56 protein-coding genes (2 of these 56 running past the window's edge) are annotated in these 55,751 nt (G+C 60.5%); 26 read left to right on the top strand and 30 right to left on the bottom strand.

Annotation, left to right across the window (positions count from 1 at the left end; translation table 11 throughout):
- Positions 1–292: the 3' portion of a quinone oxidoreductase family protein gene (locus tag ACIOYV_RS14830; RefSeq protein ID WP_401324604.1), read on the top strand. It extends 695 nt beyond the left edge of the window; only the last 292 of its 987 coding nucleotides appear in the window; the start codon falls outside the window, past its left edge; it ends in the stop codon at positions 290–292.
- Between the two features lie 19 nt (positions 293–311).
- Here ACIOYV_RS14830 and ACIOYV_RS14825 read toward each other — a convergent pair whose 3' ends face one another.
- Positions 312–1,193: a LysR family transcriptional regulator gene (locus ACIOYV_RS14825; RefSeq protein WP_401324602.1), complete on the bottom strand. Its 882-nt coding sequence runs from the start codon at positions 1,191–1,193 to the stop codon at positions 312–314.
- Between the two features lie 117 nt (positions 1,194–1,310).
- Between ACIOYV_RS14825 and ACIOYV_RS14820 the strand changes: the two genes are divergently transcribed.
- Genes ACIOYV_RS14820 through ACIOYV_RS14810 form a run of 3 tightly spaced genes read left to right on the top strand, consistent with a single transcriptional unit; the run spans position 1,311 to position 4,089 of the window.
- Complete coding sequence (locus ACIOYV_RS14820; RefSeq protein ID WP_401324600.1) at positions 1,311–2,432, top strand: fatty acid desaturase; 1,122 nt, start codon at positions 1,311–1,313, stop codon at positions 2,430–2,432.
- A gap of 29 nt (positions 2,433–2,461) precedes the next feature.
- Complete coding sequence (locus ACIOYV_RS14815; RefSeq protein WP_401324598.1) at positions 2,462–2,887, top strand: cobalamin B12-binding domain-containing protein; 426 nt, start codon at positions 2,462–2,464, stop codon at positions 2,885–2,887.
- Positions 2,884–4,089: a methylaspartate mutase gene (locus tag ACIOYV_RS14810; RefSeq protein WP_401324597.1), complete on the top strand. Its 1,206-nt coding sequence runs from the start codon at positions 2,884–2,886 to the stop codon at positions 4,087–4,089. Before ACIOYV_RS14815 ends, ACIOYV_RS14810 begins: the two co-directional genes overlap by 4 nt.
- 126 nt (positions 4,090–4,215) lie before the next feature.
- Here ACIOYV_RS14810 and ACIOYV_RS14805 read toward each other — a convergent pair whose 3' ends face one another.
- Both ACIOYV_RS14805 and ACIOYV_RS14800 read right to left on the bottom strand, forming a co-directional pair.
- The gene (locus ACIOYV_RS14805) at positions 4,216–4,551 is read right to left on the bottom strand and encodes a hypothetical protein (RefSeq protein WP_054048860.1); all 336 of its coding nucleotides are present in this window, start codon (positions 4,549–4,551) and stop codon (positions 4,216–4,218) included.
- Positions 4,552–4,647: 96 nt separating this feature from the next.
- Entirely contained in the window at positions 4,648–5,526 is an 879-nt protein-coding gene (locus ACIOYV_RS14800; RefSeq protein ID WP_054048863.1) for a putrescine utilization regulator PtrR, read from the bottom strand.
- Between the two features lie 100 nt (positions 5,527–5,626).
- Between ACIOYV_RS14800 and ACIOYV_RS14795 the strand changes: the two genes are divergently transcribed.
- On the top strand, positions 5,627–7,018 hold the full coding sequence (locus ACIOYV_RS14795) for an aldehyde dehydrogenase family protein (protein WP_401324595.1): 1,392 nt from the start codon (positions 5,627–5,629) through the stop codon (positions 7,016–7,018).
- A 42-nt stretch (positions 7,019–7,060) separates the two neighbouring features.
- On the opposite strand, the gene ACIOYV_RS14790 is transcribed toward ACIOYV_RS14795, so the two are convergent.
- A complete protein-coding gene (locus tag ACIOYV_RS14790) occupies positions 7,061–7,975 on the bottom strand; it encodes a GNAT family N-acetyltransferase (protein WP_401324771.1) in 915 nt (304 codons plus the stop codon).
- Positions 7,976–8,098: 123 nt separating this feature from the next.
- Complete coding sequence (locus ACIOYV_RS14785) at positions 8,099–9,460, bottom strand: MFS transporter (RefSeq protein WP_401324593.1); 1,362 nt, start codon at positions 9,458–9,460, stop codon at positions 8,099–8,101.
- Between the two features lie 144 nt (positions 9,461–9,604).
- Here ACIOYV_RS14785 and ACIOYV_RS14780 point away from each other — a divergent pair, with 144 nt between their 5' ends.
- A complete protein-coding gene (locus ACIOYV_RS14780; RefSeq protein WP_401324591.1) occupies positions 9,605–10,510 on the top strand; it encodes a LysR family transcriptional regulator in 906 nt (301 codons plus the stop codon).
- Between the two features lie 17 nt (positions 10,511–10,527).
- On the opposite strand, the gene ACIOYV_RS14775 is transcribed toward ACIOYV_RS14780, so the two are convergent.
- The 3 genes from ACIOYV_RS14775 to ACIOYV_RS14765 all read right to left on the bottom strand — a co-directional run bounded on the left by ACIOYV_RS14775 (position 10,528) and on the right by ACIOYV_RS14765 (position 13,523).
- Positions 10,528–10,725: a hypothetical protein gene (locus tag ACIOYV_RS14775; protein ID WP_265044703.1), complete on the bottom strand. Its 198-nt coding sequence runs from the start codon at positions 10,723–10,725 to the stop codon at positions 10,528–10,530.
- Positions 10,726–11,244: 519 nt separating this feature from the next.
- Positions 11,245–12,438 (bottom strand): MFS transporter, encoded by a 1,194-nt coding sequence (locus ACIOYV_RS14770; RefSeq protein WP_401324589.1) that lies wholly within the window; start codon positions 12,436–12,438, stop codon positions 11,245–11,247.
- Positions 12,439–12,494: 56 nt separating this feature from the next.
- Positions 12,495–13,523 carry an alpha/beta hydrolase gene (locus tag ACIOYV_RS14765; RefSeq protein WP_401324587.1) on the bottom strand — a complete coding sequence of 343 codons (1,029 nt, stop codon included), beginning with the start codon at positions 13,521–13,523 and terminating at the stop codon, positions 12,495–12,497.
- A gap of 192 nt (positions 13,524–13,715) precedes the next feature.
- Here ACIOYV_RS14765 and ACIOYV_RS14760 point away from each other — a divergent pair, with 192 nt between their 5' ends.
- Positions 13,716–14,627 carry a LysR family transcriptional regulator gene (locus ACIOYV_RS14760; RefSeq protein WP_401324585.1) on the top strand — a complete coding sequence of 304 codons (912 nt, stop codon included), beginning with the start codon at positions 13,716–13,718 and terminating at the stop codon, positions 14,625–14,627.
- A 71-nt stretch (positions 14,628–14,698) separates the two neighbouring features.
- On the opposite strand, the gene ACIOYV_RS14755 is transcribed toward ACIOYV_RS14760, so the two are convergent.
- Positions 14,699–15,394, bottom strand: coding sequence for a tRNA (adenine(22)-N(1))-methyltransferase (locus ACIOYV_RS14755; RefSeq protein WP_401324769.1), 696 nt, complete (start codon positions 15,392–15,394; stop codon positions 14,699–14,701).
- A 275-nt stretch (positions 15,395–15,669) separates the two neighbouring features.
- On the opposite strand from ACIOYV_RS14755, the gene ACIOYV_RS14750 reads away from it, so the two are divergent.
- A complete protein-coding gene (locus tag ACIOYV_RS14750; RefSeq protein WP_265044695.1) occupies positions 15,670–15,924 on the top strand; it encodes a DUF2790 domain-containing protein in 255 nt (84 codons plus the stop codon).
- A gap of 28 nt (positions 15,925–15,952) precedes the next feature.
- Here ACIOYV_RS14750 and ACIOYV_RS14745 read toward each other — a convergent pair whose 3' ends face one another.
- A complete protein-coding gene (locus tag ACIOYV_RS14745) occupies positions 15,953–16,816 on the bottom strand; it encodes a LysR family transcriptional regulator (protein WP_401324583.1) in 864 nt (287 codons plus the stop codon).
- Between the two features lie 108 nt (positions 16,817–16,924).
- Between ACIOYV_RS14745 and ACIOYV_RS14740 the strand changes: the two genes are divergently transcribed.
- The gene (locus ACIOYV_RS14740; RefSeq protein WP_054048883.1) at positions 16,925–17,317 is read left to right on the top strand and encodes a 4-oxalocrotonate tautomerase; all 393 of its coding nucleotides are present in this window, start codon (positions 16,925–16,927) and stop codon (positions 17,315–17,317) included.
- Positions 17,318–18,159: 842 nt separating this feature from the next.
- Here the strand turns inward: ACIOYV_RS14740 and ACIOYV_RS14735 are convergent.
- From ACIOYV_RS14735 to ACIOYV_RS14710, 6 genes are all read right to left on the bottom strand, one after another.
- A complete protein-coding gene (locus tag ACIOYV_RS14735) occupies positions 18,160–18,639 on the bottom strand; it encodes a VOC family protein (RefSeq protein ID WP_401324581.1) in 480 nt (159 codons plus the stop codon).
- 218 nt (positions 18,640–18,857) lie between these two features.
- Positions 18,858–19,709, bottom strand: a complete 852-nt coding sequence (locus ACIOYV_RS14730; protein WP_265044689.1) for a DUF1989 domain-containing protein — start codon at positions 19,707–19,709, stop codon at positions 18,858–18,860.
- Positions 19,710–19,723: 14 nt separating this feature from the next.
- Positions 19,724–20,389, bottom strand: coding sequence for a GntR family transcriptional regulator (locus ACIOYV_RS14725; RefSeq protein WP_401324579.1), 666 nt, complete (start codon positions 20,387–20,389; stop codon positions 19,724–19,726).
- A gap of 16 nt (positions 20,390–20,405) precedes the next feature.
- The gene (locus ACIOYV_RS14720) at positions 20,406–21,914 is read right to left on the bottom strand and encodes an amino acid ABC transporter permease/ATP-binding protein (protein WP_401324577.1); all 1,509 of its coding nucleotides are present in this window, start codon (positions 21,912–21,914) and stop codon (positions 20,406–20,408) included.
- A 69-nt stretch (positions 21,915–21,983) separates the two neighbouring features.
- Entirely contained in the window at positions 21,984–22,838 is an 855-nt protein-coding gene (locus tag ACIOYV_RS14715; protein ID WP_401324576.1) for an ABC transporter substrate-binding protein, read from the bottom strand.
- 473 nt (positions 22,839–23,311) lie between these two features.
- Positions 23,312–24,037, bottom strand: coding sequence for a hypothetical protein (locus tag ACIOYV_RS14710; RefSeq protein WP_401324574.1), 726 nt, complete (start codon positions 24,035–24,037; stop codon positions 23,312–23,314).
- Between the two features lie 23 nt (positions 24,038–24,060).
- Here ACIOYV_RS14710 and msrA point away from each other — a divergent pair, with 23 nt between their 5' ends.
- The 5 genes from msrA (at position 24,061) to ACIOYV_RS14685 (ending at position 29,280) form a co-directional block, all read left to right on the top strand.
- Entirely contained in the window at positions 24,061–24,567 is a 507-nt protein-coding gene (gene msrA / locus ACIOYV_RS14705; RefSeq protein ID WP_054048897.1) for a peptide-methionine (S)-S-oxide reductase MsrA, read from the top strand.
- A gap of 168 nt (positions 24,568–24,735) precedes the next feature.
- Entirely contained in the window at positions 24,736–25,551 is an 816-nt protein-coding gene (locus ACIOYV_RS14700; protein WP_401324572.1) for an alpha/beta fold hydrolase, read from the top strand.
- Positions 25,541–26,722 (top strand): ATP-binding protein, encoded by a 1,182-nt coding sequence (locus ACIOYV_RS14695; protein WP_401324571.1) that lies wholly within the window; start codon positions 25,541–25,543, stop codon positions 26,720–26,722. The genes ACIOYV_RS14700 and ACIOYV_RS14695 overlap by 11 nt, the downstream gene beginning before the upstream one ends.
- Positions 26,723–27,047: 325 nt before the next feature.
- Entirely contained in the window at positions 27,048–27,821 is a 774-nt protein-coding gene (locus ACIOYV_RS14690; protein WP_054048901.1) for an ABC transporter substrate-binding protein, read from the top strand.
- Positions 27,822–27,846: 25 nt separating this feature from the next.
- Positions 27,847–29,280 carry an amidohydrolase family protein gene (locus tag ACIOYV_RS14685; protein WP_401324568.1) on the top strand — a complete coding sequence of 478 codons (1,434 nt, stop codon included), beginning with the start codon at positions 27,847–27,849 and terminating at the stop codon, positions 29,278–29,280.
- Between the two features lie 48 nt (positions 29,281–29,328).
- Here ACIOYV_RS14685 and ACIOYV_RS14680 read toward each other — a convergent pair whose 3' ends face one another.
- On the bottom strand, positions 29,329–29,709 hold the full coding sequence (locus ACIOYV_RS14680; protein WP_054048905.1) for a RidA family protein: 381 nt from the start codon (positions 29,707–29,709) through the stop codon (positions 29,329–29,331).
- A 220-nt stretch (positions 29,710–29,929) separates the two neighbouring features.
- Between ACIOYV_RS14680 and ACIOYV_RS14675 the strand changes: the two genes are divergently transcribed.
- The 4 genes from ACIOYV_RS14675 (at position 29,930) to ACIOYV_RS14660 (ending at position 31,885) form a co-directional block, all read left to right on the top strand.
- Entirely contained in the window at positions 29,930–30,382 is a 453-nt protein-coding gene (locus ACIOYV_RS14675) for an Ohr family peroxiredoxin (RefSeq protein ID WP_054048907.1), read from the top strand.
- A gap of 104 nt (positions 30,383–30,486) precedes the next feature.
- Positions 30,487–30,939 carry an Ohr family peroxiredoxin gene (locus ACIOYV_RS14670; RefSeq protein WP_054048909.1) on the top strand — a complete coding sequence of 151 codons (453 nt, stop codon included), beginning with the start codon at positions 30,487–30,489 and terminating at the stop codon, positions 30,937–30,939.
- 149 nt (positions 30,940–31,088) lie between these two features.
- A complete protein-coding gene (locus tag ACIOYV_RS14665) occupies positions 31,089–31,547 on the top strand; it encodes a MarR family winged helix-turn-helix transcriptional regulator (RefSeq protein ID WP_054048912.1) in 459 nt (152 codons plus the stop codon).
- Positions 31,544–31,885: a hypothetical protein gene (locus ACIOYV_RS14660; RefSeq protein ID WP_401324566.1), complete on the top strand. Its 342-nt coding sequence runs from the start codon at positions 31,544–31,546 to the stop codon at positions 31,883–31,885. The genes ACIOYV_RS14665 and ACIOYV_RS14660 overlap by 4 nt, the downstream gene beginning before the upstream one ends.
- Here ACIOYV_RS14660 and ACIOYV_RS14655 read toward each other — a convergent pair.
- On the bottom strand, positions 31,855–32,754 hold the full coding sequence (locus ACIOYV_RS14655; RefSeq protein ID WP_401324564.1) for a LysR family transcriptional regulator: 900 nt from the start codon (positions 32,752–32,754) through the stop codon (positions 31,855–31,857). The two genes, ACIOYV_RS14660 and ACIOYV_RS14655, sit on opposite strands and share 31 nt — an antisense overlap.
- A 107-nt stretch (positions 32,755–32,861) precedes the next feature.
- Between ACIOYV_RS14655 and ACIOYV_RS14650 the strand changes: the two genes are divergently transcribed.
- Positions 32,862–33,749, top strand: coding sequence for a pirin family protein (locus ACIOYV_RS14650; RefSeq protein WP_401324768.1), 888 nt, complete (start codon positions 32,862–32,864; stop codon positions 33,747–33,749).
- A 110-nt stretch (positions 33,750–33,859) separates the two neighbouring features.
- Here the strand turns inward: ACIOYV_RS14650 and ACIOYV_RS14645 are convergent, their stop codons facing one another.
- The 6 genes from ACIOYV_RS14645 to ACIOYV_RS14620 form a co-directional block, all read right to left on the bottom strand.
- The gene (locus tag ACIOYV_RS14645) at positions 33,860–34,618 is read right to left on the bottom strand and encodes a DUF2063 domain-containing protein (RefSeq protein WP_401324562.1); all 759 of its coding nucleotides are present in this window, start codon (positions 34,616–34,618) and stop codon (positions 33,860–33,862) included.
- On the bottom strand, positions 34,611–35,450 hold the full coding sequence (locus tag ACIOYV_RS14640) for a DUF692 domain-containing protein (RefSeq protein WP_401324560.1): 840 nt from the start codon (positions 35,448–35,450) through the stop codon (positions 34,611–34,613). Before ACIOYV_RS14640 ends, ACIOYV_RS14645 begins: the two co-directional genes overlap by 8 nt.
- Positions 35,451–35,512: 62 nt before the next feature.
- Complete coding sequence (locus ACIOYV_RS14635) at positions 35,513–35,719, bottom strand: hypothetical protein (RefSeq protein ID WP_265044667.1); 207 nt, start codon at positions 35,717–35,719, stop codon at positions 35,513–35,515.
- A 182-nt stretch (positions 35,720–35,901) separates the two neighbouring features.
- Positions 35,902–37,236 carry an acetamidase/formamidase family protein gene (locus tag ACIOYV_RS14630; RefSeq protein WP_290026953.1) on the bottom strand — a complete coding sequence of 445 codons (1,335 nt, stop codon included), beginning with the start codon at positions 37,234–37,236 and terminating at the stop codon, positions 35,902–35,904.
- 330 nt (positions 37,237–37,566) lie between these two features.
- Positions 37,567–38,490, bottom strand: a complete 924-nt coding sequence (locus tag ACIOYV_RS14625; protein WP_054615381.1) for a LysR family transcriptional regulator — start codon at positions 38,488–38,490, stop codon at positions 37,567–37,569.
- A gap of 224 nt (positions 38,491–38,714) precedes the next feature.
- Positions 38,715–39,698, bottom strand: coding sequence for an MBL fold metallo-hydrolase (locus tag ACIOYV_RS14620; protein ID WP_054048927.1), 984 nt, complete (start codon positions 39,696–39,698; stop codon positions 38,715–38,717).
- A gap of 276 nt (positions 39,699–39,974) precedes the next feature.
- Between ACIOYV_RS14620 and ACIOYV_RS14615 the strand changes: the two genes are divergently transcribed.
- On the top strand, positions 39,975–40,409 hold the full coding sequence (locus ACIOYV_RS14615; RefSeq protein WP_401324557.1) for a helix-turn-helix domain-containing protein: 435 nt from the start codon (positions 39,975–39,977) through the stop codon (positions 40,407–40,409).
- A 120-nt stretch (positions 40,410–40,529) separates the two neighbouring features.
- Here the strand turns inward: ACIOYV_RS14615 and ACIOYV_RS14610 are convergent, their stop codons facing one another.
- Entirely contained in the window at positions 40,530–41,354 is an 825-nt protein-coding gene (locus ACIOYV_RS14610; RefSeq protein ID WP_401324555.1) for an alpha/beta fold hydrolase, read from the bottom strand.
- Between the two features lie 28 nt (positions 41,355–41,382).
- On the bottom strand, positions 41,383–41,958 hold the full coding sequence (locus ACIOYV_RS14605; protein WP_290026944.1) for a flavodoxin family protein: 576 nt from the start codon (positions 41,956–41,958) through the stop codon (positions 41,383–41,385).
- A gap of 318 nt (positions 41,959–42,276) precedes the next feature.
- Here ACIOYV_RS14605 and ACIOYV_RS14600 point away from each other — a divergent pair, with 318 nt between their 5' ends.
- A complete protein-coding gene (locus tag ACIOYV_RS14600; protein WP_401324553.1) occupies positions 42,277–45,129 on the top strand; it encodes an ATP-binding protein in 2,853 nt (950 codons plus the stop codon).
- Here the strand turns inward: ACIOYV_RS14600 and ACIOYV_RS14595 are convergent.
- Both ACIOYV_RS14595 and ACIOYV_RS14590 read right to left on the bottom strand, forming a co-directional pair.
- Positions 45,094–46,563, bottom strand: coding sequence for an ATP-binding protein (locus ACIOYV_RS14595; protein ID WP_401324551.1), 1,470 nt, complete (start codon positions 46,561–46,563; stop codon positions 45,094–45,096). The genes ACIOYV_RS14600 and ACIOYV_RS14595 overlap by 36 nt on opposite strands.
- Positions 46,564–46,744: 181 nt before the next feature.
- A complete protein-coding gene (locus ACIOYV_RS14590) occupies positions 46,745–47,695 on the bottom strand; it encodes a GlxA family transcriptional regulator (protein WP_401324550.1) in 951 nt (316 codons plus the stop codon).
- Positions 47,696–48,018: 323 nt separating this feature from the next.
- On the opposite strand from ACIOYV_RS14590, the gene ACIOYV_RS14585 reads away from it, so the two are divergent.
- A complete protein-coding gene (locus tag ACIOYV_RS14585) occupies positions 48,019–48,741 on the top strand; it encodes a pirin family protein (RefSeq protein WP_401324549.1) in 723 nt (240 codons plus the stop codon).
- A 182-nt stretch (positions 48,742–48,923) separates the two neighbouring features.
- Here ACIOYV_RS14585 and ACIOYV_RS14580 read toward each other — a convergent pair whose 3' ends face one another.
- Positions 48,924–49,799 carry a LysR family transcriptional regulator gene (locus tag ACIOYV_RS14580; RefSeq protein WP_401324547.1) on the bottom strand — a complete coding sequence of 292 codons (876 nt, stop codon included), beginning with the start codon at positions 49,797–49,799 and terminating at the stop codon, positions 48,924–48,926.
- A gap of 112 nt (positions 49,800–49,911) precedes the next feature.
- Here ACIOYV_RS14580 and ACIOYV_RS14575 point away from each other — a divergent pair, with 112 nt between their 5' ends.
- The 3 genes from ACIOYV_RS14575 to ACIOYV_RS14565 all read left to right on the top strand — a co-directional run bounded on the left by ACIOYV_RS14575 (position 49,912) and on the right by ACIOYV_RS14565 (position 54,333).
- Complete coding sequence (locus ACIOYV_RS14575) at positions 49,912–51,156, top strand: YbfB/YjiJ family MFS transporter (RefSeq protein WP_401324545.1); 1,245 nt, start codon at positions 49,912–49,914, stop codon at positions 51,154–51,156.
- Between the two features lie 100 nt (positions 51,157–51,256).
- The gene (locus ACIOYV_RS14570; RefSeq protein ID WP_401324543.1) at positions 51,257–52,255 is read left to right on the top strand and encodes an NAD(P)H-quinone oxidoreductase; all 999 of its coding nucleotides are present in this window, start codon (positions 51,257–51,259) and stop codon (positions 52,253–52,255) included.
- Between the two features lie 218 nt (positions 52,256–52,473).
- Positions 52,474–54,333, top strand: coding sequence for an EAL domain-containing protein (locus ACIOYV_RS14565; protein WP_401324541.1), 1,860 nt, complete (start codon positions 52,474–52,476; stop codon positions 54,331–54,333).
- 1 nt (position 54,334) lies between these two features.
- Here ACIOYV_RS14565 and deoC read toward each other — a convergent pair whose 3' ends face one another.
- Positions 54,335–55,018, bottom strand: coding sequence for a deoxyribose-phosphate aldolase (deoC, locus tag ACIOYV_RS14560; protein WP_401324540.1), 684 nt, complete (start codon positions 55,016–55,018; stop codon positions 54,335–54,337).
- A gap of 121 nt (positions 55,019–55,139) precedes the next feature.
- Between deoC and deoR the strand changes: the two genes are divergently transcribed.
- Positions 55,140–55,751, top strand: partial view of a DNA-binding transcriptional repressor DeoR gene (gene deoR / locus ACIOYV_RS14555; protein ID WP_177332721.1) — the 5' portion only. The gene runs 159 nt beyond the window's last position; the window shows 612 of its 771 coding nt (coding positions 1–612); its start codon is at positions 55,140–55,142; its stop codon lies beyond the right edge, outside the window.

Below are 55,751 nucleotides of genomic sequence, written 5' to 3'. Positions count from 1 at the left end.
GCGACCACGCGGCCACCTGGTGCTGTTTGGCAATGCCTCCGGCGACGTGACTGGCTTCAATCTGTCGCGGCTCGGCTACCTGGGCTCGTTGCATGTGACCCGACCGTCCTTGAAACACTACATCGGCCAGGACAACGAACTCGCTGCCGCCTCGGACCGGGTGCTACTGGCGTTGGCTGCCGGCGCGATCCTGCCGCCACAGGTAACGCGCATGCCGCTCGCCGAGGCAGCACAGGCCCATCGCATGGTTCAGGACCGACAAACCCGGGGCTCAGTGATCCTCGTGCCCTGAGCGTCCGGCACAATGGCCGCTAGGGTATTTCGGTGGTTCGGCTGTGGAACAGGCCCGTCAAATAGTCCACCACCCGATCAACCCGGCCCAAGCCCTGGGTCGCCTGATTGCGCAACAGCCAAATATCAGAATGGCGCGAAGGCCCGTCGGGCAGCACCTGACGCAAACCCAATCGGTGCCCGACATAGGCTGGCAGCGCGGCGATGCCAAGATTGGATTCGACGGCCTTGAGCTGGGCATTGAGGTTGGACACACGCATCCAGAGCTTCTGGTCAGCGCTTATTTCTTTCAACCACCGGGCGAGCGGCATATAGGACATTTCTTCAGTCCAGCCGATCAGATAGTGGTGCTTCAACTCGGCAGCGTCCGTTGGCAGCCCATAGACAGCGGCATAGCCTTCGGAGCAGAACAGGCTCTGCACCAGGGTGCCGACCCGGCGCATGGTGAAATTGCCGTTATCGGGCCGGTGCAACCGGATAATGATGTCGCTCTGGCTTTGCGTCAGCTTTGACGACACCGCCGAATTCATGAAGTCAAAGCCGATCCCCGGGTACTGCTCGCGAAACTCGCTCAGCGCCGGAATGATCAAGTGCGTGCCCATCAGCTCCGGGCAATCGATACGCACCTGCCCCGCCATCCGTTCGCCTGGCTGCGACATCTGCCTTTCGATCAGTTTGAAGCGTTCCTCCGACTCCAGCGCCAGCGGCAACAGCGCCCTCCCGGCTTCGGTCAGGAAATAGCCGTTGGTCTTCTTCAGGAACAACACGGTACTGAGCGATTCCTCCAGCCCGGCGATCCGTCGCGCCACGGTCGAGGCCGAAACTTTCAGCAAGTTTCCCGCCTCGGTCACGTTGTTCGATTTGGCGACAAAGATAAAAACCTTCAGATCGTCCCAGTTCATGTCATTCCCAAAAATGGAATATCGATCCCCACCTATTTCTATTCGAAGTAAGAGGAGGCCACGTTAATTTTTTCGCATCGAGCCATACCAGAGGACACAGGGATGATACGTAACTCGATGCGCGCACTTCCGGGGTTCATGCAACCGTTTTTGAGCTGGCTCACGGCCAAGCCCTTGCCTGAAGATCTCAATCAGGTCCGCCAGTTGAAGCCGGTTCACCATATTCTTGTGTCAGTGGGATTAATAGCGTTCGGCGTGGTGTTTGCTGCAATCGGTTACTTGCACGCCAGCCTTGCCCTCTGGTTGTCGGGCTTTGTCATCGCAACCGGTGGCATCAAGCAGATGCAAGTCATGATCTGCCACAACTGCGCCCACGACATGGTGTTTGAACAACGTGAGTTGAATGTTCGGGTGGGCCGGCTTATCTCTGGCGTACTGATGCTCAAGCCGTTCGATATCTACAAACAGGAACACGCCCTGCATCACAGCTCCAGAACCCTGCTGACCGACGATGACGACACACTGTCCTACCTGCGGAACGTGGTGGGCTTAACACCGTCCGACAGCATCGCAACCCTGTGGACCAAACTGGTGAGCGCCGCGTTGTCGCCACAGGCCATGCTGCGTTCTGCCTGGGGAAGATTGAAGGCGACGGCTCGCGCACCAAACAGGCCCGTGGCGCGATGGACGCTGATCTTCTGGGCGACCCTCTCGTTGCTGGCGGCAGCGGTTGGGCACTTCGATCTCTTTGTGATGACGTGGGTCGTGCCGGTGTTCATCGGCTATCACATCAGCACCACCTTCCGCCTGGCGGCCGAGCACACCTGGCCGAGCATCGAGGTGCTGGAGCGACGCGGTATCGACTTCATTTGCGAAAGTACGACCGGGGTGTTTATCGGTGAAGAACTGCGCATACCTGAAGGTGCCGGCGCTGTTCGACGCTTCGCTCATATTGGCGTATGGCTGATCAAGATGCTGGGTTTCCACTTGTTTATCCGCCTGTTCGTCATGGTCGGCGATACTCCGTGTCACGACTTTCATCACCGGCGCCCAAGATCGAAGGACTGGCCCAACTACGTGACAGCGCGAGAGCGCGACAGGCTCGAAGGCGCCCGGCCTTTTCCCAGTAACTACATCGACCATTGGGGATATATCAGCGCTGTCACGACCAACTTTCGCAAGTTCCAGCAGGCACTTCCGTATTACACAAACAGGCTGGCTACCTCAGAGGGATTTTAATGATGGCGTTCAACAAGACCGTTCTTCTTATGACTGTTCCCTCCGACTCCCATAGCTGGAACCTGGTATTCATGGAATTCCTGCTCAATGACTTCGGTTACAAGGTCGACAACATGGGGCCCAACACGCCGATGGATGAAGTGATTGAGCGGCTGCACAGTCACGGTTACGCGATGGTCGTGGTGAGCACAGTCAACGGCCACGGTTACATCGAAGGCACTGAACTCGCCCGACGCATCCGCAGCGAAACGAAACATGCCGAGGCGCTGTATATCGGCGGCAAGATCTGCACCGAAAACGACGCCGGGACCATTGCCCGGCATGGCGATACTTTGATGGCTGCCGGTTTTGACGAGGTGTTCGACGACAGCGTGGCGAACAGCTTCGATGCCTTTCAGCAACTGGTCAGCGCACAGCTGTATCCGACGTACCTGGAAAAACGGGTCGCCGGATGATCGACTTCAACCGCCACGTCCTCGAACGATATGACTCGCACGGCCCGATCCTCCAGCCGCGAATGGGCTTCAGTTGCCCGGCCCGGATGCAGGCCGGGCTGGAAGCCACGGCGGCCAGTCGCGCAAACACCGTGTGCACCATCACCCTCGATGCCTTCACTCGGGTGAAAGACCTCGACGCGGCTCAGCGCGCGATTGATAGCGACTCCATGCTCAATGGCTATCCGATCGTCAACCATCCAGCGGCCCAGACCCGCACCATGCTCGATCAGATTCATGCCCGCTATCGTCTGCCGGTGCAGATTCGTCATGGCTCTCCCGACCCGCTGCATATTTTTCAGCGCATGGTCGAAATCGGCTCGGCCACCACCGAGGGCGGGCCGCTTTCCTATTGCCTGCCCTACAGCCGCACGCCGTTGCGCCAGGCTTTCGCTCATTGGGAAAAAGCCTGTCAGGTGTTGGCCAGTGGTGTCGAACACAGCCACATCGAAAGCTTCGCCGGTTGCATGATGGGGCAGATGTGCGACCCGGCTATCCTGGTCGCACTGAATATTCTTGAAGGGTTGTTTTTGCGCGCACAAGGGATCGAGACCCTGTCCTTTTCCTACGCCCAGGGCACCTCTCCCGTACAGGACCGTGCGGCGGTGACAGCCTTGCAGCAACTTGCCGCCGAGTTCTTTGCGCCGGGCAGTTATCACTTCGTGGGGTATGTGTTCATGGGGTTTTTCCCGCGCACACTGGGCGGTTTCTGCCGAATCACCGGCGATGCGCTGGGCATGATCCGCGCCACCGGCGTGCAGCGGGTGATCATCAAGACGCCAGTGGAGTCACGCCGAATTCCTCGGATCGAGGAGAACATCGCCGCGCTGGAATATGCCGACTACTGCCTGCGCACCGACGGTGCTTTGCCGGACATTCCTTTCGACAGGCAAGAATATGTGCGCATTTTCAATGCTGCGAAACGACTGATCGAGGGCACACTGGCACGGGATTCCGACTTGTCGGAAGCAATTCTCGACGCCTTCGACAGTGGTTTCCTGTCGATTCCGTATTGCCTGCACCCGGACAACAAACGGGGCGCCGGCACCGTGGTCACCGCGCAAAACTACTACCAGGGATTCGAGGGCGAACGAGTAGAGAATGCCTTCTCGTTCCTGGCGGCGCTGCGGCACAACATCCGTACTTACGATGCGGTGCTTTGAGATCTGAATACCACTGTCCATGTGGGAGCGAGCTTGCTCGCGATAGCGGACTGTCAGCCAACAGAGATGTTGAATGTCAGTGCCTCATCGCGAGCAAGCTCGCTCCCACAGGTTTTGAGGTGGGTCTTACTGAACGGTTTTCAGCTTGATCACATCACCCGAAACCTTGGTGGTGTAACCGGTCAGGACGTAGGCCCAGAACCAGTTTTCCTGCACCTGGGTGTTGATCATGGCGTCGCCGCCCTTGGCTTTGATCGCGGCGTCTTGAGCGCGGACAAAACGGTTGTTGTGCTTGATCGGGATACAACCGAACAACAGCATGCCGGTGGCCGTGGCTTCACTGTGGCCCAGGACCGTGTATTGGCTGCTGTCGTAATGCTGGGTTGTCATCGGGGTGCCGGTGCAACCCGCCAGAACCAGACCGAACATTGCAACGGCGACCATTTTGCTGAGGTAATTCACTGTGTAACTCCATTAGAAAACGCCCGGGATCCGTCTCCCGAGCGGCGCGTACTCTAACGAAGGTAATGGCTGATAGATATCACTTTCCAGGGAGATTCAGACCGCTTCCTGCACCACGCCCCGCTCCTCCAGCAAACGCACAAACATGGTCAGGCTTTGCGACACGGTGCCCCGACGCCACACCAGCCAAGTGCGCAAATAACGGAAGGACTCCGACAGCGGCCAGATGCTCACCGTGGTGCAGCCGGGCATGCTTTCGAGCATGCTGCGGGGCATCAGCGCCAGACCCGCGCCGGCACTAACGCAAGCGAGCATGCCGTGATACGACTCCATCTCGAAAATCTTGCCGGGCACCGAAGCGTCCTTGCTGAACCAGCTTTCGAAGTGGTGTCGATAGGAACAGTTGGCGCGGAAGGCATAGATATTCTCGCCATTGACGTCTTGCGCACGATGGATCGGCGCGTGATTAAGCGGTGCGATCAGCACCATTTCTTCCTCGAACGCCGGTACGCCTTCAAGTGCCGGGTGCAAGACCGGCCCGTCGACAAACGCGGCAGCCAATCGCCCGGACAGCACGCCGTCGATCATGGTGCCGGAGGGTCCGGTGGACAGGTCCAGTTCGACCTTGGCGTGTTTCTGGTTGTAGGCAGCCAACAACTCCGGAATCCGCACCGCCGCCGTGCTTTCCAGCGAACCTAATGGAAATGATCCCTGGGGTTCTTCACCCGCGACCGTCGCCCTCGCTTCCTGGACCAGATCGAGAATGCGCCGGGCGTAATCAAGAAAACTCCACCCGGCCGGCGACAGGCGCAGGCGGCTTTTCTCGCGGATAAACAGGTCCACGCCCAGATCCTGCTCCAGTTGTTTGATCCGCGTTGTCAGGTTCGACGGCACCCGGTGGATGTGTTGAGCCGCCGCGCTGATGCTGCCGTGCTCGGCGACAGCCTTGAAAATTTCGAGCTGGACCAGATCCAAGTCATTCTCCAAACGTGAACGATAGACTCAGTATTATTCAGTTTCCAGAAAACAACCACCCCCGTAACCTGAGCACATTCCCACCCAGCAGGACGGTGCCATGAACCCGATTTCCAGTCTCACCCACGCCATTTCGATCAACCCCGTCAACGGCGAGCAGATCGGCCACTATGCTTTTGAATCCGCCGCGGAACTGGATGCCGCCCTCGCCCGTGCCGCCAACGGCTTCTCGGTCTGGCGCCGCACGCCGGTTGATCAGCGCGCGCAATTGCTGATTGCCCTGGCCCGTACCCTGCGCGACGACGCGCAAAAACTGGCGCAGATGATCAGCCTGGAAATGGGCAAACCCATCAATCAGGCCCGCGGTGAAATCGAAAAATGTGCGCAGCTCTGCGAGTGGTACGCCGAACACGGCCCCGCCATGCTGAGCGCCGAACCGACCCTGGTTGAAGGCGGCAAGGCACGCATCGAATACCGCCCGTTGGGCTCGATTCTCGCGGTGATGCCGTGGAACTTCCCGATCTGGCAAGTGCTGCGTGGCGCCGTTCCCGCGCTGATCGCTGGCAACACCTATGTCCTCAAGCACGCACCCAATGTGATGGGCAGCGCTTATCTGCTGCGCGATGCCATTCAGCGCGCCGGGTTTGCCGAAGGTGTGTTTGAAGTGATCAACGTCACGCCGGAGGGCGTTTCCAAGGCGATCTCCGATCCGCGCATTGCCGCCGTGACCCTCACCGGCAGCGTGCGCGCCGGCATGGCCATCGGCGCCCAGGCCGGTGCCGCGTTGAAAAAGTGCGTGCTGGAACTGGGCGGCTCCGATCCGTTCATCGTGCTCAACGATGCCGACCTGGATGACGCGGTCAAAGCCGCCGTGATTGGTCGTTACCAGAACACCGGGCAAGTCTGCGCCGCAGCCAAGCGCCTGATTGTCGAGCAAGGCGTGGTCGAGGAATTCACCCGCAAGTTTGTCGAAGCCACGCGCCAATTGGTGATCGGCGATCCACTGTCCACCGACACCTACATCGGTCCCATGGCTCGCTTTGATCTGCGTGATGAACTGGACCAACAAGTGCGCGACACCCTGGAAGAAGGCGCGACCCTGTTGTTGGGCGGTAACAAGGCTGAAGGCCCTGGCAACTTCTACGCGCCGACCGTGCTCGCTGATGTCACCGACCAGATGACCTCGTTCAAACAGGAACTGTTCGGCCCGGTGGCCTCGATCATCACCGCGCGCGATGCCGACCACGCACTGGCACTGGCCAATGACAGCGACTTCGGGCTGACGGCGACTATCTACACCCGCAATCTCGAACTGGCCAGGCAGATGGCCGACGAACTGGAGACCGGCGGTGTGTTCATCAATGGCTACAGCGCCAGCGACCCACGCGTCACCTTCGGTGGCGTGAAGAAAAGCGGGTTTGGCCGCGAACTGTCGCACTTCGGCGTGCGTGAATTCTGCAACGCCCAGACCGTTTGGCTGGATCGTCGCTGAGTGCATCGATAAGCCTGGGGGCGTTTAGCTCCCAGGCGTTGTTCAGGCTTCAACTGACGGATTGCCTGCGCCAGGTCGTACAAACCACTGCCCGGTAATCCGCCCGCCCCACTGCTCCACTTCTTGTTCCTGCTCCAGCGTGAAGCCCACGTCTTCATACAATTTGCGCGCCGCATCCAGGCCCTTGAAGGTCCACAGTCGTGTTTCGCGAAAGCCCCATTCGTCACAGAACTTGATGGCCTCCGCCAACAGGCGTTTGCCCGCGCCTTTGCCCCGCGCGCTGTCATCCAGAATGAAACAGCGCAGCAGCGCGCCACCACCCTCGCCTTCACCGTCAATGGCAATCGAACCGACAATGCGCTCGCCATCCAGCGCCGCCCACACCTCGTTGCGCGGGTTGTGCAGTCGGCCCATCAGTTCGGCCATGTCGCAGGCCACCAGGCTTTCAAATGGCTGACCGAAATTCGCGTACCGGGCGTAGTAGCTGGCATGCATTTCCACCATGCGACCGATGATCCCGGGACGGTAGCCCCGCGCAATCGCCAGCGACGCCGAGTGTGGTTCTGTACCGAGGCGCTGGGTTCGCAGGGCAGTTGCGTAATGACCAAGCCCTGCACTGACCGTCTGCTGTTGCACCTCGCTCAAATGCGCCATGGCCGCGCCGACCCGCTGGACGGCGAAGGCGTCCACCGCGCGCAAGGTCTGCCGGCCCTGATCGGTCAGTTGCAGCTTTTTCGAGCGCGCATCCTGCTCGTTGGGCACTTCTTCGATTTCACCCGCCTCGATGAGTTTGCGCACCATGCGGCTGACACTGGATTTTTCCAGACCGAGCATGCCCACCAGTTCCACGGCGGTTAGCGAATCGTGGTTACCCAACTCAACGATGGTGTGCACGGAGGACGGCGGATAGTCCGTCGCCGCCAGCGTGGCTTGCATGAAACCCAGCTCGCGCACCATCAGGCGCGACGCCGAGCGAACGTGGTGGATCAGGTCGGAATCGATCACGGCGCGCACCTCATGGAAAACGGTTATTTAGTTGTATCGCACAACAAAATAATCGTCAATTGAGGATCTACGGGATCAATTCGCGTTGCGCCCTCGACCTGCCAGGACGATGGCGAGTGCGGCGACGATCAGCACGGTGGTGACCACAAACGTGATGCGCATTCCGCTGGCGACAAACACCGCGCCGATCACCGAGGCGCCGGTGATCAGCCCGAGATTGCGCGACAGGTTGAGCAGCCCGGACATCATGCCGCGCTGGTCCGCCGGCACGTCCACCATCACCAGCGTGTTGTTGGCGGCCTGGAACAGTTGATAGCCGGGCGTCAGGACGGCGATGCCCGCGACATACCCCGCCACTCCCAACAGGTCAGGCAGCAGGGCCAGCGCCATCGAACCCGCAGCCATCGCCATTAGCCCGACGACGGCCATCATCAGCGCGCCAAATCGATCAACCACCCGCCCCGCCGGGAAACCGCTCAGCACGGAAATGATCGGACCGATCGACATCACCATGCCGACCAGCGCCAGGTTCAGTCCCAGCCCCCGGGTCAGGTAAAACGGCCCGACCACCAGCGTCGCCATCATCACTGTCGACACCAACAGATTGCTGGCAAGGCTGCAGCTCAGCGCCAGATCGCGCAACAGCCCCAGGCGAATCAATGGCGATGCCACTTTCGCCTCGGCGAAAACAAAAAGCCCGCCACCCACCACCGCCGCCAGCAACAGCGCAGCAAAACTGCCATGCCCCTGGGTCATGGCGAGGGCATACGCCGCGAGGGTCAGCGCCAGCAGCAAAGTGCCCAGTGGGTCAAAACCGCCACGCACGGTGTTCGGGCCGCGACGATCGGCAGGCAGGTGAAGCCAGGCGAGCGCAAATGTGAGGATGCCTAGCGGCACGTTGATCAGGAATATCGCCTGCCAACCGAGGCCGGCAATCAACACGCCGCCCAGTGACGGACCCAGCGCGGTGCCGATGGCTGACATCGTTCCGAGCAATCCCATGGCGCTCCCGGTCTTGGCCTTCGGCACCGTCTCGCCGATAAACGCCAGGGTCAGGGCCATCATGATCGCCGCGCCGAGTCCCTGGACGGCGCGCGCGGCAATCAACAGCGAGAGCGAGGGCGCCAATCCGCACAAGACAGAGGCCAGGGTGAACAGCGCGATACCGATCAACAACAGCCGACGACGGCCGATCAGGTCACCGAGCCGACCGGCGCTCACAATTAACGTGGTAATCGCCAGCAGGTACGCGAGGACAACCCACTGTACTTGCTGAAAGGACGCACCAAACACCTGCGCCAACGCGGGCAAGCCGACATTGGCGATGCTGGTGCCCAGCGATGACAGCAACATCGATAACGACAGGCTGGCGAGCACCCAGCGCAGGGAGGGTGTTTGTTGCGCATTGGCGGTCAGGGTTTGAACTGGAGGGGTCATGCAAGTGAACTCCTTGGCAGGCCGCTCCCGAGCGGAGCTGTGAAAAGCCTACGACGCAGCCTGACCAGGCGGAAGACGCAGCGTTTGCACATTACTTGTGCGTCTGACGCGCTATCTCGATGACGCCTGTGCTACCGTCGGACCATGTCGATGCCCGATCTCAACCTGCTTATCACCCTCGATGTTCTGCTCGCGGAAGGCAGCGTTACGCGCGCGGCCCGGCGCCTGCACCTGAGCCCGTCGGCGATGAGCCGGGCACTGGCGCGGTTGCGCGAAACCACGGGGGATCCGCTGCTGGTGCGAGCCGGTCGCGGCCTCGTGCCCACGCCCCGGGCGCTGGAATTGCGCGAGCGGGTCAGTCAATTGGTCCAGGAGGCCGAAGCGGTGTTGCGCCCCGTCGAGCAGCTCAACCTGAAACAGTTGGTGCGCACTTTCACCGTGCGCACCAGCGACGGTTTTGTGGAAACCTTCGGCCCGGACCTGCTGGCGCGCGTCAGCGAAGAAGCGCCGGGCGTGCGCCTGCTGTTCGTGCAGAAACCGAACAAGGACAGCACCCCGCTACGCGATGGCAGCGTGGACATGGAAACCGGCGTGGTGGGTGCGTCCATGGCGCCGGAGGTGCGGACCCAGGCGTTGTTCAGGGATCGTTTTATCGGTGTCGTGCGTTTGGAACATCCGCTGAGCCAAGGCGAAATCACCGCAGCTCGTTATGCCGCCGGCCGACACATTGGCGTGTCGCGGCGGGGCCCGGAAAAAGGCCCGACGGCAATTGATGACGCCTTGGGCGCATTCGGACTGGAACGGCAAATCGTCACCCTGGTCGGCGGCTATTCCACCGCCCTGGCGCTGGTCCGCGCCTGCGACCTGATCGCCAGCGTCCCCGAACGGCATACCGCCAGCCTGCGCGGCGGGCTGCATAGTTTTGCCCTGCCGCTGTCGATCCCGCCGATCACCGTTTCATTGTTCTGGCATCCACGGCTGGACGCCGACCCGGCGCATCGCTGGTTGCGCGGGTGCATTCGGGATGTGTGTGCCGAGCCATTGTTGTAGCGCGTGGTAGAAAAAACTTATTCACCCGAGCCGCCCATGCATTCCGCAGTGGCAGCAAGTGACGTTCCCGCCTGTTGCACCAGCTTGCGCCACTCGTCACTGGTGATGAGATCGGCGCGCTCCATGTCGTCGGCTCTCCTCAACAACCTGAAGTATTTGTCCTCTGGGTTTATTTGGTTTTCAGTCAAGGCGAATAGCTTGCGCCAGGCTGTCATGACGAGTCTTCGCTGCGCCTCTCTCATTGGAACCCCTATTGTTGGTCTACAGGGTAGAGGTTAGCCCTTCGGTAGCGTTCCATATGATGGCACGCCATGCGACCAATGGTGGCCGCGCGCCATTAATGTGAAGGCATTCAAAGGAAAGAAAGGCTCGACACGGCCAGCTGTAGACAGCCGATGATGGAGAAAAGGGATCAATGAGCCCGATGCACGGGTGCGAGCAGTTGGCCAAGTCGCAGCTACGATCCCTGTATTGGCATTCAGACTCATTGATCATTGCCCAGCTCAATGTTGGGCTTATTTCCATTTCACCAATGGAGATGATGCAGTGGTCACGCGAATCGCGGCCATGCAGTTATTTTTTAGCAAGGTTACTTTTGTCTGTCTAATAACCTTTTGACTCGGCTTTATAGGCTAATGAAATACCTGATTTGCCCAGGCGCGATGCCGTGCGGTGGACCGTCGGGATGCCCTTGAGGCGCAGGGTCCTGGCTTCCCGGCGCAACCGTTAGCGCCTCACCGTGATGAGGGCATAACCGTTCGCGATACGAGCCATGCAAGTACGCAAGCGATCAGAAGAAATACGCCACTTGCGATGAAAGTGGCTTGGAAGCCGGCGCCGTCATACAGCACACCACCCACCGTCGCGCCGAGTGTGATTGCCAACTGAATAACTGCCACCATGAGACCGCCGCCGGTTTCGGCGTCCCGCGGAAGCCTGCGTGAAAGCCATGTGAACCAGCCTACAGGCGCGCATGTAGCAACCAGCCCCCACGCACCCAACAGAACAGCTGTAACCCGGAACGAACTACCACAGACAATCAACGCCAGGGCAATTCCCGACATTACCAGTGGAATGAGCATCAGCACTCGATAAAGACTGTGGTTCAGCACTGAGCCGATCACCATCGTGCCCGCCAATCCGGCCATTCCGATGATCAGCAATAGCAGGGATAATCCAGGCACATCAACGCGGGTCACCGACTCAAGAAACGGACGCAGATAGGTAAATAACGCGAACTGCCCCATAAACAAAAATGCTACTGCGGCCATGCCCAGCGAGACATTGGCGTTACCTAACAGCCGAAACACATCAGTTACAGATCCGGACTCATTTTGACCAGGCATTTTCGGCAACGTGAATGCCTGCCAACACAGCGCCACAGCGGCGAGCGGAACCACACAGAAGAATGCACCTCGCCAGCCGATCAGCCCGCCCATGAAACTGCCGATGGGTGCTGCAACTGCAGTGGCCAGTGCAGTACCGCCCTGGATCAAAGCGATGGCTTTAGGCACGAAACTCTCGGGTGCAATTCGCATCATGACGGCGGTCGACATTGACCAGCTGCCACCAATAGCGATCCCCAAAATGGCTCGACCCACCATCAGTGTCGAGTAGTTCGGGGCAAAAGCAACGAGCGTGCCCGAGGCAATCAATAAGGCTGTCAGGAATAGCAAAACGGGCCTTCGGTCGAGCCGGCGAATGACTGATGAGATGAAAAGACTGGTGACGACCGCAAAAAGGCCAGAAATGGAAATCGCTTGCCCGGCCTGCCCTTCGGTCAGCGCGAGATCGGTCGCAATCGGCGTGAGCAAACTCACCGGCAGAAACTCGGAAGTCACCAAGGCGAAAGCGCACAGCGACATGGCCAATACGGCGCCCCAAACCTGTCGGCTCGTTGTTTGAATGGGTAAGGCGGTGCTGCTCATCTGGTTCCCTCAAATACTCAAATACATAAAGCGCCAGCGTCGTTCCACGACAAAAGTCACTTAAGGCCGGATTGGAAGAACGCGGTCAGCTTGGCAAACGGGATCAGGTCAACCCGATCGTAGAGATCCACATGGCCCGCACCGGGAATGATGACCAGCTCCTTGGGTTGACCCGCCAGTCGATAAGCCTCTTCGCTGAACTCACGCGAGTGAGCATTTGCACCGGTGATGAACAACATCGGGCGCGGCGAGATCGTCTCGATATCGTTGAACGGATAGAAGTTCATGAACTTGGCATTGCTGGTCAGCGTCGGGTGAGTAGTCAGCAACGGTGACTGGTCTTTGGGGGTGAACTCACCGCGTGGCGTGCGGTAGAAGTCGTAGAATTCGCGCTCGATAGCGTTAGATGTGTCCGTCAGTTCATGGACGGTTCCGCTGGTGTACTTGCTTTTGCCACCAGTGAACTCGACATAACGCTGCTCGGCAGCAGCGGCAATGGCTTGCTTCCTTTGCTCGACAGTGACGGAATGCTGCAAGCCGTTTCGATTGGCCGCGCCCATGTCATACATGCTAACCGTGGCAATGGCCCTCATCCGAGGGTCGATCTTGGCAGCGCTGATAACAAAGCTCCCGCTACCACAAATGCCCAGGACACCGATCCGGTTCCGATCAACGAATGTCTGTGTGCCGAGGTAATCCACGGCTGCACTGAAGTCTTCCGCATAAATTTCTGGCGAAACCGCGTTGCGCGGTTGCCCATCGCTTTCGCCCCAAAACGACAGATCGATGGCAAGGGTCACGAAACCTTGCTCAGCGAGCTTCTGGGCATACAGGTTCGAACTCTGTTCTTTGACCGCGCCCATGGGATGACCAACGATGATTGCTGCACTTTGGCTGCCGGGCTTCAGACCTTTAGGGACGAACAGATTTCCTGCAGTTTTCATCTGGTACTGATTTTTGAAGGTCACCTTCTGCATCGTGACCTTCTCACTTTTGTAAAAATTATCAGCTCCGTTAGACATGTCTGCTCCCAGTACAGAGAGCGACGCCATCAGAAGGCCGAGCAAGATAACGAGTTTTCTCATGAGGGTGCTCCCATCAGTGAATAGGTGCTGATCCACCTGGTTGCCGGGTCTGGATCAGCGAGTGGTATGAGCCATACCTGTAGCTACAAGTGAGGCTTGCCCTATTCTCTGGGAATACGTCATGCTTGATAATCTAATGAAAGCTTGTTGTAGCTATAAGCACAGCTAATCAATCTGGAAAGGCGGGCTTCGATGCCACGACATAATCTGAACGATCTCCTGGCCTTTGTGACGGTCGCCAGGGAAGGTAGCTTTACCCGAGCGGCGGCCCATTTGGGTGTCACGCAGTCCGCCCTGAGCCAGACTGTGTCCGGGCTTGAAAAGCGACTGAAGATTCGTCTGCTTACGCGCACAACCCGCAGCGTTGCGCCGACCAGCGCGGGCGAACGCCTGATGCAAGCCATTGGTCGTCGTTTCGATGAGATCGAGGCTGAGCTGGATGCGTTGACCGAACTTCGTGACAAACCTGCGGGCACGGTACGCATTACCTGCGGTGATTTTGTCTTGAAGACGATCCTCCTTCCGCGACTTACGCCTTTGCTCCTCGAATACCCCGATATCAAGGTTGAGTTTGATATCAACTATGGCTTCCGGGACATTGTTGCTGACCGCTTCGATGCGGGCATCAGATTTGGCGACACCGTCGATAAAGATATGATCGCCGTTCCAATCGGCCCGCAGGTAAGGATGGCTGCAGTAGCATCACCAGCGTATTTCGCAGACAACCGCGCGCCAAAAAAGCCGCAGGATCTGGTGACTCACCGCTGTATCGACATACGCTATCCAACCCTTGGCGGACTTGATGCCTGGGAATTCGAAAAACGTGGTCGAAAGATCAACGTGCGCGTGGTGGGCCAAGTCATTGTGAACACGAGCGCACATGTCCCGGCGGCGGCAGTTAACGGTTTAGGTATCGCCTATTTACCGGAAGAAGAATTTGCACCGTACATTGAGGATGGCCGCTTGATACGAGTATTGGAGGACTGGTGCCCGTTGTTCTCGGGTTATCACCTGTACTACCCAAGCCGTCGCTTGCCAACACCCGCCTTTTCACTGGTTCTGAATGCTCTTCGAGGAGATGAACTCTCTAGAGGCAGCGCATGAGACGAGGATTGTCTTGCAGTGCCGAGTCGAATCCGTCTGACGCTTGCCATGGATTGTGGAATCGACCGGAATCAAGCCAGCAATTCAGTGATCCACCGTGCCTGCTGGGCGATCTCTTGCAGCTTCTCCTCGGGCACGGCTTGCCGCGCTTGGGCGAAGTTGGTCAGGGTCTTGTGCTTCTCACGCAGGATGCGTTGCCACTTGGCCAGGAACACCGGGCTGCGGGCCTGCATCTGTAGCGGGCCGAAGTAGAGTTCCTCGGCGGTATACGTCACCGGCCCGGCGCGCTCGGCGACGATGATTTCGTAGTCGAAGCGGTTTTCCCGCAGCAGTTCCTCACAGAGGATGCAGTAGCCGTTTTCCATCAGCCATTGGCGCAGCGGCTGCTCGCCGCCGTTGGGTTGCAGGATCAGGCGCTCCTGGCCGTTCAGGTACGCCTTGCCGCTGTCGAGGATGTCGCGGATCGTCTCGCCGCCCATGCCGCAGATGCTGATCGCGGTGATCGCGTCTCCCGGCATGATCGCCGCCAGGCCACTGGCCAGGCGCACGCTGATCTGCTGGTCCAGGTCGTTGTCGCGCACGGTGCGTTCAGCCGCGCGGAACGGCGTCAACGCCACCTCCCCCGCCACCGCTGCCACGATGGCGCCACGGCGCATCAACGCCACCGGCAGGTAGCCGTGATCCGAGCCGATATCGGCCAAGCGCGCACCGGCGGGCACGTGCGCCGCCACGCGCTCCAGGCGCATGGACAATGTGTGTTGGTTCAACTGCTGCCCCTTTTCACCACGAACCACCGGCATCACTGGCCGGGTCGGGGCGCGACTCTGTCGAGCAACGCCGCGCATGTCAAATTTCTGCGACCGGAGCCATTTGAATGCGTGGCCTCGTATCCCAATGTATCCGGCGCCCTCCCAGACATCTTTTGCCTTAAAAGCCACGGTTTACGACACATGGCAGATACCTCGGATCGATCAAATGGGTTCCATCGAGGCAAGACGACTTGCCTCACAACAGCTACCCATTAAATCCTGAGGAAATCATCATGAACTGGAAAACACTTGCTACCGCCAGCTTCTTCGCTGTCTTGAACGTTGCAGCGTTCTCGGCCCATGCCGACGACAAAAACCAATCCCAGGCCCGCACTCATCTGGATATTCAGAAGGTGATTTCGATCGTCGACAACGGCGGCGGCAACTGCGGCATCGTGAACGCCCGGATGACCTACCTCGACTCCAGCGGTACGCAGAAGGTGCTGGATTACAGCAAATTCGCAGAGTGCGGCAATCAGGGCAGTTGAGGTCCAGCCATTCGATGTTGCGATCCAATTAACTGAACTGGCTGGCCAGCATTTCCCGTACAGCGCTGACCAGTTCCGACTCCCCCGGACGGGGTGGCAAAAGACTGAACTCGACCTCGGGCAACAGCGGCAGATTCCGCGCTGACCGGCACACCTCGGCCCCCGGCGGTACAGCGGACGCGTTCAAGCAAGCGACGCCCAATCCGGCCACCAGCGCTGATTGCAGCCCTGCGACGCCGGAAGCGGAATGCGCGACCACATAAGCCACGTCATGCTGCTCCAGCGTTTCACGGGCCAGGCGTTGCAAGCTGCATCCCTGGGGCAGGACCAACAATGGCAACGGGGTGTTTTCTTCGCGCTCGGGTTCGAAGCCGGCGACCGATACCCAGTGCAACGCCTCCCGTCGAACCGGTATGCCTTCGGGAAGGCTGCGGCCGTCGAGGATGCGCATGGACAGGCCGATATCAAACTCATCCGCGTCCGCCCCGCTCTCGATCTGCATGCTCTTGCGCACGGACACATGCAGACGCAGGCGTGGATAGCGTGTGCGCAGTTTTTTCAGCAGATCGGCGATTGAGCTGGGCAGGAAGTAGTCGGTGATGGCCAGCCGCAATTCGCCGGCGAAGGTGACGCCCCGCACGTCTTCAAGGGCGCGATCACTGAAGGCGAGCATTTCTCGTGCATGCACCAGCAAACGCTCGCCCGCCGGCGTGGGCCTGACGCCTTTTTTGCCGCGCTCCAGCAAGGTTACGCCGGTGAAGGCTTCAAGTTTGCGCAACTGTTCGCTTAATGCTGATTGGGAGCGAAACAGTTTGGGGGCGGCGTCGGAGAGGCTGCCGGCTTCCATCGCCACGGCGAAGGAGTGCAAGAGATCCAGGTCGAAGGGGCGCATGTCTTATCCTGCCGTTTTACCGATAGATAAGATCATATCTTCCGGCTTTTCAGCATTCAACCAGCGACTTAATCTGAATCCGACATTACTTCCTGCGAGGATTCAATCATGCCTGGTATCACCCTCAAACTTGCTGGCGAACCCAATGCTGAACTGGTCCAGCGTATCGTCCCCCAACTCACCGCGTTGACGTGTGAGGTGCTGGAGAAACGTCCGGAACTGACCATGGTGATGGTGCAATTCGTTCCCCATGCGCTGTGGTTCATTGACAGCCGTTCGCTGGCAGAACTCGGGCGCAACTCGTTTCGACTGGAGGTCACCATCACCGATGAGACCAACACCAAGGCGCAGAAAGCCCGGTATCAGAAGGAGGCTTTCGCGCTGTTGGCCGAGGAAATTGGCAACCTGCACCCGCACTCGAATATTCATGTCATCGATTGCAAGGCGAGTTCCTATGGATACGGTGGGGTGAGCCAGGAATACAAGCTTTACCATCCTTGATGCCACATAGCTTGAGAAAGGCGCCGGACAAAATGTGGGGGTGGGGTTGCTCGCGATGGCGGTGAGTCAGGTGACATTGATTTTGGCTGTGCCGGCGCCATCGCGAGCAAGCCCGCTCCCACAGGGGTCTGCGGTGAACACAAGATTTGTGATCACCCCAAATCAAATGTGGGAGCGAGCTTGCTCGCGAAAGCGGTGGGTCAGTCGACATTGATTTTGGCTGGGCTGACGCCATCGCGAGCAGGGCCGCTCCCACAGGGGATGTTTGGTGTTATCGAATATTCGACCTGCCACAGAATCAATGTGGGAGTGAGCCTGCTCGCGAAAGCGGTGGGTCAGGTGACATTGATTTTGGCTGGGTCACCGCAATCGCGAGCAGGCTCGCTCCCACAGGGGTCTGCGGTGAACACAAGATTTGTGATCACCCCAAATCAAATGTGGGAGCGAGCCTGCTCGCGAAGGCGGTGGGTCAGGTGATATTGATTTTGGCTGGGCCGGCGTCTTCGCGAGCAGGCTCGCTCCCACAGGGGATCTTTGGTGTTGTCGAATATTCGGCCTGCCACAGAATCAATGTGGGAGTGAGCCCGCTCGCGAAAGCGGTGGGTCAGGTGACATTGATTTTGGCTGGATCACCGCCATCGCGAGCAGGCTCGCTCCCACAGGGGTCTGCGGTGAACACAAGATTTGCGACCACCCCAAATCAATGTGGGAGCGGGCTTGCTCGCGAAAGCGGTGGGTCAGTCGACATTGATTTTGACTGGGCTGACGTCTTCGCGAGCAAGCCCGCTCCCACAGGGGATTGGGGTTGGCCACACATTTTGCGACCGACACCGGACAAGATGCTAACCCCGAATCGCCGCCTCAATCGCCGCGATGTCGATCTTGCCCATGGTCATCATGGCGTCGAATGCGCGTTTGGCTTTGGCTTGATCGGGGTCGGTGACGGCGTCGGTCAGGACGCGGGGGCTGATCTGCCATGACACGCCCCACTTGTCCTGGCACCAGCCACAGACATTTTCCTTGCCGCCGTTTCCGACAATCGCGTTCCACAAGCGGTCTGTTTCAGCCTGATCGTCGGTCGCTACCTGGAACGAAAACGCCTCGTTATGCTTGACCCCCGAGCCACCGTTGAGGCCGAGACAAGGGATGCCGATCACGGTGAATTCGACCGTCAAGATATCGCCCTGCTTGCCCGCCGGATAGTCGCCCGGCGCGCGATGCACGGCGCCCACTGCACTGTCCGGAAAGGTCTTGGCGTAGAAGGTTGCAGCGTCGAGCGCAGTGCCGTCGTACCAGAGACAAATCAGGTTTTTGCTGACCATTTTGGTTCTCCAGAATTGGGAATGACCCGCTTATTCTAGTGCGCCTTCTGACGCCTTCGCGAGCAAGCCCACTCCCACAGGGGCTAGCGTCGACCGTAAGTCTCCCAAACAACACCGCACCCCTGTGGGAGCGTGGCTTGCCCGCGAAGAACGATAACGCGGTGTGTCAGGCAATACGCCTTCGCAAGCAAGCTTCGCTCCTACGGGGGATCGAGACGTTATTTTTCCCACTCAGCCTTGGGAATCAGCAAGCCATGGTTGCCGTTATAGGCCGCACGCTCAGGCTGTTTCCAACCTTCCAGCAGCGATTCGTCGAGACGGTAAATCTCCACGCCCAACGGCCGGCAAACCTTCAACGGGTCCTCCGCATCCGGCCCCCACATCGGCAATGACAAGTCACCGCCCGGACAGGTGGATAGCGCACACAGCAGATCGATTTCCGCGAAGAATTCCAGGTAATCACCTTGCTTCGCCGGGCATGCCTTCATGAAGTACATGTCGTCGTGATTGAGGCCGGTGCACTGGAAAATGTTCAGCACATCGTGCACGTCGAACTCGGTCAGACCATGCGGCAACACCGCGCGGGTCAGGTTGGAGTGGCAATGGTGATGGAAGTCCTCGCCGGTGAGCATCTTGTTCACGTAAGGGTCGCAGCGGGTGCCGAGCAGGTCGTGCAAACGGCCGCCATGCTCGTCGATGCCGTAGCCGGCCAGGCTGTCGTCGGTGATCGTCACCATCGGCCGCAAGAACGGCAGGTTCGACCACAAGCGGTCGTAAGTGGTGACGTGCGCGCCTTGCAGCTGACGGGTGCGGGACGCCCACATGCGTTCGCGGGGATCGTTGGCGCTCCACACATTAAAGTCGCCAACCTGCGGCCCCACCGGCGTGGTCACGCGAAATACATGCCCCGCCGGCACTTTCCAGGCGCGGCCGGTGCGGATCGGCACTTCGAATTGCTCAACCAAGGTGCGGCCGTCCTTGCTTTCACGCACACGGTCATAGAACGCTTTGTCGACCTGCAGGGCGGCGCCTTTGCTGACTTGGTAAGCCGCTGGATAATCCTTGTACATGATGGATCCTCTCTTCAGTGTTTGGGTTGGCTGCTCAAGATGTGCAGCAGCTCCGTTTCGGAGTCGTTGAGGTAGCTGCTCATGGCTTCCTCGGCGTCTTTCTTGCGACCATCGCCCAGCAGGTCGTGAATGTGTCGATCACGTTCGAGCCAGGGTTTCTGGAAGGTTTCCTCGCTGGGCGCGTTGGAAAACACCAGGCGCATCTGCGCCGCCACATGCGTGAAGAACTCGTCGAACAGCGGGCTGCGCATCAGGCCGACGATGTGTTGGTGAAAACGCAAACTGTGGGTGCCGAAGGCTTGCCAGTTCTCACGATCCTGGGCCAGTTGTGCCGCCTCGATGGCATCGAGCATCAGGTCGGACTGGTACTCGCGCAGCGGCTTGCTCGCGGCAATCGCCTGCAATTCGAGGGTGCGGCGAACCTTGAAGATGTCGCGCACATCGTCGATGCCCATTCGGCGCACTATCACGCCTTTGTTGCGCACATAACTGGTCAGGCCTTCGCGACCCAACTGGTGCAGCGCCTCACGCACCGTATTGCGCGACGCGTTGTAGGCGTTGACCAGTTCACTTTCCACCAGCGCCATGCCCGGCAACAGGCGTCCGCCGATGATGTCTTCGCGCAGTTCGATGGCGACCTGGTCCGGCAGCGACAGGCTTTTTTCCTTGGGTTGACTCACCGTTGCACTCCTCCGCTCACGCCAGTTGTACGTCTTTGAGGAACTTGGTCATGCGCTCGCTGCGCTGTTCCAGCATCTCGCGCGGCGCGGCGTTCTGGATAATCTCGCCAGCTTCCATGAACACCACCCGGTCAGAGAGCCGGAAGGCGAAGTTCATTTCATGGGTCACGATCACCATGGTCATGCCTTCGCGGGCCAGTTCCTCAATCACGCCAAGAACATCGCCCACCAGTTCCGGGTCGAGGGCCGAAGTCGGTTCGTCGAACAGCATTACCGACGGTCGCATGGCCAGTGCCCGCGCAATCGCCACCCGCTGTTGCTGACCGCCGGACAGTTGATGCGGGTATTTGCCGGCGTGTTCCAACATGCCCACTTTGCGCAACAGCGCCAGGCTCAACAAGCGCAGCTCATCGCCGCCGCCATGGGCGTGATAGACCGGTGCGAGCATGACGTTTTCCAGGGCGGTCTTGTGCGGGAACAGGTTGAAGCCTTGGAACACCATGCCGACCTGCACAATGCCTTGCATGTGTACCTTGTGGCCCAACGCGCCCTGCGGTTCTTTTGTGCCCCGCAGAAAGGGTTGGCCCTGCAGGGTGATTTCGCCGTGGTCGAGGCTTTCCAGGCCGTTCATGGTGCGGATCAGCGTAGTCTTGCCCGATCCGGATGGGCCGATGATCGACACCACTTCGCCCCAACGCACATTCAGCTCGACGCCTTTGAGCACTTCCAGCTCGCCATAGGACTTGCGCACGCCCCGCGCCTGCAACGCAAACTCGCCGGGCTCAGCCTGACCGGCCGCACGCCGGGTCGCTACCTGCCCGAGTTCGACGGCGGCGATGCGCTTGGGTTTGCGCCGGGTCACGTCCAGATGGTTTTCCAGCAGCCGCAGCAGACGGCTGAACACCGTGACGATAAACACGTAGTAGAAGGCCACCGCGAACATGGTCTCCATGACCAGGAAGTTCTGGGTGTAGAGCTGTTGGCCGACCAGCAGGATTTCCGACAGCGAAATCACCGAGACCAGCGAGGTCAGCTTGACGATGGTGATGTATTCGTTGGCCAGGGTCGGCAACGCGACGCGCAGCGCCTGAGGCACCACGATCAGCCGCTGCACGCCGCGATAACCGACGCCCAACGCCTTGCCCGCTTCCAGTTGCCCCTTGGCCACCGCCAGCAAACCACCGCGATGGATCTCGGCGATATACGCCGCTTCACTCAGCACCAACGCGATCAAACCGGCCGAGTACGGGTTGGACAGCAACGCGCTGGTGGACGGATACGCCTGCGGCAAGTTGTAGACGAAGATCAACAGCACCAGCAGCGGCAGGCTGCGGAAGAACCAGATATAGAGGCCCGCCGCATCCCGCAGCAAACGTCGCTGCGACTGCCGCGCCAGGGCCAGGAAGAAGCCCAGGACGATCCCCAGCAGCCAGGTTTCCAGGCTCAGTTCGACCACGGTCGCCACGGCGCGCCAGAAATCGCCGTTCCACAACAGGCCCAAGGTGTAATGCCAATCGAATTGCATGTACGTACTCCGCGTTGCTGTGAGGTTTCCACAGCCTGGAAAGAATCGATGAATCGGCTACCGGATCGCTCAGGGTGCAGGGGTGCCCAGCGCTGCGTTGATTTCCTCGGCATTCGGTTCGTCCAGGTTGTAGCGGGCGAGCAATTCACCGTAGCTGCCGTTCTGTTTGATCTGGCCGAGGGCCGTGGTCAGTTCTCCCAGCAGCGCCTGATTGCCTTTGCGCACCGCCAGGCCGATGACCACCGGGTAGATCAGTTCGGTGGAGCTGATCACCGTTTTGCCCTGCAGTTTTTGCACGGTGATCTTGGCGACGGCGGGGTCTTCCATTTGCACGTCAACCGCCTTGGCCAGCAGGGCCTGGGCCGCTTCCGGCGAGGTCGGGAATTCACGGGACTCAATCGCCGGTTTACCCGAGGCCAGGCAATAGTCGGCGGACACTTTGTTGAGTTTCGGCACCCAGGACGCGCCTTTGATCGAGCCCACGCGTTTGCCGCACAGGTCTTCCGGGCGCTGTGGCCGGAAGTCACTGGCGGTGAGCACCATCAGCGAAGAACCTGTCTTCAAGTAGCTGAGAAAATCCACCTGCTTGGCGCGTTCCGGGGTGACGTACAGCGCCGAGGCGACCAGATCGAATCGCTGGGCATTCACGCCCAGGATCAGGTTGGCAAACCGCGTATCGAGAAAGCGCGGCGCCAGCCCCAGTTGTTTGCCGATCAACTGGATGAATTCGGGATCGAAGCCGCTGGGCTGCTTTTGTTCCAGATAGGTGTACGGCGGATAGGTCAGGTCGGAGCCGACCGACAGCTCGCCCGGCTTCAGCGTGCCCTTGATCTCGGCGGCAGACAGCAGCGGCGCCACGCACGCCAGGGCGACCGTTAACGCCAGGTTGCGCTTGGTGTTCTTGCCAGTCAGACCTTTTTGCATGTTCTTATCCTCGGTTGGCGGGGGGATGGCGATTGTTCAACAATCGTCTAACCACACATATGCGTTTAGCGTGCCAAATCCAGAATTGAAGGTCTGATGGAAAGTTTTTTATCTGTGAATTGTTCTTTTTCGACGGGCGCGCATGCCAATCCGTGCACGTGGTTACCGAAGGCCACGTCGCGGGGCAAAAAGCAGCGGTTTTTCAGGCTGGCGTGAGGTTCCAAGCTGTTACCCATCGCGCACGACCCGGACCGATGGTCACCGGCCCGGGCCCGTCGCTATAGGCGATCTATACTCATGAGTTCGATATCTGAGCGTCACGCAACACGTCGACACCTGTGCGCTGTGCAGCGCACCCGTGCCAATCGCCAACGTAACCAGCCCGAGCCCCAGCGTCGGATCGTTCGACCGACCGTGCTCGATGGCTTTGCGGCTGATGGGTTATGGAGAACATCATGAAATATAAGTTTTTTTCAGGCGTTGTATTGGCACTTGCGGCCACTGTGGTAATGCCGGGTGCGTGGGCGGCAGAGGCACGCGCCTTGGCTTCGGATGGTGCGGATCATGTCGGCGCGGGGTCGGTTGCGGCGGATGGTTCTGATCATGTCGGGGCTGGGGCAGTTGCTTCCGATGGGGCTGATCATGTTGGTGCTGGGGCAGTCGCCTCCGATGGTTCTGATCATGTCGGTGCCGGCGTAGTCGCCTCTGATGGTTCTGATCATGTCGGTGCTGGTGCAGTTGCTTCCGATGGCGCAGATCACGTCGGTGCCGGAGCAGTTGCCTCCGATGGCGCAGATCACGTCGGCGCCGGGGCAGTTGCCTCTGATGGCGCGGATCACGTCGGCGCCGGAGCAGTCGCCTCCGATGGTTCCGATCACGTCGGTGCCGGAGCAGTCGCCTCCGATGGCTCCGATCACGTCGGCGCCGGCGCAGTTGCCTCTGATGGCGCAGATCACGTAGGCGCCGGCGCAGTCGCCTCCGATGGTTCCGATCACGTCGGCGCCGGAGCAGTCGCCTCCGACGGCTCCGATCACGTCGGCGCAGGAGCCTTGGCCTCCGACGGCGCAGATCACCTCAATGCTGCTCGCCTCGCGTACTCGCGCAGTGGAATAGGTTCTGATCGCGTGGCATCCTCGCTCATGGACGGCAGTTACTCCGACCAGTTCAACAGCCCGATCGGTAACCAGTAAACGGGCCACTTCACCAAGGGGAATGACTATCCATGACGACGCAAACCGAAACCGCCATCCTGGCCGGTGGTTGCTTCTGGGGCATGCAGGATCTGCTGCGACGCTATCCCGGCGTGGTGTCCACGCGGGTCGGTTATTCGGGCGGCGATGTGCCGAACGCGACGTATCGCAACCACGGTAACCACGCCGAAGCGATCGAGATCGTGTTCGACCCGGAGCAGATCAGCTACCGCCAGATTCTCGAGTTTTTCTTCCAGATCCATGACCCGACAACTCAGAATCGCCAGGGTAACGATATCGGCGCCAGCTACCGCTCCGCCCTCTTCTACCTCAGCGATGAGCAGAAACGGGTCGCCGAAGACACCATCGCCGACGTCGAGGCGTCCGGCCTCTGGCCTGGCAAAGTCGTCACCGAAATCACCCCGGCCGGCCCGTTCTGGGAAGCCGAACCGGAACACCAGGACTACCTCGAACGCCTGCCCGACGGCTACACCTGCCACTTCATTCGCCCCAACTGGAAACTGCCGCGACGGGCGTAATCACACAACAGAGGCGGCTCGAATGAGTCGCTTCTGTTACACCCGTTGCCACCTCACCCGACTCCTTTATCAAATCGGCATGCGGCTTTAACGCGTGACCGGATACCTTTGACTATCTACACTGCCAAAGACGCCAAAAATGCCTTTGGCCAGATAGAGAAAGCACGCATGGATCTTCAACATCGCAACAACGTGAAAGTGCTGGGTGAAGGTCCGTCGACACTGGTCTTTTCCCACGGCTTCGGTTGCGACCAGACCATGTGGCGTTACCTCGTCGACCACTTCACCGGTCGTTTCAAGGTCGTGCTGTATGACCTGGTCGGCGCGGGCCAGTCGGACCTCGATGCGTATGATCGGGAAAAATACAACTCCCTGGCCGGGTACGCCCGGGACCTGAGCGAGATCATCGATCAATACGCCAGCGGCCCGGTGATTGTCGTCGGCCACTCCGTCAGCGGCATGATCGGCGCCCTGGCTGATCGACTGTCCCCCGGCAAAATCGCCGCTCACGTGATGATCGGCCCTTCGCCCTGCTACATCGATGTCGACGACTACGTGGGCGGTTTCAAACTCGAGGACATCCACTCGCTGCTCGATACCCTCGACAGCAATTACCTCGGCTGGTCGAGCACCATGGCCCCGGTCATCATGGGTGCGCCCGGGCAACCGGCGCTGGGCGAAGAGCTGACCAACAGTTTCTGCCGCACCGAACCCGAGATCGCCAAGCAGTTTGCGCGGGTGACATTCCTGTCCGACAACCGCCAGGACATCGCCGGGCTGACCACGCCGACCCTGATTGTGCAATCCACCGACGACCTGATCGCCCCCGTCGCGGTCGGTGAATACCTGCACGCCGTCCTGCCCAACAGCACGCTCAGCCTGGTGGCCAACGTCGGCCACTGTCCGCACATGAGCGCGCCGAGTGCCTGTTCTAAAGCCATGGACCAGTTCCTGTCGCCGTGGATGGGCGCCAATGTCGACTGAGCAACCGCCGCTGCCCGACGCGCAGACACTGTTCGAACAAGCCCCCTGCGGATTGGTGGTGACGAAAGAAGATGGCACGATCCTGCGCAGCAATCAGACGTTCAGCCTCTGGATCGGCTTCGACGCCCAGGCGTTGATCGGTCGGCGTTTCCAGGACCTGCTGACCATGGGCGGGCGGATTTTCCATCAAACCCACTGGGCGCCGCTGATGCAGATGCAAGGTTCGGTGGCCGAGGTGAAGCTCGATCTGATCCATCAGGAAAAACGCACCGTCACCATGTTGCTCAACGGTGTCCGCCGCGAACACGCTGGCAGTGCCTATTATGAACTGGCGCTGTTCGGCACTACCGATCGCGACAAGTACGAGCGCGAACTGCTCAACGCCCGGAAAATCGCCGAAGACCTGGTGCGTGAAAAAACCGCGGCTGAAACCGCCCTGCAACGCGCCCAGATCGAACTGAACGACGCCTACGAAAAATCCCTGCGCCGCGCCACGTTCGCCGAGCAAATGGTCGCCATCGTCAGCCACGACCTGAAAAACCCGCTGACCGCCATCAAGATGGCCTCCGAGATCCTCGCCCGCGCTGAGCGCACGCCCAAAGAAAGCAAAATGCTCGGCCACATCAGTCAATCGGCGGACCGTGCGGAACGGATGATCGCCGACCTGCTGGACTTCGCCCTGGCCCGAGTCGGACGCGGCATTGCGATCTCACCTGACTGGCTCGATCTGCACCGGTTTATCAGCCATAGCATTGATGAACTGCGTGTCGCCTTCCCGCAAGCGACGCTGCTGCATCAGTCCATCGGTTCGGGCAACGCGTACCTGGATGCTGACCGGGCGCAACAGATTATCGGCAACCTGGTCGCCAACAGCGTGGCTTATGGTGATTTGCAGCAGCCGATTACCGTAACGTCGGAATGGGTCGATGACCACGCCGTTATTGCGGTGCATAACCACGGAACGGTGATCCCGGACGCGTTGCTGGCGGTGCTGTTCGAGCCCATGACCCGTGGCACCGAAACCGACAGCGACGTGCGCAGCGTCGGGCTTGGGTTGTTCATTGTCCGGGAAATCGCCAGGGCGCATGGCGGCGATGTTTCGGTGGTTTCAAAAACCGGCATTGGCACGACATTCAGCGTGCGCTTTCCGGTAGTCGACACTCAGCATTGAACACGCTCCCCGCCTGATCAAACTCTTCAACGCCATCAGTTCGAATCTGCAACCCCACCTTGACGTTGCTCCAGGACACCTGCGCCTTAAAGCACCGGGCGCGCACTCAATCCATGTGCAACCCCCCTCCTATCGCCCCGGCCAACGCCGCGATTGACACTTATAGACTTAACTGTCTATTGTGGAAAAAAATAACAGAAAGCCCGTTTTCATGGGCCACGCCAAGGTTGTCTTCAGTCGTCTATCTGCCCGTCCACCTCAATCAATCAATAAGGGGCTCGTCCGTCGATGGTCTGCGGCCTGCCCCGGAAACAGGAGAGACACCGTGAACAAAGCACTATGGCTGGGTCTTGCATTGGCAGTGTGCACCTTGGGTGCCCAAGCGGCGGACAAGCCGTTGCGGATCGGCATCGAAGCGGCTTATCCGCCGTTCGCGTTCAAGACGCCCGACGGCAAAATTGGTGGCTTCGACTACGACATCGGCAATGCCCTGTGCGCAAAAATGCAGACCCAATGCGTGTGGGTCGAGCAGGAATTCGATGGCCTGATTCCCTCCTTGAAAGTGCACAAGATCGACGCGGCGATTTCCTCGATGCTGATCACCGATGAACGCAAACGCTCGGTGACCTTCACTGACAAGTACTACGCAACCCCGGCCCGTCTGGTGATGAAGGAAGGCGCGCAAGTCGATGACAGTTTCAGTTCGCTCAAGGGCAAGCGCATCGGCGTGCAGCGCGGCGCGACCCAGGATCGTTTTGCGACCGACAAGCTGCAACCGCTGGGGGTGGAGGTGGTTCGATACGGCTCGCAGTCGGAAATCTACCTGGACCTGGTGTCTGACCGCCTCGACGGCACCATCGCCAATGCCGCGCCGCTGGAAGAAGGCTTCTTGAAGACCCCGCGCGGCAAGGGTTTCGCCTTTGTCGGGCCCGAGCTGCGCAGCAAGGAATACTTCGGTGAAGGCGCCGGCATTGCGGTGGCCAAGGACAACACCGAACTGGCCCAGCGTTTCAATGCGGCGATCCAGGCCCTGCGCGCCGACGGGACTTACTTGCAGGTCCAGCAGAAGTACTTTACCTACGACATTTACGGCAACTGAAACCTGCCGCGCGGGAGTCCCTTGCATGACGGTCATTCAAACGCTGATACGCAATGCCACCCTCATCGACGGCACGGGGGCAGCTCCATTTATCGGCGATCTCGCGGTGGTGGACGGGCGCATCCATGCCATCGGCGATTTGTCCGGGCTTGAGGCGCTGAACGTGATTGACGCGGGTGGCAAAATCCTCAGCCCCGGCTTCATCGACGTGCACACTCACGATGACCTGGCACTGCTCAACCAGCCGGCGATGCTGCCGAAAATCTGCCAGGGCGTGACCACGGTGATCGTCGGTAACTGCGGCATCAGCGCGGCCGGGGTGCGCCTGCGCGGTGAGCCACCGGACCCGATGAACCTGCTCGGTGGCGCCGCGGATTTCAAATACCCGAGTTTTGCCGATTACGCGACGGCCATCGAAGCGGTCCGGCCGGCGGTGAATGTCGCGGCGCTGGTGGGGCACACCGCGTTACGCGCCAACCACATGCAACGCTTCGACCGCCCCGCCACGACCCTTGAGCTGGAGGGCATGCGCGATGATTTGCAGGCAGCTCTGGATCAGGGTGCGCTGGGCCTGAGCACCGGGCTGGCCTACCGCAATGCGCTGCAAGCACCGACAGTGGAAATTGATTATCTGGCGGCGACTTTGCAGGCGGTCGGCGGGATCTATGTGAGCCACATCCGCTCCGAAGATGACGCGATTATCGAAGCCATCGACGAGGCCATCGACATCGGTCGAGACGCCGGGGTGCCGGTGATCATCTCTCACCTCAAGTGCGCCGGGCGGCAGAACTGGGGGCGCAGCACGGCGATTCTCGGTCGGCTCGACACGGCTCGGCAGCAGCATCCGGTGAGCTGTGATTGCTATCCCTATGCGGCGAGTTCGACCACGATTGATCCGGCCATCGTTGATGAAGGTTTCAAGATCCAGATCACCTGGTCTACTCCGCACCCGGAAATGGCCGGCAAAACCCTCGAGGAAATAGCCGGGATCTGGAATCTGCCGCAGGTTGAGGCCGCACAACGGCTGGAACCGGGCGGTGCGATTTACCACGAGATGGAGGAGCGTGATGTGCAGCGCATCCTGGCGCATCCGCAGACCATGATTGGCTCGGATGGCTTGCCGAACGACCCGCGTCCGCACCCTCGGTTATGGGGCACTTTTCCTCGGGTGCTCGGCCATTACAGCCGCGATCAGGCGTTGTTTACGCTTGAAGAAGCCGTGCGCAAGATGACCGGGCTGCCAGCCGAGCGTTTCGGGCTGCGCGATCGTGGTCAACTGTGCGTCGGCGCGTACGCCGATCTGGTGCTGTTCGACGCCGCCGCTATCCGCGACTGCGCCACCTTCGACGAGCCGACGCTGCAACCCCAAGGCATCGACGCGGTGTGGGTCAACGGTGAACTGTCTTTTAGCCAGGGAAGCAACACCGAGGCGCGCAGCGGGCAGTTCATTCGCCGCTAGGGCGTAGCGGCCGCGCGCGATGCACGGCCGCTTGGACAGTCCGCAGACTCAGCCCTTCGCCGCCATCGCGGTGACTTCCACACGCATGCCTTCCACCGCTAAAGCGGCCACGCCAACGGCGGCGCGTACCGGCCACGGCTTGGCAAAGAAGCGCTGGTACACCTCGTTGAACGCGGCGCGGTCGGCCATGTCGGTGAGGTAGATGGTCAGGTGCAAAACCCGATCCATGGAACTGCCGGCGCCTTCCAGCGCCACTTTCAGCGCCTGCAAGGTGCATTCACTCTGCTCGACAATCCCGCCCAGTTCCAGGCTGCCATCGGCACGCGTGGGGATCTGCGTGGAAACCAGCAGGCCACCGAAACCGGCGACGTCGGAGGAGATGGAATCCGCGTCTGGGTCGGGGATGAAGGTGATGTCTTGGTTTGCCATTGAGGATCTCTTGAAGATGTATCGGGCGATGAGTTTACAGCCCCATCGCCAGACTGTTCGAGCAATGCCTTCGAAATACCGCGCGACGCCACTCGTCGGCTAGCCCCTAAATCCCCTGTTGACACGTCTCTGCATCTGGAGGAATATTATTCCATCGGATGCGATATAAACGTATACGATAACAAAACCAAACCTAATGCAATTTTTGAGGATTCATCCCATGAGCAAGATCGAAAAAGTCCTGGCCAGCGGCAAAACCCACACCACCCTGAGCAGCGCTGGCACCACTTCCCGTGGCCATAACGGCAGCGTCGATATCCAGCTCTCTTCGCCTGGCAGCACCCAACCGGCCCACGTGTTCACCGCCATCCAGCCACACCCGACCGCCGAGCAACTGTTCTCCGGCGCATGGTCTGCCTGCTTCATCGCCGCTGTCGGCCTCGCCGCCAAGCAACTGAACGTTGAGCTGCCAGCCGATCACGCTGTGGATATCGAAGTCGATCTGGGCCAGACCGGTCAGGCCTACTTCCTCCAGGCTCGCTTGACCCTGCGCGTTCCAGGTCTGTCGGAAGACACCGCCAACGCACTAGTGCACGCCGCCGACAGCATCTGCCCATACTCGAAAGCGATCAAAGGCAACATCGACGTGGCCCTGAACGTTCTCACGGCGTAACGCCCTGAGCAGAATTGATAACACCTGACCTACTAAAAGCCCCATATATATCGCATGCGATACACTCGCATGCGAACACAACTACAGAACAGTGAGAATCCATCATGAGCAAGATTGAAAAAGTACTGGCCACCGGCAAAACCCACACCACGATCAGCAGCACTGGCACCACCTCCCGTGGGCATAACGGCAGCGTCGACATCCAGCTCTCGTCGCCCGGCAATGCGAAGCCAGCCCACGTGTTCGCGGGCACCCAACCACACCCGGCCGCCGAGCAACTGTTCGCCGGCGCTTGGTCGGCCTGCTACACCGCTGCTGTTGGTTTGGTAGCCGGTGAAATGAACGTGGTGTTGCCGTCGGATTTCTCCGTGGATATCGAAGTCGACTTGGGCCAGACCGGTCCGGCCTACTTCCTCCAGGCGCGGCTGACGTTGCGGGTACCAGGCCTGGCGCATGATGTGGCGACGACCCTCGCGCACACTGCCGACCAGATCTGCCCGTACTCGAAAGCAACGCGCGGCAATATCGACGTGGCTCTGAACGTTCTCACGGCGTAACACCCCGTGTGGCCGGTTCGACGCTGCCCTGCGCGTCGAACCGACCGCCCACCATCGAAGGCCGCGCTAATTTTGAGCATTTCCGACACCATCGCACACGATGTATATTTCACGCATTCAAGCCATAAAACTGGCCAAAGAGGATGCCCATGGAACCCACCGACAAATTTAACCCCGCCGACCTGAAGCTCTCCGACTTCCTGTGTTTCGCGGTCTACTCCACCAACCTCGCCTTCGGCAAAGCCTACAAACCGGTGCTCGAACGGGTCGGGCTGACCTACACGCAATACATCACCATTGTTGCGCTGTGGGAGGCAGACAATCAGACCGTCGGCAGCCTCGGCGAAAAGCTGTTTCTGGAATCGAACACCCTCACCCCCATCCTGAAAAAACTCGAAGCCATGGGCTATGTCCAGCGCCAACGCGATCCCGAAGACGAGCGCCAGGTGCGGATCAACCTGACCCAGGCCGGTCGCGATTTACGCAAGGACCAACCGCAATTGGGCGCCGATACCACGGGCCTGACCCAGGACGAGTTCACGCAATTGCAGAAAGCGATCGTGCGGTTGCGCAGCAACGTCATCAAGTCGACGAAAGACGGGGAATGAACGCAGACCGCCCTGCCCTGACCGCCCGCGAGGTCTGCCAGTTATTGCGCGACGCCGCTCTGGGCGTTCGTCCTTTGCAGCGCCTCGATCCACCCGGCACGTCCGAGTCTATGAAGATCGATATCGAGGGCTGGCGCCTGACCCTCGACCTTGACGGTCAACGCCTGCGTCACTGCCAAAGTTGTCAGAGCCCGGACGGCCGCGAGGGTGTTTTCGACAGTTGGCAACGCTACGGCACCGACCCGGTGAGTTTGCTCAGCACTTGGGAATTGGCGCGGATCGAGCGGTTGCTGAGCGCCGAACCCGGTCAGGTAGATGACGCGTCCGACTCCAGGTAACGGACGATCTGCTCGACGAATCGGCTGACCGCCAGCGGCACCTGCCGACGACTCGGGTACACGATGTTCAGGCCATTCTTGAAACGCCCGTTGTCCGGCAGTATCTGAATCAAACGCCCGGTTTGCAGGCTCTCGCGCAAGAACGGCAAGGGCAGCAGGCAGATACCGAGCCCCGCCAGCGCCGCCTTCAATTGTGCTTGCGCAGTGTTGGCGCAAAAACGCCCCGAGACTTCGACACTGACCGTGCCCTGTGGCCCGTCGAGGTTCCACACGGTGCTCGCGGCAGGCCTCACCGGGCGAATGCATTCGTGGGTCGACAGTTCTTCTACCGTCTGCGCAATGCCATGGGTTTGCAGGTAATCCGGGCTGGCCGCCAACACCTGAAACACTGTGTTGATCCTGCGTGCCACCAGACTCGAATCCGGTAAATCACCGCCTCTGAACGCGACATCGATGCCCTTGTCGATCAAGTCGTCCCGGCCATCGCTGAGCAGAAAATCCAGCTGCACGCCGGGGTACTGCTGGAGAAATTCGGCGATCCGCTCCATCGGGTACACGTCGAAAAAATCCGCCGGGGCGGCTACCCGCACCGCGCCGCTCGGCTCCTGGCTGTCCCCGGCCAAATGGCGGGCCGCGTCGATCAACTCATTGACCTGGGCCGCGCTGCGATCGTGCAAGGAACGCCCCGCGTCGGTCAGCACCAGTTTGCGCGTGGAGCGCTGCAACAACCGCACGCCCAAGTGCTGTTCCAACTGCCCCACGCGCCGACTCAAGGTATTGGCCGGCATTCCCAGGCGCCGCGCCGCCCCGGCAAAACTGCCGGCCTGCACCACCTGGACAAACATAGCGACTTCATTCAGATCCAGCACGGCATTACTTCCAAAAATGGACGGGTTCAAGCCAATCATAGCGACTTATCAACGTATTACACGCTGGATACCCTTGGCTTCTCTTTTTCAAAGTCCGAGACATGAAGATGAATTCGCTCAGCGCTCGCCTGCCCGATAACACCCGTCGCATCAGCCACAGCACCCGCGGTCAAGGCCACGGCCCTATCGTGCGGCTCATGAGCCCTTCGGATTTCGGGCAGTTGCTCAAGCCGTTCGTGTTCCTCGACCTGTTCGAAACCGATCTGCGGTTGTTTGGCAGCATGCCGCTGCATCCTCATTCCGGGATCGCCACCATTACTGTTATCACCGAAGGCAACTTGCGGTTTGACGACCCGGATTCCGGCACCGGGCTGATCGGCTATGGCGGCGTCGAATGGATGCGCGCTGGCGCCGGCGTGTGGCACGGCAAAGAGTTGTCGGCCGGCACCTCGTCGCGGGTTCAGGGATTTCAATTGTGGATCGCGCTGCCCGCCGCTCTTGAACTGGCGCCCGTGGACAGCCAATACCTGGAGGCCGATGCGATGCCACACGCGGGTCCGGCCCGGGTCATTCTCGGCGAGTATCAAGATGTGCGCAGCCCGGTGCGCGCGCCTTCGGGGATCACCTATCTATTGGTGACCCTGGCTGCCGGCCAGCGCTGGGAATACCAGCCACCCGCAGGCCATGAGGTGCTGTGGTTGAGCATCAGCCGTGGCACGTTGCGCTCGCCGGAGCCGATCCAGGAAGGTGAACTGGTGGCTTTCGAGCCCGGCAATGGTGCATTGACGCTTGAGGCGGGCGATCAGGGTGACGCGGTATTCGTACTCGGTTCGGCGGTGCCTCATCCTCATGAACTGAAAATGGGCAGCTACTCGGTGCACACCAGCATGCAAGCGTTGAACACCGGGGAAGCCAATATTCAGCGGTTGGGCGAAAGGCTCAGAGCACAGACGTCCCCGGAGTCTGGAACACGTTCGACCCCAATCTACAAATAACCACCCTTGTAGGAGCGAGGCTTGCCCGCGAAGACGTCGTATCAGTCGATATCAATGTTGAATGAAAGGACGCCTTCGCGGGCAAGCCTCGCTCCTACAAGGGACTAGGTTCATGCCACGACGCCGAGTACGCATTGCGCATGCATCTGCTGCAATAACGCCAAGCCGTTTTCCATGAACTCCTGAGACCCGGCAGCCCCCGCCTCCTCCGCCAACCCTTGCAGTTGCGCACGCCCATCCAGCTCGGGAAACTCGCCAATCCACTGCAACAGACGCCATGCCAACGGGCTCAACTCAGAGAACTTCACACTCCAATCCGCCGTGCGTCGAACCAGCAACAACGTTGGCTGATCCGGCGCCGTTTCCGGTTGATAATCCGGCCCCACCAATTGCACCGGCCAGCCATACGCCAACGGCCAGGCCAATGGCGAAAGCTGCAACGGACGCTCCAATAGCAACCCGGTATCACTCGCCGGCAACGGCTCGTCGTCCGACTGTTGCAACGCCATCTCGACCCACTCGTAATGCGCCAGCTCGAGCATGAACGGCGGCCAGGTTGTTTCGCTCAAGCCTTGTGGCTCACCCGCGAGAAACTCGACAAACTCCTTTGCGATCTCGCCAAACTTTGGCGTGTGGGCGCGGTAGTCCCGCAGGAAGATCCGCATCAACAAACGCCAATCCTCATCCCCAAGAATCTTCACCAGCACCGGAAACGTGCCGCTGAGCAGCAACGAAATATTGTTGAACACCAGATCGCGATAAACCTGCACCCGTGCAGCGTCCATCCCGGCCGGCGGTGCGCAATGTTCGGGGTCGCGCAGGTAGCGAGTCAGGGCATCCTGCTGTTGATGCAACGATGGTTTATCCACGCGTCACCTCCGTGCCTTGCAAGCGGCGAATGGTCTGCAACTCGGCCACCAGTTCTGAAAACGCCGGGAAATTGAAGTCCCGTTCCAGCAGCGTCGGTTGCGCGCCGAACCGCGCGTAAGCCTCGGCCAGCAGCTTCCACACCACCGGTTTCACTGAGGCGCCGTGGGTGTCGATTTTCAACGTGTCGGACTCATCGAAATGCCCCGCCACGTGCATCGCCACCACACGACCGGCATCGATCCCGGACAGAAAAACCTGTGGATCAAAACCGTGATTGATCGAGTTCACGTACACATTGTTGACGTCCAGCAACAGGTCGCAATCGGCTTCCCGCAGCACGGCATTGGTGAACGTCAGCTCGTCCATGTCTTGTCGAGGCGCGGCGTAGTAGGAGACGTTTTCCACCGCCAGGCGCCGACCGAGAATGTCCTGGGACTGACGAATTCGCGCGGCCACGTGATGCACCGCTTCTTCGGTAAACGGAAGCGGCAGCAAGTCATAGAGATGACCGTCATCGCTGCAATAACTCAGGTGCTCGCTGTACAGCGGCACGTTGTAGTGATCGAGGAAAACCCGCACTTCCTGCAAAAAACCGACATCCAGCGGCGCCGACCCGCCCAATGACAAAGACAAGCCGTGGCACGACAACGGATAGCGTTCGGCCAAGGCCCGCAACGCCGCGCCATGGGCGCCGCCGATGCCGATCCAGTTTTCCGGCGCGACTTCCAGAAAGTCGAAACTACCCACCGGGGCGGCCTGGAGGTCTTTCATCAAACCGCGACGCAGGCCCAGGCCGACGCTGGTTTTCGTGGATGGAATGGAGGTTTGCATAGTGTCGATCTCGTCCGGGTTCAAATGAGCGGGAGCACCTGGGGTGCCCCCACCAAGCGGTCTCAGGATTCTTCGGCGGCGCTGCCGCACTTGCCTTCGCCACACTTGCCTTCAGCGCTCTCTTTCGCTACATCAGCAGAAGCCTGGGCCTGGCTGTAACCCGACGCCAGGTCGGTCATGCTCAGCGCGGAGGCGGCGGTGGACAGACCCAGGCCGCCCACCAGGGCCAGACCGATTGCCAGGGACGAAACTTTAGTGAAATTGAACATGGGTGAGACTCCTGCAATGGATAACGGTGAACCGGTCTCCAGCACCGAGGGCTCGGTGCTGGCCGGTGAGTCCATTTAAGCGAAGGGATGTATCGGGTCTGTGTGCGGTTTGGCTGGAAAATGCCAGCGGATGTATCGTCGGCGGGCCTGTACACAGTTCGGTACAAACCCGCCGATTGCGGTTACGGCAAGTCGTACTTTTCCCGCACCAAATGGCCGATGCCGATGCGATCCAGCACTGGCATCGGGCACAGGAAGGTCACGCGCACGGTGCCCGGCAAGCGGCTGATGTCGATCGAACCGGTGATGGTGGCGCGGTTGAGCACTTCGTCGTAAGGCAACCCGGTGACCGCAGCGGCGCGTTGCAAACCGTTCTCCACCGCCAGGTTGAGGTTCTCGCCGCTGCCGATAAACGTGATCGGGCCGCTTTGCTCGATCTCGTGCTGGCCCCAACGGGCGCCGAGTTCACGGACTTTTTGCTGCTGCGCGGCATTCATCGGGCGGGCCATGGGCGGCAGGTCATCGAGGTTTTGCAGCAGGATCGGCCCCTCTAAACGCAGGTGTTTGATTACGTGCACCTGCACTTCGGTTTCCCCGGAGCAATCGGTGGCATGCCCGGCGATCTCGCCGTTGCCCTGCTGGGCGTGCATGTCGCCCATGTACACCCCGGCGCCCGGCACTTTGACCGGGCAGATCAGCACACAACCTTCGCGAATCGAATTGGTGTCCATGTGGCCGTCGGTCTTGGCCGCGTGCAGTTCTTCGCGGGTCATGCCGTAACGGTGCGGCGCGTCGATCAGGTACTGGCCGAAATCGGCGCAATTGTGCGAATCGGGCAGGTCCCGGGACGGCGTGGTGCCGATGTTGCCGAGGAACGGACGCATGTGCGCCGCCACGCCGGGCATGTCGGCGCGGGCCAGGGACAGGATCGAGTGCTGGGCGGCGAACTCCGGCAACGCCGCCATCTCGGAAGCATTGCCGGCCAGTTGATTGGCGATGTCCTGATTGACGGTCAGGCTGACCTGATGCTGCGCATCGAACACGATCACATAGCCATGGCTGAAGCGAAACGCGCTGACCTCGGCGCCGCAGTTGTTGCAGCGGATCGCGTCCTCGCCGATGCCTTCGACATGGCTGGCCGGGTGTTCGGTGCCACACTTGCCGCAGAATTTAGAGACGAAGGGATCGCCGTGATAACGCCCTTCCACGAAACTCATCACCCCGGACGAGGTGGCGAGGGAGGTGACGCGCATACTTTTGATCTTGATCGCCACCGCATCGCCGATCTCGGCGCCGGCAATCGACACCGGTTGCGTGACTTCATGGCCGCCCTGGAAGGCCGGCGTAATCATCGGTCCCCAACAGCCCGGCGGCGTGCCGGTGATCAGGGTGCCGCCGTCGGCCAACGGGCCAAGCATCGGCTGGCTCGGGCCGATAATGCCGTTGGTGTAATGGTCGACGCGCAGCCGATCCAGCGGTGCCGGTTGCAGATCGGATTGAGGCAGGAGCGTTGTCATGGAAGGTCCCTTCTAAGTCAGGAGCGAACGGCCGCCGATTGTGTGGCGACCCCGGGATGCCATGGGCGAACCCTTTTGCGGGGCAGCCGTTGGCCTTCACAGTTCATCGCAGGTTTGTATCTGGTCTGTGTTCGGCAGGGGCTGGTGTTGAGGGGAACTGTATCTTGAGGCGCGTTATATACAGTGGGATACAGGCGGAAAAACACGGCTCACCCCTTGTGGGAGCGGACTTGCTCGCGAAGGCGTCGCGTCAGCCAACATCAATGTTGAATGACACACCGCTTTCGCGAGCAAGCCCGCTCCCACAGGTTGAGTGGTGTTTGTCTGGGGTTACGGGGTTGGGATGTTAAGGGGTTCGGACATGAATTGGCTGATGCGCGAACGCAGCCATTTCTCTGCCGGATCGTTGTCATGCACCCCGCTCCAGGCCATCGACAACTGTGCGGCTTCGATGGGAAACGGCGGATCTTCGGCGCGCAGGGCACAGCCTTCGACCAGGGCACACGCTGCATAGTCCGGCACTGTGGCGATCATTTCGGTGCCGGCCAACAAGGCGCGCAAGCCGCTGAACTGCGGCACGCCCAACACCACTCGCCGACTGCGACCGATCTTGGCGAGGTCAAGATCGATGTTGCCGCTCAAGTCCCCGGAGAAGGACACCATCGCATGCGGCCGTTCGCAGTACTCATCCAGGGTCAGCGGGCCGGGGCGCTTGTCACCGCGCAACACTTTGCAGGGAATATCCCGCAGTTTCTTGCGCTTGGCATTGGCCGGCAAATCGGTGGTGTAGCTGACACCGACGGAGATTTCCCCGGACGCCAGTAACGCTGGCATCAGCAGGTAATTGGCCCGGCGCACGACGACGATGATCCCCGGTGCCTCTTCGCGCAGCTGACTCAGCAGCGGCGGAAACAAGCCGAACTCGGCGTCATCCGACAGGCCGATACGAAACACATCACAACTGCTCTGCGGTTCGAATTCCTTGGCGCGGCTGACCGCACCGGAGATCACGTCCATCGCCGGTTGCAGTTCCTTGAGAATCGCCAGCGCCCGCGCCGTCGGCTCCATGCCGCGACCGTTGCGCAGCAGCAACGGATCGTCGAACAGATCGCGCAAACGCCCCAGCGCCGCACTCACTGCCGGTTGGCCCATGAAGAGTTTTTCAGCGACCCGGGTCAGGTTCTTTTCGAACATCAGGGCTTCGAAAATCACCAACAGGTTCATGTCGACGCGGCGCAGATCGTTACGGTTCATCAGCATGCTTCCTTTGTGTTTACACCAAGGCTAAGTCGTCAGCGCCAAACCTTGTGGCTAGAGGGCTTGCCTGTGGCGAGGGGGCTTGCCCCCGTCGGGCTGCGCAGCAGTCCCTCTTTTGGGGCCGCTTCGCAGCCCAGCGGGGGCAAGCCCCCTCGCCACAAGCAAGCTCCCTCGCCACGGGTTTTGTGTTTGCCCTGACATTGAGCTCAGTGCTGGGGACTTTACTCGATCAAAGGCACTTTCGCCGCTCGTTTGTAAGGACCGTACTCCACAGGCACCCATTGGAAATGCTTGCCCTCGGCGGCGATGTGGCCAATGCCCGGGAACGGCAAGTGCGCGGCGGTGACCCAGGTCTTGCTGGTCGCGGCATCGGTGAAGACCTGGTTGCGGCTCTTGATCGCTTGCTGACCGTTGACGTCAAAACCGATCGACACCTCAGGGTGCAAGAACTGCACCGCCAGGTTATGCACCAGATCGCCCATGAACAGAATGCTCTGCCCTTGGGAGGTGAAACGGTACGTGGTGCTGCCCGGCGTGTGCCCGGCTTCCAATGTGGCCTCGACACCCGGCACCGGCGATTGGCCGGCATCGAAGGTTTTGAAGCGACCCGCCGCGACGTAAGGCGCGGTGGAGTCCTGAGCGATTTTGAAGTACGGCTTGGCGCCTTCGGGTGCTTTGGCGAGGGCTTGCGGGTCAAGCCAATAAGCGGCTTCGGCCTTGGCGGCGTAGACCGTAGCGTTGGCGAACACCGGTTTTTGCTCGGCATCGACCAGACCGCAGACGTGGTCCAGATGCAGGTGAGTCAGCAGGATGGTGTCGACCTGCTCCGGCGAATAACCCGCCGCTTTCATGTTGTCCGAGAGCATGCCGGCGGTGGCGCCGATGCACTGCCCTGCCCCGGTGTCCACCAGGATCAATTGCTTGCCGGTGTTGATCAGAAAGGCATTGAACGCGGTTTGCACACCCGGGGTTTCAATCGAACGACGGGCCAATAGCGCGCGGATCTGACTCTGGGTCAGGCCCTTGAGCAGTTTCGGCGACAGGTCGTTGTAACCGTCAAACAACGCGGTAACTTCGTAATCACCCACCGCCAATCGGTAGTAACCAGGCACTTGGGTGCCGACCTGCGCCGGTGCCGCCGCGAGGGAAATACCGGAGGCCAGCGCAACCGCGAGGCCCAGTGTGCAAACCAGAGAATGCTTCATGCGTTCACCTTTGATGTCCTGAGGAAAGCGGCCCGCCAAGGATCGCCATACGTATCCCATGTTGCACCGTCCAGCCCCTGCCCGATTGCAGCGATGTGCTGAGTTAGCGCGGTTTCTTCGCCCGGACCGAGCGCGGAATTAACAACGTTTAACTCGCCTGCCAGACCCTCGCGTCCAAGAATGAAGCCTTCTGCGCAGACCTGTTTTCTTCAAAAGGGAAGGTGCTGACCCACCGTGCAGTGCGCCCGCGCATTCCCACCGACACGGATATTTGTCATGGCCCATGTTCAGCACTACGCCGTCAGGGCGTCCGCCACGCCGGCCCCTAAAACCGCCACCGGCGGCCTTGCCCCCTGGCGCGAAGCCTTGGTCAAGCAACTGATTCTCGAAGGCCTGAGCGACACCCTGGAAGTGACCGAACTGGCCCGGGCCTGCGCCCTGTCGCGCAGTCATTTTTCCCGAGCATTCAAATGCAGCACCGGGTCGTCACCGCAGGACTGGATTCGCTGCCAGCGCATCGCCAAAGCCAAGCAATTGATCCGCGATACCGACCTGACCCTGACGCAGATTAGTCTGGAATGCGGTTTTTGCGATCAGGCGCATTTCTGCCACATCTTCACCCGCAGCGAAGGGATTACCCCGTTTGCGTGGCGGTGCAGAGTTGTGCGCTCAATCCCATGCGGGAATGGGTTGGCAATCCCAGTCATCTGAACAACACAATCCCCTGTGGGAGCGAGCTTGCTCGCGATGGCGGAGTATCAGTCAACATCAATGCTGACTGATCAACCGCTATCGCGAGCAGGCTCGCTCCCACAGGTTTTTCGGTGTTAATCAGCCCTTCAAAAATGCCAACAGATCTTCGTTGAGCTGATCCTTATGCGTATCCGTCAGGCCATGCGGCGCGCCCGGATACACCTTCAACGTCGAGCCCTTGACCAACCGCGCCGAAGCAATCCCCGCCGCTTCAATCGGCACCACCTGATCCGCATCGCCATGCACCACCAATGTCGGCACGTCGAATTTCTTCAGGTCTTCGGTGAAGTCGGTTTCCGAGAAGGCCTTGATGCAGTCATAGGCGTTCTTGTGGCCCGAGGTCATGCCTTGCAGCCAGAACCAGTCGATCATGCCTTGCGAAGGCTTGGCATCCGGTTTGTTAAAGCCAAAGAACGGGCCGGCGGCGAGGTCTTTGTAGAGTTGCGAACGGTCCACCAGCGAGGCCTGGCGAATCCCGTCAAACACTTCGATTGGCAAGCCACCCGGATTGGCTTCGGTCTTGAGCATCAGCGGCGGCACCGAGGAAATCAGCCCGGCCTTGGCAACGCGAGCGGTACCGTGGCGACCGATGTACCGCGCCACTTCGCCGCCACCGGTGGAGAAGCCAAACAGCACGGCATCTTTCAGGTCCAGCAACTCGATCAGTTGCGCGAGGTCATCGGCGTAGGTGTCCATGTCGTTGCCCGACCACGGCTGGCTGGAGCGGCCATGACCACGACGGTCGTGGGCAATGACGCGGTAGCCCTTGGAGGCAAGGAAAATCATCTGCGATTCCCAGCTGTCGGCGTTCAGCGGCCAGCCGTGGCTGAAGATGATCGGCTGACCGGTGCCCCAGTCCTTGTAGTAAATCTCTGTGCCGTCGCGGGTAGTGAATGTGCTCATGTGGCGTGCTCCTTTTGGGGGGGATGTTTCAAATCGGGGTGTGATGCAGGCGTTCGGCCAGACGCGCCACCCGCTCGCCCAGAAGCGCGGCGGTGCAACGGTCCTCGGGCGGTGGCGCATCGTCGGGGGATTGCTCGACATTCGACTGGGCCATGGCCCCGAGGGAGCTGCCGAGGCGATTGAGTTGCCCATCGAACAGGCCGGTGCCGCTGCGTGCCGGTAACACGTCGAGGCCGACCCAGATCATCGAATGCTGGGCCGCGAACACGGCCATTTGCAGCAAGGTGTTGAGTTTGTCGCCGCACAGGCAGCCGGAGTTGGTGAACCCGGCGGCGAGTTTGTCGCGCCAAGGCTGGGCGAGGTAAAACGCCGCCGTGGCTTCCATAAATCCTTTGAAGGCTGCCGAGGCGCTGCCCATATAAGTCGGGGCGCCGAAGATGATCGCGTCGGCCCGGTGCAAGTACTCCCACTGGGTCTCGACGTCCTCCACCGCAATCAGCCGACAGGTGCTGCCCAAGTGTCGTTCCACGCCCATCGCCACGGCTTCGGCCATGACTCGGGTGTGCCCGTATCCACTGTGATAGACCACCACCACATCGCTCATTCCGGCATCCTCCAGAGGTGTCCATTCCTTTGCAGCGCGAAGACACCGGTCTTCGTTGGACTTGAAGCTCCAGAGTTTTGGGCGTAGACCAGAGTCTCGACGAGTTAAACGTTGTTAATTTTCAAAACCGCGTCCAGCGCCCCGCCGTGCTTTTTGTCACACTCGAGCGCAATAAATACGCAGCAACGACCCCCACCGCGAACGCGACAGTCGCAGTGAACACCTGGCAGTCAGTCGAGACGTCATTGCGTTGATCGACAATCCTTAGGAATATGCTCGGAAACCGCGATCTAGACGGATGCAAGCAGGAGTGACCCGTTGACCCTTTCCCCCGAACAGGCCGTACTTTTCGGCCCTTACCGGATCTATCCCGGACAACGTCTGATCCTCGAAGGCGACCAGCCTTTGCGCCTGGGCCGGCGCGCCATGGACATTCTGTTGATCCTGCTGGAGCACGCCGGGAATGTGGTCAGCAAGCAGCAATTGATCGCCGGGGTGTGGCCGAAAAGCGTCGTCGAAGACATCAATTTGCGGGTGCACATGGCGGCACTGCGCAAGGCGCTCGGCGACGGTCAGGCCGGCCAGCGTTTCATCGTCACCGTGGCGCAGCGCGGCTACAGTTTTGTCGCGCCGTTTTCCCTGGAGGCCGCCGGGCCACATCCTGACAATGGGGTGCCCGAACCGCGTCGGCATAACTTGCCGGTACGCCGCACACGCATGATCGGGCGCCAGCATTTGGTCGACAGCGTGGTGACGCAACTCGCCCGCCAACGTTTCATCACCCTGGTCGGGCCCGGCGGCATCGGCAAGACCACCGTGGCCTTGCGGGTGGCCGAGCAGTTGATCGGACACTACCGCGACGGCATTCGCCTGTTGGACCTGGCACCGATCAACGACCCGGGGATGATTACCGCGCACCTGACGACGCTGCTGGACCTGGCCCTGCACGACGACGAGCCGATGAGCGGTTTGGCGGCGTACCTGCGCGAACGGCAGATGCTGCTGGTGATCGACAATTGCGAACACTTGCTCGACGCGATCGCGCTGCTGTGTGAAAGCATCCTGCGCGGCGCGCCACAGGTGCATATCCTGGCCACCAGTCGCGAGAGCCTGCGGGCCGAAGGCGAATACGTGCAACGCCTGGAATCTCTCGACTGCCCGCCACCCATCGCCGTGCTCGACCGCGCCCAGGCCCTGAGTTTTTCCGCGCTGCAATTGTTCGTCGAGCGCGCGATGGCCAGCCACGACAGCTTCGAACTGAGCGATGCAGAGTTGCCGCTGGCGATTGATATCTGCCAGCGCCTGGACGGTATTCCGCTGGCCATCGAACTGGCAGCGGCGCAAGTCGCCGACCTCGGCATCAGTGGATTGCACACGCAACTGCAAGGCAGTTTTCGCCTGCTGACCCAGGGCAGCCAAACGACCTTGGGCCGCCATCAAACCCTGCGCGCGACACTCGACTGGAGCTTCGAACTGCTCAGCGCCTGCGAGCAAACCTGCCTGCGCCGGTTGGGGATATTCCGCGACAGTTTCACCCTGGAATCGGCAGCGGCGGTGATCGTCGGCACGTACATCGAGCCCAGCGAGGTGTTCGCCTCGATCACGCAACTGGTGGCCAAATCTTTACTGAACGTGGAAGTCGGTGACGACGAGGTGTTCTATCGGCTGCTGGACACCACTCGTAGCTATGCCCTGGAAAAACTGCATCTGGCGGGCGAACTGTCGGACACCCGACAACGGCATGCCGAGCGCTGCCTGGCCTTGATGCACCAGGCCCAGAACGATTGGGAACAAACTCCCACGCACCTGTGGATCGAGCGATACGCCCGCGGTCTGGAGGACATTCGCGTCGCCCTCGAATGGGGTTTGAATGCCAGTGGCCCGCAGGACCTGGCGATTCGCTTGACCGCCAGTTCCACACCGTTGTGGCAGGAGCTGTCGCTGCTCAAGGAGCACGGGCTCTATGTGCGCCGCGCCCTGGCGTTGCTGGCGGCCAGCCCCGCGCCCTGCCCTCGCCTGACAATGGCCCTCAAGCTGGCCCTCGGCAGTTCCTGCTACCACGCCCAGGGTGGCAGCGCCGAAACTGTCGACGCATTTGTCAGCGCCCGAACCCTGGCCGAACACTGCGACGATGTCGCCGGTCAGTTGCGCGCGGTGTCCGGGCACATGGCGGTCAATCTCTGTAGCGGCAACTATCAAATGGCCCTGGAGCAAACCCGGCAATTCGACCGATTGGGCCTGCACGGCGACGCGGTGCTGGCGCTGAGCGCTCATCGTTTGCGCGTCCTGGCCCTGCACTTTTGCGGGAATCAGCAACAGGCGCGGGTGGATGCCGAGCAGGTCATCCAGCGCATGGCCCAGAGCGGGCACCTCAACCGCTTCACCCACGGCTTCGGCGTGCAGTACGACCAGAGCGTCGCGTCACTGACGATTCTGGCGCGCATCCTCTGGCTGCAAGGCCTTCCGGAACAAGCCTGGCGCACCGCTCGCCAGGCGCTGGACATCGCGATCCAGATCAACCACGGCACGTCCATCTGCTACACCCTGGCACTGTCCGGTTGCCTGATCGCCCAGTACAACGGCGACCTCGCCACTGCCCGCGATCTGGTGCGACTGTTGCTGGAGCAAGCGCAGAAGCATTCGGTGCTGCTGTTCTACAACTGGGCGCGGCAATACGCGCGGGTGATCGATGGTGTCGAGGGACCTGCTCAGCCGAGTGTCGGGCTGGTGAAAGAGATTATGGTGACGCTGGACGGCAGTTTTGTGGATGAGGGATTGTTGGAGCGCGCTGAAAGTGGTGCGGCGGGATGGAGTGCGGCGGAGATTTTTCGGGCTCGGGGGGAGGCGTTGGTGGCGGAGGAGAATCTGCTGGATGAGGGTTGTTTGGACGGACGTCTTCGCGAGCAGGTCGAATCGTCGCACCGTCGCTCCCACAGGGGTGAGGCGGTGTTGCTTAAAGCGCTGGGGGTGGCGCGCGAGCAAGGGGCGTTGGCCTGGGAGTTGCGCAGTGCGACTTCACTGGCGCGGCTTTGGCAGGGTCAGGGGCATTTTCAACAAGCTTATGAGTTGCTGGCGCCGATTTACGGGCGGTTCACTGAGGGCTTTGCCACGCCGGACCTGACGAAAGTCCGGCGTTTACTCGACGAACTCAGCGGCCAATGGCACGCCTGAGAACCAGCGCGCCCGACTCGTGTACTGCGCATGACTGCGTTCAAGTGCATGCAGGTGGCCGCTGTTTTCGAGTTTCTCCAGGGCATAGGTGCGCGTGGTGTTGAGGAAGCGATAACGGGGCGTGACGTTGGCCTGTTCGACCGACAGCAGCGATTTGCGCACCAGGCGTTCCACGATGGCCAGCAGGTGCATGGGCGGCAGCACGGCGCTACTGATCACGCCAATCGCCGCATCGAGCGTGAAACCCATTTTGAACACCGCCAAATGCTGCAAGACCATTTGCTCCAGCGGGCTCAGGCGTTCGTAGCTCCAGTCCAGCGCGGCTTTCAGGGTCTGGTGGCGCGGCACGGCGGTGCGACGGCCCTGGGTCAGCAGTTGCAAGCAGTTGTCCAGTTGCGCTTGCAGCCCCACCAGCGCCAATGCATCGATCTGCGCCGCCGCCAATTCGATGGCCAGGGGCAGACCGTCGACCCTGCGGCAGATGTCGCGCACGGCGTTGAGGTCTTGTTCGCGCAGGGTGAAACCTTGCTGGCGTGCGCGGGCGCGGCTGACGAACAGTTGCACCGCCGAGTAGCTCATGGTTTCGGCCACGCTGTACAACGCCGAGGCCGGCGGCACCGCCAGGGGTGGCAGGCGCAGTACGGTTTCGTCCCGGGCCAGCAGCGGTTCGCGGCTGGTGGCCAGGATCGACAAACGTGGTGCCATGGCCAACAAATCGTCAACCAAGGTGCGACAGCGTTCGAGCAGGTGCTCGCAGTTGTCGAGCACCAGCAACGCATGCCGTGAGGTCAGGCCCGTGTCGAATGGCAGGGTGTGGGTCAGGTAATCGGCCACTTGCGCCGAATCGTCGAGGCTCGCCAGGTCAATCAACCAGACGCCGTCGCGGTAGTGCTGCAGCAGCAATTCGGCCACGCGCAACGCTACGGTGGTCTTGCCGATGCCGGCCGGGCCGGTCAGGGTCATGAATCGCCGCACCGGCAACTGGCGCACGATGCTGCCAACGAGTGAGTCGCGACCGATGACCGGCGTGAGTCGCGCAGGCAGGTTGTGCTGGGGCGCGTGCACGCTGTCGATGAACACCGGCGTCGCTTCCAGCGTGCGCTGCACCGGGTCGATAAAGCTGTAGCCGCGCTGTGGGATATTGACGATATAGCGCGCGCCGTTCTGGCCATCGCCAAGTGCCCGACGCAGAGCGGCGATGTGCACGCGCAGGTTGATCTCTTCGACCACCGACGTCGGCCAGACCCGGGCGATCAATTCGTCCTTGCTGACCACATCGCCGGCGCGCTCAAGCAGCACCTGCAAAATATCCAGCGCCCGGCCCCCCATGCGCAGCGGCCGATCACCTTCAAGGATCAGGCGTTGGCTGGGGTGAAACGCGTAGGGGCCGAACCGCAGCACCGCATCGCTGGTTAAATCTCTGAGGCTGTTCATGCACGTTCACGCGCTGAAACCTGGCCGGGCTCAAGGTTGAAACATCCGTTGCGCCGTCTATCCAGGTCCCCGCACCTCCATTGCAAAACATTCACAGCTATCTTGGCAGGCATCCGTGACCGTACAACGTCCGCGCGGTGAGCAGTACGGACATCACGGTGCGCAAAACGGACAAAGTGTCCTAGCTGAACTGTTCGCGGTACTGCGCGGGGGTCAGGCCGAGTTTTTCACTGAACAGAAAGCGCATGTGCCGCACGCTGCCGAAGCCGCTTTTGTAGGCCACGGTCTTGAGCGGTGCGTCGCAGGTTTCCAGCAGATTGCGAGCGTGGTCGATGCGCGCACTTTGCAGGAATTCCATCGGCGTCATGTTCACCTCCCGCGCAAACAGACGCGCGAAGTGCCGCGAGCTCATGTTCGCCAGGCTCGCCATGCGTTCGATGCTGAAGGCTTCATCGAGGTGTTCCAGCACGTAGTTCTGCACACGCGTGATCGGCGTTTCCTGGGGCGCGACCGTCGCCATCAATGGACTGAATTGCGCCTGCCCGCCCTGGCGTTTCATCACCACCAGCAGCACTTTGGCCACGTCCTGCGCGACTTTCTTGCCATGGTCCTGAGCGACAATCGCCAAGGCCAGATCGATGCCGGCGGTGACCCCGCCGGAGGTGATGAGTTGGCGATCCTCGACGTAGATCTGATCGGTCTCGACCATCGCCTTGGGAAAACCTTTGATCAGCCGTTCGGTGTAATGCCAGTGCGTGGTCACGCGATAACCGTCGAGCAACCCGGCATGCCCGAGCACGAACGCGCCGGTGCAGATCGAGCCATAACGTCCGGCACGGGGCACGGCGCCGCGCAGCCAGTCCAGCAAGGGTTGCGGTTTGTCGTTATAGGCGCCGGGGCCGCCGGGGATCAGTAATAGGTCGTAGGGCTCGCTGGCCTGATCGATATGCAGGTCGGCCTGGACGCCAACGCCGTTGGAGGCGCGCAACGGACCGTGCTCGGTACCGATCATCGACAACACATAGTGGTCGGCCGGCTTGAGGTAACGGTTGGCGATGGAAAACACCTCCATCGGCCCGGCCATGTCGAGCAGGAGAAAGTTGGGGAACAGCACCATTGCCACGGTTTTCATGGGGGTGGATATCACTGAGATTATAAAAAATGAACACCGAATCCCTGTAGGAGCGAAGCTTGCTCGCGAAAGCGGCCTTACAGTCAACATTTTAGGTGAATGTGAGAATGCCTTCGCGAGCAAGCTTCGCTCCTACAAGGGTTGCGTGCGGACCATTATGGCCAAGTACAGCGAAGGTGTCGGATAAGAATGCGTGATCGCCTGCACAAACTGTCAACCTGAGAGGGACAGTATTTCAATTTTCATCTACTTATTGCATCGATCGGTAAACATTAACCTTCTCCTCACTCGGACGAATTCACGTCCTGACAGGAGATTTCATCATGCTGACCCTTCGCAAAGCCTCGGATCGCGGCGCCGCCAATCACGGTTGGTTGAAGTCGTTCCACACCTTTTCCTTCGCCAACTATCGCAACCCGAAAGAACAGGGTTTTTCCGACCTGTTGGTGATCAACGATGACCGCGTGGCGGCCGGCAAAGGCTTTGGCCAGCACCCGCACCGGGACATGGAGATTTTCTCCTATGTGCTCGAAGGCGCTCTGGAACACAAGGACACCCTGGGCACCGGCTCGGTGATCCGCCCCGGCGATGTGCAACTGATGAGCGCCGGCAGCGGCGTGGCACACAGCGAGTACAACCACTCGGCCACCCGTGGCGTGCACTTCCTGCAAATCTGGATCGTGCCGGAAGTCAGCGGCGCCAAACCGCATTATCAGCAAGAGCACTTCAGCACTCAGAAAAAACGCGGTCGCCTGCAGTTGATCATCTCCCCGAACGGGGCCAACGGTTCGCTCTCGGTACGCCAGGATGCGCGGGTGTACGCCGGGCTGTTCGACGGCAAGGAAAGCGCCACTCTTGAACTCGCGGCCAACCGTTACGCCTATGTGCATGTGGCTCGTGGCAGTGTTGAACTGAACGGCGTGCAGTTGCAGGAAGGCGATGGTGTGCGGGTTCGTGAAGAACAGGTGCTGACGTTGAGCAATGGTGTGGATTCGGAGGTGCTGGTGTTTGACTTGCGGCCGCAGGAATTGCCGGAAATGCCATAACAGCAACAAGCCCCCGTAGCAGCTGTCGAGCCCCGGCGAGGCTGCGTTCGGCGGCGAAGCCGTCGTAAAATCAGCCATCGCGGTGTTTCAGGTACACCGAGGTAGCCGGATTGACGACGGCTTCGCCGCCGAACGCAGCCTCGCTGGGGCTCGACAGCTGCTACAGGGCTACGGGCTATGGGCTACTCGCCTGTACCCGAAAACCCCGCCACAATCTCATCAATCACCGCCCTCACCCGCGCCGTGTGCCGCAAATCGGCGTGGGTCACCAGCCATACGTCATACGGCGCCGGTCGCGTGCGTTCCGGCCACAACCGGACCAGCCCATCCCGCTCGCCCATGTACACCGGAATCTCGCCCACCCCGATCCCCGCCGCAATGGATCGACGCACCAGCAAACCGGAGCCCAGGCTCGACACAATCCGCCCACGTGTCAGCGGTTCCGAGACCAGCGTCATCTCCTTGTTGCCCGCCAGATACGGCTGGTACACCACCAAATCATGCCCTTCAAACGCCGAGCCCGGCTCGGGCACGCCGTGGGCGTCCACATAACCCTGGGAAGCGAACAACCCCACCGGCCAGCGCGCAATGCGCCGGGCGATCAGGTCCGGGTTGTCCGGCCGCGCATTGCGCACCGCGATGTCGGCTTCGCGCTTGGCCAGGCTGATCATTTGCGTAGAGGCGTCGAGTTGCACCTGCACATCCGGGTGTTTGTCGTGCAATCGGGCAATCGCCGGGATCAGAAAATCGATGGCCAGGGAATCCGTGGTGCTGACCCGCACCGTGCCGGTCAGCCGATCATCCAGGCCCTGGATCTGTCGTTGCAGGTCCAGCGCCGACACCTCCATTTTCTCCACGGCCTGCAACGCCGCTTCGCCCACCGCCGTCAGCGCATAGCCTTCGGAAGTACGCAGGAACAGCGTCGCGCTCAAGGACTTCTCCAGCGCCGTGACCCGCCGCCCGACCGTGGCCTGATCGACCCCCAGCACCCGCGCCGCACCGCGCAACGTCGATTCGCGGCACACCGCCAGAAACACCCGTGCGTCATCCCAATTCATACCGCGCCCCTACGATGCATATATGCATCACTGTAGCGCGAAATCGCTGCAATACTGCATCAATCATTCTCAGTAGTCTGGAGGCCAGAGATAACCTCACAGGACTGCTCTCATGCACAGCACATCGACCCCCTCACCCAGCGCCATTTGGCTGCCAATCTTCGCTGGCCTCTGCGCCAGCCTGGTCAGCATCGGCCTGGCGCGTTTTGCTTATACGCCGTTGATTCCTTCGTTGATCCAGGCGCAATGGTTTTCCGCCAGCGACGTGGTGTACCTCGGCGCCGCCAATCTGGTGGGTTACCTGATTGGCGCGCTGATCGGTCATCCGCTGGCCCGACGGGTGGGCAACAGCACTGCCCTGCGCCTGATGATGCTGGCGGTGACGCTGTCGTTTTTCGCCTGTGGCTTCCCCTTGTCGGTGAGCTGGTTCTTCGGCTGGCGCTTGCTGTCAGGCGTGGCCGGTGGCGCGATCATGGTGCTGGTTGCCGCGACCGTGTTGCCGCATGTGCCAGTGTCCCGTCGAGGCCTGGCCAGCGGTGCGATTTTCCTTGGCATCGGCTTGGGCATTGCCGGCTCGGGGACGATTGTTCCGCCGCTGCTGAGTCTGGGTTTGCAGAACACCTGGTTCGGGCTCGGGGTGCTGGCGCTGGTATTGACCGCCGCGAGCTGGTTTGGCTGGCCGACCTCGACCCCGCAGCACGCTGCGCCGGCTCACAATGACAGCGTGAAATCGCCAACCCCGCCCGCCCTTTACCTGCTGTTCGCCCAATACGCTTTCATGGCAGCGGGCCTGGTGCCGGCGATGGTGTTCCTGGTGGATTTCGTTGCTCGTGGCCTCGGCGCCGGAGCGCATGTGGGTGCGCTGATCTGGGTCATGTATGGCCTGGGGGCGATTGTCGGGCCGGTGAGCTACGGTTTCCTGGCGGACAAACTCGGCGCACGGTTGAGCATTCGGATCGTGCTGGTGGTGCAGGCGATTGCCCTGGGTTTGCTGGCGGTTTCCAATTCGTTCCTGGCCCTGGCGTTGCTCGCCGTGATCCTCGGCTCGTTCCCGCCCGGCATCGTGCCGCTGGCCCTGGCCCGTGTGCATGAATTGGTGCCCAATCACCATCAGCAACAAATTGCCTGGAGCCGCGCCACGGTGTCGTTTGCCACCTTCCAGGCGCTGACCGGGTTTGCCTACTCGGCGATATTCAATGCCACTGGCGGGCATCACGCGCTGTTGTTTGTGATCGCGGCTGGGGCCATTGTTGTGGCATTGGTTTTGGAGTTGGCGATGCGTTTCTTGAATAAACCCCAATCCCCTGTGGGAGCGAGCCTGCTCGCGAAGGCGTCGGCACACCCGGCATCTTTGTGAATGACAGACTGCTTTCGCGAGCAGGCTCGCTCCCACACTGAATTATTCGATTGCTCAGGCGATCCCATTTACAGATCCCTTTCACCACAGGAACCCAAAAATGACCCTGCCGCAAACCATGACCCTGATCGAAATCACCGAACCCGGCGGCCCCGAGGTCTTGAAACCTCGCGATGTGCCCATGCCCACGGTCGCCGCCGGTGAAGTGCTGATCCGCGTGCACGCCGCCGGGGTCAATCGCCCGGACGTGCTCCAGCGCGCCGGCAAGTACCCGATGAAACCTGGCATGAGCCTGATCCCCGGCCTGGAAGTGGCCGGTGAAGTGGTGGCCATCGGCAAAGGCGTCAGTGAGTTTGTGCTGGGCGACAAGGTCTGCGCCCTGACCAACGGCGGCGGCTACGCGCAATATTGCGCTGCCCCGGCGAGCCAGACGCTGCCGATCCCCGACGGCATGGACTGGATTCAAGCCGCCGCGATCCCGGAAACCTTCTTCACGGTCTGGGCCAATCTGTTTGAAATGGGCGGCGCGAGCAAAGGCCAGCGCGCCTTGATTCACGGCGGCACCAGCGGCATCGGCACCACCGCGCTGATGCTCTGCCGCGAGTTCGGCGTCGAGGCATTCGCCACCGCTGGCAGCGAAGAAAAGTGCGACGCGATTCGCAAGCTCGGGGCCAAGGCGATCAACTACCGCGATCAGGATTTCGCCCAGGTCATCGCCGAGAAAACCGGCGGCAAAGGCGTCAACGTGATCCTCGACATCATGGGTGGCTCGTACTTCAACAACAACGTGGCCGCCCTGGCGATGGAAGGCCGGCTGGTGATGCTCGGCTTCCTCGGCGGCGCTCACGCCGACGGCGTCGACTTGCTGGCGATCATGGCCAAGCGCGCAATCATCACCGGCTCACTGCTGCGCTCGCGCACCCGGGAAGAGAAAGCCGCCATCGCTCAGGGCCTGTACGAATACGTCTGGCCGGTGCTGTCCGCTGGGCGTTGCCTGCCAATGATCGACAGGGTCTACCCGTTCACCGACGCCGCGCAGGCCCATGCGCGGATGGAAGCCGGCGATCACATCGGCAAGATCGTGTTGCAGATGGACTGACGTTCAACGTGTCTCCCCGGCCCGGTTTCTGACCTTCAGAACCCGGGCTTTTTATTGTGGAAAACTTGTACAACCTTTTCACACAAATAACCGTTCATCGCTCTAAACCGGCCACGCGACAAATAATTAGTTGTACACAGAACTTTTAATGTACAAGAAAAGTCGTAATACGAGACACTATATTGACATCACCCAGGCGTCCGCTCCAGGAGCAACACATGCATGATCATCATTCGGAAAAACTTCGCCTGGAAGCAGTACAAGCCCTGGAATGGCTGAAAACCGCAGAGTCGGAAAACTTCGACCGGATCTGCCGCCTGGCCGCCGCCTATTTCAAAGTCCCCACGGTCCTGATTTCGCTGGTGGAGAAAGATCGCCAGTGGTTCAAGGCGCGAATCGGTTTTGACCGGGACGAAACCCCTATCGACCAGTCGTTCTGCGCTTACGCCATTTGCGAAGCCGGGGTGCTCCACGTCCAGGACGCTTCACGCGACTTGCGTTTTTGCGCCAACCCGTTGGTGACTGCGCCCGACGGTATCCGTTTTTACGCCGGAGCCCCGCTGCGCACCCGGTCGGGACACGCCATCGGCAGCCTGTGCATCATCGACAAAGAACCCAAGCAGCTCAGCGATGACGAGCGCCTGGTGTTGCAGGATCTGGCCGAGATGGTGATGGCGCAGATCGAGCAACGGCAACTCACCGACTGCCATGACCCGGTCAGTGGCCTGCCCAATCAGCGGCGGTTTTTTGCCGACCTCCATGATTTGGGCCTGCAAGCCGGTACAGAACAACGGGTGCTGGTGCTGATCGATGCCCTCGACTCGCACCGACGCCATGAAATGGCGCTGGAGCTTGGGGCCGGTGCGCTGCAGTCGATCATGCTCGATATTGCCCTGCACCTGAAAAAAAGCCTGGTGGGTATCAGCTGTGCGTACCACGTCAATGATCGGCAGTTCTGCTTCATGTTGCCGGCCACGATGCCGGACTATGAGTTGTTCGTTCACCGACTGATCGACCGCTTGCGCTGCATGACGCAATCGGACAGCGCCCTGACCAGTCCTTCGCCGCGCGCCGGCATGGTGATCTTCGATCACGATGCGCAGTCCCACGCCGACCTGTTGCGCAAGGCCATGCACGCCGTGGAATCGGCTCGTCAGGCCAACACCTATTGGGGACTCTATGATGTCGCGCGGGACTGCGCCTGGCGTCGCGCGTTTGCGCTGGCCAGGGACGTCGACCGCGCGCTGACCACGGATCAGATGTACCTGATGTTCCAACCGCGTTTCAGCCTGCTGGACGGTCGTCGGATCAGCGCCGAAGCCTTGCTGCGCTGGAACCATCCGCAGTTGGGCGCAGTGTCCCCGGCAGAGTTCATTCCGGTGCTCGAACGCAATGGCTTGATCCAGCGGGTTACGCATTGGGTGATCGATCAAACGCTGAGCACGATGGCGCTTTGGGACGATATCGAATGCCGGGTTTCGATCAACCTGTCACCCAAGGATTTTGATGACCAGGACATCGGGGAAATTCTCAGGCTCGCCTGCAAGCGCTTCAACATCGAGCCGCATCGTCTGGAAATCGAAATCACCGAGGGCGAATGGATCCGGTCCAACCCGCATGTGATCCAGCAACTCAAGGGAATACGCGAGCTGGGCATGGATGTGGCGATCGATGATTTCGGCACCGGCTACAGCAACTTCGCCTACCTGCACGAAATCCCGGCCAACATAATCAAACTCGACAGGTCGATTGTGACGGACCTGCCCGGCAGCCTGCGCAACCAAATCATCGCCCGCTCCATTCTGCAACTGGCCAGGGACCTGGGTTACCGCACCGTCGCCGAGGGCATCGAGGATTTCCAGTGCCTGGCGCTGATTTCCCACTATGGTTGCCACGAAGCTCAGGGCTATTTTCTGTCCCGGCCCCTTACGCAGATGCAGTTCATGGCACAGGGACAAAAGAGCCGTTGCTTGCTGCCTGTCCAGCGTCTGGAGAATGCGCCGCTGGAGCAGCGGATCCCGGGAGCCCTGTGCCAATCCGTCGAACCCGCGGAGGCGCCGCAGTTGGCGTTACGCTGACTCAGTAGCCCTCGCCCGCCGCCAGTGCTCCACCGATGATCGCGATGCCCGAGCTGCTGCCCAGACGGGTCGCGCCGGCCTCGATCATCGCCACGGCGGTCGGGTAATCGCGCACGCCGCCCGAGGCTTTCACGCCGATGATCGGGCCCACGGTGCGGCGCATCAGGGCCACGTCTTCGACGGTGGCGCCGCTGCGGCTGAAACCGGTGGAGGTCTTGACGAACGCGACGTTCAGCTCGCGGCAGATCTCGCAGGCTTTGACTTTTTCCGCGTCAGTGAGCAGGCAGGTTTCCAGGATGACTTTCAACGGCACGTTGCCGCAGGCCTGTTTGACCTGGGCGATGTCGTCCTGAACCTCGGCGAATAAACCGTCCTTCAACCAGCCGATGTTCAACACCATGTCGATCTCGCCCGCGCCGGCGGCAATCGCCCGCTCGGCTTCGAAGGCCTTGGTGTCGCTCAGCCCAGCCCCCAACGGGAAGCCAACTACCGCGCAAACCTTGACGCTGTGCCCGATCAGGCACTGCGCTGCGTGGGGCACTTGCCCGGAATTCACGCACACCGAATAGAAGCCATGTTCCGCAGCTTCGCGGCACAGGGTGGCGATTTGTTCGCGGCTGGCGTCCGGCGCGAGCAAGGTGTGATCGATGTACTGCGCCAGTGCCTGGGGTGGGAGATGGGCCATCGCAAAAACTCCTGTTTGTATATTCAAATGCCCCTGCGCCACAATCGAGGATCATTTGCGCAAAAACGTTACAAAACTCACAATTAATGTTACTTAAATAACATCAACAATCAACCCCGGAATGCCTGTGGACAGTAAAAAAGCCGAGCGTCTCAAGCTGATTCAACAAGCCCTGCAAGACCAGAGCGCCATTCACCTGCGCGAAATGGCGGCATTGCTGGACGTGTCGGAGATGACCCTGCGCCGCGACCTGAGCAAGTACACCGACCATCTGCGCCTGCTCGGCGGCTACATCACCAAGATCCACGACGGCAATGAACCCGGCGATTACCGCGTGGCCGAACAGGACACCCGGCACGTCGAGGAGAAACGCCGCATCGGCAAACTCGCCGCGCGGTTTATCCAGCCCGGCGACACGGTGTTTTTCGACTGCGGCACCACCACGCCATTCGTGGTGGACTTCATCCCCGACGAGCTCGAATTCACCGCCGTGTGCAACTCCCTCAACGTGTTGCTCAAACTCTCGCAAAAACCCAATTGCCACATCGTGGTTTGCGGGGGCACGTTCCACCGCAAGAACCAGGTGTTCGAGAACACCACTGAATCCGGGATCCTCGATGGCGTGCGCCTGACCTGGGCCTTTGTGTCCGCCGCCGGGGTCAGCCAGGACTTCGGCGTGACCTGCTTCAACTTCAATGAAGTGGAGGTCAAGCAGAAGGTCCTGCGCCAGGCC

The sequence above is a fragment of the Pseudomonas sp. NPDC087342 genome (genome assembly GCF_044744265.1).
GTDB classification, from domain to species: domain Bacteria; phylum Pseudomonadota; class Gammaproteobacteria; order Pseudomonadales; family Pseudomonadaceae; genus Aquipseudomonas; species Aquipseudomonas nunensis.
This window is presented reverse-complemented; position numbering and strand designations above follow the sequence as displayed.

Excerpts from the sequence above, each read along its gene's own strand:
- ACIOYV_RS14825 (WP_401324602.1), bottom strand. The coding sequence starts at position 1,193 with ATGAACTGGGACGATCTGAAGGTTTTTATCTTTGTCGCCAAATCGAAC.
- ACIOYV_RS14820 (WP_401324600.1), top strand. The coding sequence starts at position 1,311 with ATGCGCGCACTTCCGGGGTTCATGCAACCGTTTTTGAGCTGGCTCACG.
- ACIOYV_RS14815 (WP_401324598.1), top strand. The coding sequence starts at position 2,462 with ATGACTGTTCCCTCCGACTCCCATAGCTGGAACCTGGTATTCATGGAA.
- ACIOYV_RS14810 (WP_401324597.1), top strand. The coding sequence starts at position 2,884 with ATGATCGACTTCAACCGCCACGTCCTCGAACGATATGACTCGCACGGC.
- ACIOYV_RS14795 (WP_401324595.1), top strand. The coding sequence starts at position 5,627 with ATGAACCCGATTTCCAGTCTCACCCACGCCATTTCGATCAACCCCGTC.
- ACIOYV_RS14790 (WP_401324771.1), bottom strand. The coding sequence starts at position 7,975 with ATGGTGCGCGAGCTGGGTTTCATGCAAGCCACGCTGGCGGCGACGGAC.
- ACIOYV_RS14785 (WP_401324593.1), bottom strand. The coding sequence starts at position 9,460 with ATGACCCCTCCAGTTCAAACCCTGACCGCCAATGCGCAACAAACACCC.
- ACIOYV_RS14780 (WP_401324591.1), top strand. The coding sequence starts at position 9,605 with ATGTCGATGCCCGATCTCAACCTGCTTATCACCCTCGATGTTCTGCTC.
- ACIOYV_RS14775 (WP_265044703.1), bottom strand. The coding sequence starts at position 10,725 with ATGACAGCCTGGCGCAAGCTATTCGCCTTGACTGAAAACCAAATAAAC.
- ACIOYV_RS14770 (WP_401324589.1), bottom strand. The coding sequence starts at position 12,438 with ATGAGCAGCACCGCCTTACCCATTCAAACAACGAGCCGACAGGTTTGG.
- ACIOYV_RS14765 (WP_401324587.1), bottom strand. The coding sequence starts at position 13,523 with ATGAGAAAACTCGTTATCTTGCTCGGCCTTCTGATGGCGTCGCTCTCT.
- ACIOYV_RS14760 (WP_401324585.1), top strand. The coding sequence starts at position 13,716 with ATGCCACGACATAATCTGAACGATCTCCTGGCCTTTGTGACGGTCGCC.
- ACIOYV_RS14750 (WP_265044695.1), top strand. The coding sequence starts at position 15,670 with ATGAACTGGAAAACACTTGCTACCGCCAGCTTCTTCGCTGTCTTGAAC.
- ACIOYV_RS14745 (WP_401324583.1), bottom strand. The coding sequence starts at position 16,816 with ATGCGCCCCTTCGACCTGGATCTCTTGCACTCCTTCGCCGTGGCGATG.
- ACIOYV_RS14740 (WP_054048883.1), top strand. The coding sequence starts at position 16,925 with ATGCCTGGTATCACCCTCAAACTTGCTGGCGAACCCAATGCTGAACTG.
- ACIOYV_RS14735 (WP_401324581.1), bottom strand. The coding sequence starts at position 18,639 with ATGGTCAGCAAAAACCTGATTTGTCTCTGGTACGACGGCACTGCGCTC.
- ACIOYV_RS14730 (WP_265044689.1), bottom strand. The coding sequence starts at position 19,709 with ATGTACAAGGATTATCCAGCGGCTTACCAAGTCAGCAAAGGCGCCGCC.
- ACIOYV_RS14720 (WP_401324577.1), bottom strand. The coding sequence starts at position 21,914 with ATGCAATTCGATTGGCATTACACCTTGGGCCTGTTGTGGAACGGCGAT.
- ACIOYV_RS14715 (WP_401324576.1), bottom strand. The coding sequence starts at position 22,838 with ATGCAAAAAGGTCTGACTGGCAAGAACACCAAGCGCAACCTGGCGTTA.
- msrA (WP_054048897.1), top strand. The coding sequence starts at position 24,061 with ATGACGACGCAAACCGAAACCGCCATCCTGGCCGGTGGTTGCTTCTGG.
- ACIOYV_RS14700 (WP_401324572.1), top strand. The coding sequence starts at position 24,736 with ATGGATCTTCAACATCGCAACAACGTGAAAGTGCTGGGTGAAGGTCCG.
- ACIOYV_RS14695 (WP_401324571.1), top strand. The coding sequence starts at position 25,541 with ATGTCGACTGAGCAACCGCCGCTGCCCGACGCGCAGACACTGTTCGAA.
- ACIOYV_RS14685 (WP_401324568.1), top strand. The coding sequence starts at position 27,847 with ATGACGGTCATTCAAACGCTGATACGCAATGCCACCCTCATCGACGGC.
- ACIOYV_RS14680 (WP_054048905.1), bottom strand. The coding sequence starts at position 29,709 with ATGGCAAACCAAGACATCACCTTCATCCCCGACCCAGACGCGGATTCC.
- ACIOYV_RS14675 (WP_054048907.1), top strand. The coding sequence starts at position 29,930 with ATGAGCAAGATCGAAAAAGTCCTGGCCAGCGGCAAAACCCACACCACC.
- ACIOYV_RS14670 (WP_054048909.1), top strand. The coding sequence starts at position 30,487 with ATGAGCAAGATTGAAAAAGTACTGGCCACCGGCAAAACCCACACCACG.
- ACIOYV_RS14665 (WP_054048912.1), top strand. The coding sequence starts at position 31,089 with ATGGAACCCACCGACAAATTTAACCCCGCCGACCTGAAGCTCTCCGAC.
- ACIOYV_RS14660 (WP_401324566.1), top strand. The coding sequence starts at position 31,544 with ATGAACGCAGACCGCCCTGCCCTGACCGCCCGCGAGGTCTGCCAGTTA.
- ACIOYV_RS14650 (WP_401324768.1), top strand. The coding sequence starts at position 32,862 with ATGAATTCGCTCAGCGCTCGCCTGCCCGATAACACCCGTCGCATCAGC.
- ACIOYV_RS14640 (WP_401324560.1), bottom strand. The coding sequence starts at position 35,450 with ATGCAAACCTCCATTCCATCCACGAAAACCAGCGTCGGCCTGGGCCTG.
- ACIOYV_RS14635 (WP_265044667.1), bottom strand. The coding sequence starts at position 35,719 with ATGTTCAATTTCACTAAAGTTTCGTCCCTGGCAATCGGTCTGGCCCTG.
- ACIOYV_RS14630 (WP_290026953.1), bottom strand. The coding sequence starts at position 37,236 with ATGACAACGCTCCTGCCTCAATCCGATCTGCAACCGGCACCGCTGGAT.
- ACIOYV_RS14625 (WP_054615381.1), bottom strand. The coding sequence starts at position 38,490 with ATGAACCGTAACGATCTGCGCCGCGTCGACATGAACCTGTTGGTGATT.
- ACIOYV_RS14620 (WP_054048927.1), bottom strand. The coding sequence starts at position 39,698 with ATGAAGCATTCTCTGGTTTGCACACTGGGCCTCGCGGTTGCGCTGGCC.
- ACIOYV_RS14615 (WP_401324557.1), top strand. The coding sequence starts at position 39,975 with ATGGCCCATGTTCAGCACTACGCCGTCAGGGCGTCCGCCACGCCGGCC.
- ACIOYV_RS14610 (WP_401324555.1), bottom strand. The coding sequence starts at position 41,354 with ATGAGCACATTCACTACCCGCGACGGCACAGAGATTTACTACAAGGAC.
- ACIOYV_RS14605 (WP_290026944.1), bottom strand. The coding sequence starts at position 41,958 with ATGAGCGATGTGGTGGTGGTCTATCACAGTGGATACGGGCACACCCGA.
- ACIOYV_RS14595 (WP_401324551.1), bottom strand. The coding sequence starts at position 46,563 with ATGAACAGCCTCAGAGATTTAACCAGCGATGCGGTGCTGCGGTTCGGC.
- ACIOYV_RS14590 (WP_401324550.1), bottom strand. The coding sequence starts at position 47,695 with ATGAAAACCGTGGCAATGGTGCTGTTCCCCAACTTTCTCCTGCTCGAC.
- ACIOYV_RS14585 (WP_401324549.1), top strand. The coding sequence starts at position 48,019 with ATGCTGACCCTTCGCAAAGCCTCGGATCGCGGCGCCGCCAATCACGGT.
- ACIOYV_RS14580 (WP_401324547.1), bottom strand. The coding sequence starts at position 49,799 with ATGAATTGGGATGACGCACGGGTGTTTCTGGCGGTGTGCCGCGAATCG.
- ACIOYV_RS14575 (WP_401324545.1), top strand. The coding sequence starts at position 49,912 with ATGCACAGCACATCGACCCCCTCACCCAGCGCCATTTGGCTGCCAATC.
- ACIOYV_RS14570 (WP_401324543.1), top strand. The coding sequence starts at position 51,257 with ATGACCCTGCCGCAAACCATGACCCTGATCGAAATCACCGAACCCGGC.
- ACIOYV_RS14565 (WP_401324541.1), top strand. The coding sequence starts at position 52,474 with ATGCATGATCATCATTCGGAAAAACTTCGCCTGGAAGCAGTACAAGCC.
- deoC (WP_401324540.1), bottom strand. The coding sequence starts at position 55,018 with ATGGCCCATCTCCCACCCCAGGCACTGGCGCAGTACATCGATCACACC.